Genomic DNA, 57,671 nt, shown 5'->3' on the forward strand with positions numbered 1-57,671 from the left:
CGGTCGGCGCGGGCGCCGCACTCGTCGGCCGGCGTTCCGTGCCGGTCGGCGCGGGCGCCGCACTCGTCGGCCGGCGTTCCGTGCCGGTCGGCGCGGGCGCCGTACTCGTCGGCCGGGGTTCCATGCCGGTCGGCGCGGGCGCCGCACTCGTCGGCCGGGGTTCCGCGGCGGTCGGCGCGGGCGTCGCACTCGTCGGCCGGCCTTTCGTGGCGGTCGGCGCGGGCGCCGCACTCGTCGGCCGGGGTTCCGCGGCGGTCGGCGCGGGCGTCGCACTCGTCGGCCGGCCTTTCGTGGCGGTCGGCGCGGGCGCCGTACTCGTCGGCCGGGGTTCCGTGCCGGTCGGCCGGGGTTCCGTGGTGGTCATCGGGGTCCTCACGAAGGGCGGTGGTCGAGGGTGGCCACGAGGGTGCGGGACGGGTCGAGGTAGTGGGCGGCGGCCTCGGTGACACGGTCGTCGGTCACCTCGGCGAGGGCGTCCGGGTAGGTGGTCAGCCAGTCCACGGGCAACCCGCCCGCCACGAAACCGGCCAGGGCGCTCGCCTCCTCCGCGCGCGTGGCCAGCGCGAACCGGGTGAACCCGGCCGCGTAGCGGCGGGCCCGCCGCACCTCCTCGGGGATCGGGCCGCCCCGGGCCAACTCCGCGAGGCAGGCGGTGACCTCGTCGGCGAGCCGGTCACCCGTGCCGGGGGCGCCGACGCAGTCGATCTCCAGCCAGCAGCCCGCCCCGTTCTGCCGGATGCTCGCGTCGACCGCGTACGCCAGACCGTGGCGTTCCCGCAGCCGCCGGGTCAGCCGGGAGGAGGCGTGGCCGCCGAGGACGACCTGGGCGAGGTGGAGCGCGGTGTGCCCCGGCTCGGGCGCCGGGATCGCGGGACCGGCGGTCAGGAGCAACGCCTGGTCGGCGTCCGGGGCATGCAGGGCGAGGCGTCCGGGGGTGGGTGCGGCGCGCGGGAAGGGCGGCAGGACGAGACCCGACGGTCCCGTGCCGGTCCACTCCCCCAACTCGGCCTCCACCGCGGCCCGTACCCGCTCGGGTGCCTCCCCGCTCATCACCAGCAGCACGGCACCCTGCGGGACCACGGCCCGGCGGTGGAGCGCGCGGACGTCCAGGGTGGCGGCCCCTTCCGGGGCCTCGTCGACCAGCGGGTGCGGCCCGCCGAAGGCGTGGCGCAGCTGGGCGCGGCGCAGTGCCGTACGGGGGCCTGCCGGGCGGGGCGCGGGCCGGGGCCCCCGGTGGCCGTCCCGTGCGACCGTCGGCGGGAGGGCGGGGCGCAGCACCAGGTCCGCGAGGAGTTCGAGCGCGTCCCGCAGCCCCTCCGCCAGCACGCTCGCCGACAGCACCAGCTGCTCGGCGGTCACCACCGTGCTGAACTCCCCGCCGAGATCGGCGGCCCGGTCCGCCACGGCCTGCCGGTCACGGGTCGTCGTCGCCGTCCCGAGGTGCGCGGCGAGCAGCTCCTGGGCGGCGGCGAGTCCGGGTTCGGTCCGGGCGTACGGCAGCACGAGCCGGATCTCGGCGAGCGGGGCGCCCGGCACGGTCACGAGGACGGTGTCCAGGCCGTTGGGGAGGACCGTGCGGAAGGTCTCGGCCGTCCTCATGCGGCGGCTCCTTCCAGGGGGTGAACGGTTCTGGGCGCGGCCAGCAGGGCCCGCGCGCCGGTCGACACGTCGGCCGGGGTGACGGCGGCGAGGTGCGCCGGGAGCGCGTCCGGCGTGGCGTGCGGGAGGAGCAGGGCGGCGCGGGCGTGGGTGACGGCGCGGGCCGGGAGGGAGTCGGACTGGCGGTGGCATCCGGCGCGCAGCACGCGTGCCGCCCGCCGCAGTTCCGTCTCCCCCGGCGGGGTGGCGGCCAGCTCGCCGAGCGCCTCCAGCCACCGCCCGACGGCCTCCTCGGTACCGGCCCCCGGCACCCGGCCGAGCAGCACGAGCGCGAGGTCGGGAGCGGCGGAGGCCAGCCACTGGCCCTGGTAGCCGCACTGCACGGTCGCCGCGTCCACCTCCGGTGCCGTGGCGACGAGGTGGGGCAGGCGGCTGCGGCGGAGCAGTTCACAGAGGACGACCTGGGCGACGTACAGCCGGAAGTCACCGCGCGGATCGGCCAGCGCGTGCCCGACGGCCACACCGTCACGGGCGTACGGGATGGGCGCGCCGAGGGTGGAGCGGGGCGAGGAGCCGAGGTGACCGGAGGAGTTGTGGAGGGCGGTCGAGTGGCGGGTGCCGGGGGTGGTGAGCGGCACCAAGGAGCCGGAGACGGGTGCGGTGAGCAACGCAGGTCTGCCGGGGGCGGCCGCCGTGAGCGACGCCGGTGTGCCGGAGGCGGGTGCGGTGGCGGTCGGTGTGCCGGAGGCGGGTGCGGTGGCGGTCGGCGTGAGCCACGCCGGTGTGCCGGAGGCGGGTGCGGTGAGCGGCACGAGGCCGCCGGGGGCGGCAGGCGTGAGCGACGGCGGCACGAGCCTGCCGGAGGCGGCGGCCGGAAGCATGGCGGGCGGCACGGCGGTCGGCAGCCCGGGGGCCCACGCCCCGAACTCCCGCTCCACCAGCGTCGCCACCCGCCCCGCGTCCACGTCGCCCACGACCGACAGCACCGCCCGCTCGGGCCGGTAGTGCGCCCGGAAGAAGGACTCGGCCTCCTCCGCCGTGACCCCGGTCAGCTCGGCCGTCGTGCCGTAGGCGTGCCGGGCTCCCGGGTGGAGGGCGGCCAGGACCGTGTCCCAGAGGCGGGCACCGGCCCCGGCCGCGCGGATCTCCTCGGCGATGACGGCCGTCTCGGAGCGCACGGTGGCCGGTTCGGGCCGGAAGCGGAGGAGGCGCCGGGCCTCCAGGGCCAGTACGTCGGGCAGGGCGTCGGCGGGGACGACGGTGTGGAGGACGGTGTGGTCGCGATGGGTCTCGGCGTTGCACATCCCGCCGGCCTCCTGCACGAGAGCGACGAAACCGGTGTCCCCCTCAGTGGTGGCTCCGTCGCCGCGAGGGAACATCAGGTGCTCCACCAGGTGCGCCATCCCGTGGCGTCCCGGTGGGTCGTCGTCGCCCCCCGCCGCCACGGTGAGGGCGACCGCCACGAGGCCGCGGCCGGGGGTCTCCTCGGTGACCAGCCGGAGGCTCACCGCAGGGGCCGGTACACGGAGACGCACATCTTCCGGCTGTCGCCGCCGTCGAAGGGCTGCTCGCGCCAGCCGGAGTAGCGGGCGGAGAGTTCCAGACGGGCGATGCCGGCGAGCAGGTCGAGTTCGCTCGGCCACAGGTAACGCATCACCGTGGTCGCCGACTTGGGGGCCGCGCCGTCGAGGAACAGCGTGTTGTGGATCATCATGTTCTGCGAGGCGGGCAGCACGCCGATGGACTCGATCATCGCGCCGCGCCCGTCGATCGGGTACGTGCTGATCTCGTTCTTCTTCTGCACGTGGTAGTCGCTGGGGTCGAACGTCTCGATGACCACGTGCCCGTCGGGTGCCGTGTGCCGGGCGACCGCGTGCATCAGGGCGATCTGCTCGTCCGGGGCGACCGCGCAGCACAGGGAGTTGAAGGGCGCGAGGACGACGTCGAAGGTGCGGCCCAGGTCGAGGGCGGCGAAGTCGGCGTGGACGGGGGTGATCCGGCCCTCGGGGTCCTTGTGCGCCAGCCGGGCCAGCATGCCTTCGGAGGAGTCGACGCCGTGCACCCGGAAGCCCTTGTCGGCGAGCGGCAGGGCGACCCGGCCGGTGCCGACGCCGAGTTCGAGGACGCTCGCGCCGGGCGCGGTGAGGGTGAGGAGGAAGTCGGCGATGTCCTCCAGGTCGGGGGTGGCCGGGTAGATCTCGTCGTAGACCTCGGCGAGCGCGTCGCTGTACGCGGTGGTCAGAGCGGTGCCGAGCCCGCCACCGGGCTCGACGGTGTCGGTGTCGGTGTCGACGGCGGCGCCGGCCGGGCCGGTCGCCAGGGTTTCTTCCGTCGCCAGGGTCTCTTCGGTTGCCACGCTGGTCGTCATCGTCCGCCTCCGGAGCGGGTGTCGAGGTTGTTCTGGGGGTGCAGCGGGTCGATGCCCGCCTCGTGGAAGGCCCGTACGACGTGCGTCTCGCGGCTGTCGTCGCCGTCGGACAGCGCGTGGGCGATGAGTCCGCTGGCGAGTGCGAAGGCGCGGTGCTGGCCGAAGCTCATGCCGTCCTGGCCGGGGCGCGGGTCCTCGGGGTCCCAGGCGGCGGCGACGCCGGGGGCCAGTTCCTCGGTGAAGACGGACGTGCCGTCGCCGGTGAGGGTGCCCGCGTGGGGCGCGACGGCGGTGACGACCGCGCGTTCGCCGGGGCGGTGGTCGCCGTGCAGGTAGACGACGACGGAGTCCCGGCGCGGGTAGTCCTGCGGGTCGGAGAGGACCTTCGCGTGGTACAGGGCGCCCGCCTCCTCCAGCGCTTCGAGCGCCGTGCCCCACAGGGCGACCGCCGCGTCCGCGTCCCGCGCGTGCAGGAAGAGGCGGCGTACGGGGCCGGCGGGGCGGGGCAGGGGGCGTGAGCCCATGACGTAGAAGAAGCCGGGGGAGAGCGCGGGGCGCGCGGCCTCCAGGGCGAGTTCGACGAGGTCGCCGGGTGCGGGCGGGGCGGCCGGGGCCAGCAGCCGGCCGGCCGGTACGCGGGTGGTGACCTCGGGGAGGCGTACGACGAGCTGGTCGCCGTCGGGCCGGTGGAGCACCTCGACGAGCCGGCCCCGGGTGGGGGTGGTGGTGTGCGGTACGGCTGCCGCGAGCCGGGCCTCCAGGGCGGGGTCGCGGAGCGTACGGCGGGGCGGCGGGCCGTCGGCGGCCGGGCCGCCCCGGTCGCGGCCGGCGTGCAGTTCCTCGTACAGGGCGTTGGTGAGGCGGCCCCGCAGGTCACGGGGGCTGTCGGCGGTGACGGTACGCCCGGCGACGGCGGCCTCGCGCGCACCGGGCGCCACCTCGACGCCGTCCAGCGCGGCACGGAGCCGAGGCGCGAGCCCCGGGTGCCGGGCGTCGGGGGAGGCGCCCGGCACCGGGGTGTCCAGGAGGGAGAGAGCGGTCATCGGTGGTGGCTCCCGTTCGGGTGGTCGGGGGTCGAGCCGGGGGTACGGGCGGCTGCGGCCGGGGCACACGGAACCCTGCGGGCGGCCACGGCCGGGCCCCGCCGTGGTGGGGCGGCGGCCGGGACCGGAGCTCGTCGGGCCGTGGTCCCGGCCACGGCGCGGGGGGCGGTTGTCATCGGTCGGCGCTCCCGTCCGGGAGGGTCAGGCCGAGCGTCCGGGCCGCGCCGCCCGGGTTCAGGAGGACCGTGCGGCCGATGCCGGCGGCGGCGCGGGCGACCGGGTTGAGCGTGGCGTGGGACTCGGCGGTGGCGATGAGGCGGTCGTACATGTGCCAGCCGGCGTAGGCGGCGGCCCGCTCGGGCAGGCCGGGGTCCGGCGTACGGCACTCCAGGTAGCCCTGCCAGAAGGCGTGGACGCGCGGCAGATGGCGGCGCAGGCTCGCCGAGCCCCGCCCGATGATCTCCTCGTGCGCGAGGCCGAACCCGGCACCGGCACCCCGACGGTCGTCCCCGGCGTCCCCGGCGTCGCCGGTCGGCGCGAACACGGAGTACGTCGCGTGGAACAGCCACTCCCCCGCGAACGCCCCCACGTCCCGCGCCGGGTCGGCCAGCCGGAACTCCTCCCAGTCGCACAGGTACAGCGGCCCGCGGCCCTCGTCGGCGCCGATGAACTGGTCGAAGCGGAGGTCGCAGTGCGTGGGCGCGTGCGGCACGCTCGCCTCGCCCTCCCGCAGCCGGGCCAGCGCGTCGACCACCTCGGCGTCGTCCTGGACGAGCTGCCAGGCGGCGATCTGCGCCATGCTGCGCTCCTGGACGGCGCTCCAGGGCAGCGCGCGCAGCCAGGCCAGCGGCGGCAGCGGCGGCTCCCCGGTGTCGAGCCCGTCCCCGGCCGGCAGTGTGTGCAGCGTCCCCACCGCACGCCCCGCCGCCCGGCACTGCGCGTCGTCGAAGTCCCCGTCCAGCGCCAGCTCCGCCCCCGACCGGGCGCCGGGCACCAGCCGGTGCACGGTCACCCCGGCCGCCGGGTCCGCGCCCAGCAGCTCCGGCGAGCGCAGCGGCGAGCCGCCCGGCAGCCATCGGGCCGCCGACTCCTCGAAGCTCAGGGCGCGTTCGAGCTCGGGGCAGCCCCCGTCCGGCAGCGGTGTCACCGTCTTGACGAAGACCTGCTCGCCGGTGGTGGTCGGCCCCGCCCAGTTGTCGTTGCGGCCCCCGAACGCGGTGACCGCCGCCGCGTCGAGGCGGCCGAGCCCGAGCCGCTCCAGCAGGGCGTTCACGGCGGGCACGGTGCCCAGTTCGGTGGGCCGGTAGCGCTGCCGGGTGCGGACCGGCTCCGCCGGGTCCGTCCTCGTGGGTGTGTCGGTGGTGATCGTCATCGTGTCGTGGCTCCCCCGGGGACCGCGCGGCGGCCCTCCTCGTCGATCAGGTCAGCGACGAAGGCGGTGTAGTCGGCCAGTTCGTCGCTCCAGCCGCAGTACGCGGCGAAGTCCCGCGTGTGCGCGGCGATCCGCAGCACCGCGGCGCGGGCCGCGAGCGCCCGGTCCGCGGCCGGCCCGTACGCGTCGAGCAGAACGGCCGGCAGGTCGACGCCCGGCCCCTCGCCCCACACCGGTACGGCCCAGGCGAGTTCGGCCAGATCGCCGAGCAGCCAGCCCAGGTCCAGTTCGGGCCGGGCGGCGCCCAGGTCCTCGCCCGTCAGCAGCGCCACCGGACCCCGGCTCAGGGGTGGGACCAGCGCGCCGAGCGAGGCGAAACCGTGGACGAGGACGAGTCCGTGGCCGTCCCGGCCCCCGCGTTCCTCACCGTCACCGTCGCCGGACGTGAGGGCGACGGCGGGGGCGGGGGCGGGTGCCGCGACCTCGGCGCACCAGGAACGGAGCGTCGAGAGGCGGGCGGGGCCCCACACCCGTACGGCGTGCTCCCGCAGGCGCCGTACGGCGGCCAGGTCGCCGTCGCCGCCGTCCGTCCCGTCGGCGAACCCCCGCAGTCGGGTGAGCGCGGGCGGCGGCGCCCCTGTCGGCGCGGGCGTGGCGTGCAGGTCCCGTAGCGCCGTGCCCGCCGCCGCGAGCGCGTGTGCGGCCAGCCGCCGGGCCGCCGGCCGGGGGTCACGGAGCCAGGCCGCCGCCGAGTACGGCCCGTCGGCGAGGTAGGCGAGCCCCGCGCCCGAGGCCACCGGGGTGACCAGCCGGGCGCCGGCGGTGTGCCGGGGGACGTGCGCGGCGAGGGGCGCCGTCGGCGGGGCCGCCCGCCGGGATCCCGCCCCGTGCCACCACTCATGGCGTCCGTCGGCCGTGGGCCGTACGCGGGTGAGCTGGAGCCCGGTGCCGAACTCGGCCTCCGAACCGTCGACCTGTGCCGCCGGTGTCACCTGTGCCGTCTGTGACCCTGGGGCCGCCTGTGCCCCTCGGGCCGCCTGTGCCCCTGGTGTCGTCCGTGTCCCCGGTGTCGTCCGTACGGTCACTCGTCCTCCCCCTCGGCGCGCCGGGCCCGCGCGTACACGCCGACGCACAGGCCCATCAGCTCGGACAACGGCAGGGCCCCGCCGTCCTCCATCTCGCCCGTGCTGGCGCTGACGGCGGGCACGGTCGGCGCGACGACCACGCCGGGGCGGTCGCGCAGGGTGTCCAGATGCCCCTGGACCACGGGGCTGAGCTGCGCGCCGGGCGGCAGCGACGGGGCCACGCCCACGAGGGCGGACGTCGACTGAAGGGCGCACAGCAGGGGTGTGTCGGTGAGGCCGAGCGCGTAACGGCCGAGGAAGTGCATCGTGGCCGGGTGGACGAGCACGAGGTCGGGCCAGCGGGCCAGTTCGACGTGCGGGACGGCACCGGGCGCGGCCTCGGACCAGTCGTCGGTGACGACCTCCCGTCCGCAGAGCGCGGAAATCGCGTCCGCGGAGACGAATCGCCGTGCCGAACGGGTCAGCACGACCCGTTTCTCCATTTCCGGGAAGGTATTGCCCAGCCAGTTGATCCAGAACGGCAGGAATGCCACGCTGAGCGCGCCGGTGCCCACGAGGAGCACCCGGCGGAATCCGGGATCCGCGACTCCTGTGGGGTCCATTCCCGCCTCCTTGTGCTTGCTTTTCGGTGTGTGTCGCGGATATCGCGGTGGACGCGAATATCGCGTGGGTCGCGTTGCCCGGGGAGGGGCCGGTGGCCGGCACCGGCCCCTCCCCGCGGGTCACTGCTCCGGTCGCCCGGTCGTCAGCACTTCTTCTCGATCGTGCGGGCGGTCAGCGAACCGAGGGCCGCGGCGCACTGCTGCGAGGAGCGGGCGGTGATGATGGTGGCGCGGATCGCCCACGGGATGGTCGGGCTGAACGCGGGCGCGGCGTCCTTGCCGTCGTACAGGCCCAGCTCCTCGGCGGAGGTGTAGGCGGTGTAGCCCTCGAACAGGTCCTTCTCGTTCTGCGTCGACTGCATGAGTCTCTCCTTGATTCATGGTGCGGGATTCCGGTTCTCCGAATTCCCGGCCGCCTCACGGGCTTTCCGGCTTTTCGGCCGGTGCCCCTTGGCGACGAGACAACTATGGCCCGCCGGAAAAGCCGCCCGCTATTGGCAGTTGCGGCATTACCGCACCCGGCATGACCGCACCCGGCAAGGCCAGAAACGGCGTCGCCGGGCCCGGCATTGCCGCAAGCGCCAATACCGCCGCACCCGCCCGTACGCGTAGAAAGTCCAGGGTGAACACACATGACTCCGCGAGGCCCGAGCCTCCGCCGCCCCAGCCGACGCAGGCGCCCGATCCCGCGCAGGCACCCGACCTCGTACAGGCGCCCGATTCCCCGCAGGGCACGGACGCCCAGCGCCCCCCGCTGCGCGCGCTGCTCGCCCACGCCCGCCCGCACCGCAGGGTGCTGCTGCTGGTCCTCGTCCTGACCCTGGCCGGCAGCGCGGCCGGGCTCGCGCAGCCGATGGTCGTGGAGTCGTCGCTGACGGCGCTGATGACCGGCGGCGACCTGACCCGCGAACTCCTGCTGATGCTGGCCCTGTTGGCGGTCTCCATCGCGCTGACCTGGACGCAGGCCCTGGTGAGCGAGCGCACGGCGGAGAAGGTCGTGCTGCATGTGCGTCGGGGGCTGATTCACCGTCTGATCCGGCTGCGGACCGCGGAGTTGGACAGGACGGAGCCGGGCGGCCTCACCACCCGGGTGACGTCCGACAGCACGCTCGTGCAGCACGCGGCGACCAGTGGTGTGATCCAACTGCTCGACGGTGGTATCCATCTGATCGCCACCATCGTCCTGATGGGCATGACCAGCCTGCCGCTGCTCGGCATCACCTCCGGTGTGCTGCTGGTGGTCGGTGTCGCGATGGGCGTGGTGATGCCGAGGATCCGCCGGGTGACCACGCGCGCGCAGACCTCGGTCGGCGAGATCGGCGCCGCCCTCGACCGCGCGCTCGGCGCCGCCCGCACCGTGAAGGCCAACGGCGGCGAGGCGACGGAGACCGCGCGGGCCGTGGCCGCCGCCGAGGACGCCTACCGGGCCGGCCTGACCGGCGCCCGCTACCACGCCACGATCGCCGTGCTCTCCGCCCTGGTCGTCCAGGCGTCGTTCCTCGCGGTCATCGGCTTCGGCGGAGCCCTGGTCGCCACCGGCGCCCTGGACCTGGCCGCGCTGATCGCCTTCCTGCTCTACCTGTTCAACCTGGGCGGCCCGGTGCTGTCCCTCGTCGGCGGCACGACCTCGCTCCAGCAGGGCCTCGGCGCGCTCACCCGCATCGAGGAGGTCGAGCGGATGGAGATCGAGACGGACGTCGACGAGACCCCGGCCCGCCCGGCCGGCCCTCCGCCGCGCGTGACCCTGGAGAACGTCACGTTCGCCTACCCGGGCCGCGCCACCACCCTCGACGGGGTGGGCCTGGTCGCCCCGGCCGGCGGTGTCACCGCCCTCGTCGGCCCCTCCGGCAGCGGCAAGACGACCGTCTTCTCGCTCCTCCAGCGGTTCTACGAGCCGGACTCCGGACGCGTCCTCCTCGACGGCACCGACATCGCGACCCTCAGCCGCGCCGAGGTGCGCCGCCGGATCGCGTACGTGGAGCAGGACACCCCGATGCTCGCCGGAACCCTCCGCGAGAACCTCCTGTACGCCGCGCCCGACGCGGCCGAGGACGAGGTCGCCCGTGTCCTGCGGGACACCCTGCTCGACACGCTGGTCGCCCGGCTCCCGGAGGGCCTCGACACCCAGGTCGGCGCCCGCGGCCTCGCCCTGTCCGGCGGGGAACGCCAGCGCCTCGCCATCGCCCGCGCGCTGCTGCGCCGCCCCCAGGTGCTGCTGCTCGACGAGGCGACCGCCCACCTCGACGGTCTCAGCGAGACGGCACTGCGACACACCGTGGAGCGGGCCGCCGAGCACTGCACGGTGCTGCTCATCGCCCACCGGCTGTCCACGGTGACCTCCGCCGACCACATGGTGCTGCTCGCCGGCGGGCGGGTGCGCGACCATGGCCGGCACGGGGAACTCCTGGGCAGGGACGAGCTGTACCGGGACCTCGCCGCCACCCAGCTGACCGCCGCGGGAGCGTGAGCGCACCCCCCTCCGTCCTACCTGACGTACTGACCACCGTCAGACCCCCACACAGCGAAGGAACACCGCAATGCCGAAGGACCCGGCCCCCACCACCTCGCTCGCCAAGAGGACCGACGAGGACGCGTACGACGCCCACGAGGACCACCCGTACGACGACCACGACGACCGCGACGGCTACGACGGCTACGACGGCTACGACGACGCGGACGAGTTCGAGGAGAGCGGGCCCGGGCCCGTGATCGAGCACACCGTCGAGGACGACCGGTTCGGCGCGGTGACCGTCCGGCTGGACTCCGAGCTGGGCGAGGTCACGGTGAGCGGCGAGCGGGTGCCGCGGGTCGAGCTGTGGCGGGCCGAGGGGACCGAGGGCGAGGACCACATCCCGGTCGGCACCCGGGACGGCGCGCGGCTCACCCTGACCGTCGACGGCGAGGACGCGGTGATCGACCCCGCCAAGGGCCGGCTGACCCGGCGCTCGTACCGCGTCGACGTGCGGTACGCGGAGCGCTCCTGGCGGCTGGTGCCCGACTCCATCCCGGGCAGCCGGCTGGTGCGGGCCGGGGCGTACCTCGGGGACTTCTCCTCCGACGGCGACGGGAAGGTCCTGGTGGAGTGGCGCGAGGACGCCGAGCCGGAGGCACTGGACGCGGCCCTCGGCTACGCCCTCGCCGCCGCGTTCGGCACGGGCGCCCAGCCCCTGTGGATGACGGCGATAGAGATGGTCGGCGACCTCCTGCCCGGCTGAGCCCCGGCACACCACGGAAAGGCCCTGCCGGTACTCCCCAGTACCGGCAGGGCCTTAGAGCTCCGAACAAAAGGGGAGCCCGGCTCGCGGCGTCTGGCACGCACGCTCGCCGCGTTGCCGAAAGCCCCTAGTAGCTCCGCTACGAGGAGCTTCCGGCGCCTTGCGATCGCACGCACCAGACGCCGCGAGCTGATCGGACTCCCCTTTTGTTCGGAGCTCTTAGGGCCTGTCGTTCGACGCCTGGGCCGCGGGGTGTGGCACGCGCACCGGCGGTCGAAGGGCGCCGAACCCGGGCTCGGCGTGATCCGAACGACAGGCCCTTAGGGTGTCCCCCGCGGAGGTCAGCCGCAGGTTCCCCTGATGTCGTCCTCGTACAGGTGCGAGACGATCGCCGCCTCGAACCGGGACTTGAGGTCGAGCTTGCGCACGATGCTGGCGGTGTGGGCCCGTACCGTGCGCTCCGCGATGCCCAGGCGGCGGGCGAGCCAGCGGTTCTGCTCGCCCGTCGCGAGCAGCAGCAGCACCTCCCGCTCGCGATCGGTCAGCGCGGAGAAGTCGAGTGCGTCCTCCCGTACGACAACAGCCATGTGAGTCCCCCTGGTTGTGTTCGGTCGTGTCGGCTTCCGTCGGCTCGTGGCCGGAGAATCCGTGCGAATCCATCGGTTCGTGTCCGACGTCCTTAGGTTCGTGTCCGACGTCCATCGGTTCCCGTCCGACGGATTCCAGCCTGCCAAGCACTTTCGGCCGGATCCCGCCCCGCGGGGCGCAGCTTGCTGCACCGGCGCGACACCATGCTGCGAGCGAAACTTTCGGAGCACGCCGTTCGTTCGTGTCGTGGCCCGGGCTCTTCCGTCACACATTCGCCACACGTTCCACGGCGTGCCGCCGTGAACGGACGAAGTCTTGACCAACGCATTACTGTGAGTCCCGATCATTTCGGTGGATTCCGTATCGCCGTGGCCCGACCAGCCACACCCGCGATTCCGGCCACCGGCCCGGGCCGTACGGGAGGAACACGGGGGGACAGATGAACGATGCGGGCAGCATGGGGCTGTTGGGGCTCACCGCGATGGAGGAGCGCGTCTACCGGCACTTCCTGAGGAATCCGGGGACGACGGCGGAGGACATCCACCTCCTGCTCCACGCGTCGCAGGACGTCGTCGGTGCCGCGCTGCGGCGGCTGACGGAACTGGGCCTGCTCCGCCGCGCGGGGGCGACGGCAGAGGGCGGGGCGGAGGCTGCGGAGACGGCGGAGGATCCGGCCACCGCCGGGATCGAAGCCGGCGGCACCCTGACGGCGGCGGACCCCGAGGTGGCCGTCGGTCTGCTCACCGACCGGCGGCTGAGCGAGCTGCACCACGAGTTGCAGCAGGTGACCCGGCCCCGTCATCTCGTCGCGGAGCTCCGCGCCGAGCAGGGCGCCCACACCCAGGCCGGCGGCGGCGTGGAGCGGATGACGAACCTGGCGCAGATCCGCGACCGGATCGACGACCTGGCGTTCTTCGCCCGCGAGGAGATCCTCTCCGTCGAGCCCTACCGGGCCCTCACCCGGGAGAACATCGCGCACGCGCGGCCCCTGGACAGCCGCTGTCTGCGCCGGGGCGTCCACATCCGCAGTGTCGTCCTCAAGGACGCCCTGGACGATCCGGCGACCGCCGCCTACTTGCGCGAACTGAACGCGCAGGGCGCCCGGATCAGGGTCGCCGCCGACATCGCCGAGCGCGTCCTCGTCTACGACCGGCACACCGCTCTGGTCCCGGCGGACCCGTCGGACACCTCGCGCGGCGCGCTGGTCGCGCAGGAACCGGGCCTGGTGGCCAGCATCCTGGCCCTCTTCGAGAAGATCTGGGACCAGGCGACGGACCTCACCGATCTGCTGGGCGCCCCGGCACCCGAGCCGGAGACCCTGACGCCGATGGAGCTGGAGGTCCTGAAGTCCATGTGCCGGGTCACCAAGGACGAGATCGGCGCCCGTGAACTCGGCGTCTCCCTGCGCACCTACCGCCGGCACGTCGCCGATGTGCTGCGCACCCTCAACGCCAGCAACCGTCCGCACGCGGCCCTGCTGGCCCGGGAGCGGGGCTGGATCTGACCGCGGTGCACCAGCCGCCGGTCAGGGCGCCCCGGCGTCGCGCCAGCCGCCCAGCGCCGGGTCGGTGAGGACCTCCGCCAGCCAGTCCCGTACGGCATGGGCGGGCGAACCGGACGGGGGCCGGATCCGAAGGTGGATCCGGCCCCCGTCCTCGTCGAGTCGCCAGGCGTGTTCCCAGCCCCCGGGCAGTTTGCCGAGGACCCTGATCACGGCCGTCGCGGCGGGCGCGTCACCGGGAGCCCTGCGGACGAGGGCCAGTTCCCGAAACCCACCGTCCCGGAACTTCTCGTCCCGGCACCGCTCGTCCCGGTGCTCCCCGCGGTCCTCCCTGCCCCGGTTCTCCCCGTCCCGGTGCTCACCGTCCTGGAACTCCACGGTCGTCATTCGTCCGTTCGTCCCGCCGGCTCACTGCCAGCCGTTGACGGACAGTGCGACCGACGGACCGGACTTGACGGCCACCGTCGCTCCCAGCGGCAGGGCCATGATCAGCGCGAGCGCCGACAGTGTCCTGATGATGCGTGCGTTCCCCGTGTTCCCCGTGTTCTTCATGACCACGACTCTGCCAGCGGGAACACCCCGCCTGAAGGCTCCGCGATGTCAGGATGCTGCACCGGGCGGGACACTTGCTGCCAGGCACTTTGCTGCCAGGCGGCGGCTGACGGAGCGGCCTACGGGGGCGGTTTGCGGGGGCGGCCTACGGGGGCGGCGCTCAGTCCGAGGCCTGCTGCCGCTTCGGCCGCCACACCACCAACGCGCTCGTCTGCTGCACCTCCTGGTAGGGCACCAGGTCACGCCGGTACGACGCGTGCACCGCGGCCTCGCGCTGCTGCATCGCCGCGGCGGCGCCGTCGAGCGCGGTCTCCAGCTCGACCACCCTCGCCTGGAGGGCGGCGACCTGGTTCTCCAGCTCGATGATGCGCTTGATGCCGGCCAGGTTGATGCCCTCGTCCTGCGACAACTGCTGGACGGTGCGCAGCAGTTCGATGTCGCGGGCCGAGTAGCGCCGACCGCGCCCGGCGGTGCGGTCGGGCGAGACCAGGCCGAGGCGGTCGTACTGGCGCAGCGTCTGCGGGTGCAGACCGGACAGCTGAGCGGCCACCGAGATGACGTACACCGGTGTCTCTTCCGTCAGCTCATAGGGGTTACGACGGCGGCCGGGTGTGTCCATGGTGTGGTCATGCTCCCTTCGCGGCCTGGAACAGCTCCGCCCGCGGGTCCTCGCCCGCGGTCGCCTCGCGATACGCCTCCAGGGCGTCACGAGCCTTCCCCGACAGATCCTTCGGGACACTCACCTCGACGGTGATCAGCAGGTCCCCGCGGGTGCCGTCCTTACGGACCGCTCCCTTGCCGCGGGCCCGCATCGTACGCCCGTTGGGGGTGCCCGGGGGCAGTTTCAGGGTCACCGGGGGGCCGCCCAGGGTCGGGACCCTGACCTCCCCGCCGAGCGCCGCCTCCGGGTACGTGACGGGCACCGTCACCGTGAGGTTGTCGTCCTTGCGGCCGAACACCGGGTGCGTGTCGACGTGCACGACCACGTACAGGTCGCCCGCGGGGCCGCCCCGCTCGCCGGGCGCGCCCTTGCCGCGCAGCCGTATCCGCTGCCCGTCGGCGACACCGGCGGGGATGCGGACCTGCATGGTGCGGGACGACTTGGCCCGGCCGGAGCCCTTGCAGATCTCGCAGGGGTTCTCGGCGATCAGGCCCCGGCCCTTGCAGTCCGGGCAGGGGTCCGTCAGGGAGAAGCCGCCGCCGGAGCCCCGCGCGACCTGGCCGGTGCCGACGCACGTCGGGCACACCCGGGGGGTGCCGTTGGCGTCGCCGGTGCCCGAACAGCCCTTGCACGGGGACTGCGAGGACATCCGCAGCGGCACGGTGGCGCCCTCGATGGCCTCGGTGAAGCTCAGCGTGACCTCGGACTCGATGTCCTGGCCGCGCCGGGGCTGCACCCGCGTGGTGCCGGAGCTGCCCCGGTTGAACAGGCCCCCGAAGACGTCACCGAGCCCGCCGCCGAAGCCGCCCGCTCCCTGTCCGCCCTGGGCGCCGCCTCCGAAGAGGTCGCCCAGGTCGAAGTTGAACGAGCCGCCGCCCGCGCCGGGGCCCGGACGGAAGCCGCCGTTGCCGAACAGCGCGCGGGCCTCGTCGTACTCCTTGCGCTTCTTGGGGTCGCCGAGGATGTCGTTCGCCTCGGAGATCTCCTTGAACCGCTCCTCGGCCTTGGCGTTGCCCTTGTTGGCGTCCGGGTGGAACTCGCGGGCGAGCTTCCGGTACGCCTTCTTGATCTCGGCCTCGGTGGCGTCCTTGGGGACGCCGAGGACCTTGTAGTAGTCCTTCTCGATGAAGTCCTTGGTGCTCATCCCCGGCGCCCCTCCTTCCCGTTGTGTTCCGCGTCGTGGACGTCAGCCCTCGTCCGGGCCACCGTTCTCCTTGTCGTCGGCCGTCTCCGCGGACTCGGCGTCCGCCTTGACTGTCTGCGCCCCCGGCTGGGGTTCGGCCACGGCCACCCGCGCGGGGCGGATGGTCCGTTCGCCGATGCGATACCCCGGCTGCAGAATCGCCACGCACGTCGTCTCGGTGACGTCCGGCGCGTAGCTGTGCATGAGGGCCTCGTGGATCGTCGGGTCGAAGGGCTCGCCCTCCTTGCCGAACTGCTGCAGACCCATCTTCGCCGCGACGGTCTCCAGCGACTCGGCGACGGACTTGAACCCGCCGACCAGTTCGCCGTGCTCCCGTGCGCGGCCGATGTCGTCGAGCACGGGCAGGAGCTCGGTCAGGAGGTTCGCGACGGCGATCTCCTTGACCGTGATCCGGTCGCGCTCGACCCGCCGACGGTAGTTCTGGTACTCGGCCTGGAGCCGCTGGAGGTCCGCCGTGCGCTCACCGAGCGCCGTGCGCACCTGGTCCAGCTGGGCCGTCAGGCCGGCCACCTGGGCCGCTGCTGCCGCGTCCCCGGCCGGGGCCGCCCCCTCCTGGGGGGCGGCCTTCGGCTCGGCGTCCTCGGAGCCGGAGGAGGGGACGTCGGGCTGCTGCGGCTGACCTTGCGGCTGCTGCTCGTCGAAGCCCGGGGTCTCCTCCGTCACGCGGCACCGTCCTTCCGGTCCTCGTCGACGATCTCGGCGTCGACGACGTCGTCGTCGGCCTTGGCGCCGGCGGCGGCACCCTCGGGGCCACCCGCGGCCTGCGCGGCCTGGGCGTCGGCGTACAGGGCCTGGCCGAGCTTCTGCGACACGGCGGCGACCTTCTCGGTGGCCGTGCGGATCTCGGCGGTGTCCTCACCCTTGAGGACGTCCTTCAGCTCGGCGACGGCGGCCTCGACCTCGGTCTTGATCTCGCCGGGGACCTTGTCCTCGTTGTCCTTGAGGAACTTCTCCGTCTGGTAGACGAGCTGCTCGCCCTGGTTGCGGGTCTCGGCGGCCTCGCGGCGCTTCTGGTCCTCCTCCGCGTACTGCTCGGCCTCCTGGCGCATCCGGTCGACCTCGTCCTTCGGCAGCGAGGAGCCGCCGGTGACGGTCATCTTCTGCTCCTTGCCCGTGCCCAGGTCCTTGGCGGTCACGTGCATGATGCCGTTGGCGTCGATGTCGAAGGACACCTCGATCTGCGGGACGCCGCGGGGCGCCGGGGGCAGACCGGTCAGCTCGAACATCCCGAGCTTCTTGTTGTACGCCGCGATCTCGCGCTCGCCCTGGTAGACCTGGATCTGCACGGACGGCTGGTTGTCCTCGGCCGTGGTGAAGATCTCGGACCGCTTGGTCGGGATCGTGGTGTTGCGCTCGATGAGCTTGGTCATGATGCCGCCCTTGGTCTCGATGCCGAGGGACAGCGGGGTCACGTCGAGGAGCAGGACGTCCTTGACCTCACCCTTGAGGACACCGGCCTGGAGCGAGGCGCCGATGGCGACGACCTCGTCCGGGTTCACACCCTTGTTGGCCTCCTTGCCGCCGGTCAGCTCCTTGACGAGCTCGGCGACGGCGGGCATACGGGTGGAGCCACCGACGAGAACGACGTGGTCGATCTCGGACAGGGCGATCCCGGCGTCCTTGATGACGTTGTGGAACGGCGTCTTGCAGCGCTCCAGCAGGTCCGCGGTCAGCTGCTGGAACTGGGCGCGGGTGAGCTTCTCGTCGAGGTGCAGGGGGCCCTCGGCGGAGGCGGTGATGTAGGGCAGGTTGATCGAGGTCTCCGTGGAGGAGGACAGCTCGATCTTCGCCTTCTCGGCGGCCTCGCGCAGACGCTGCAGCGCCATCTTGTCCTTGGCGAGGTCCACGCCGTGGCCGGCCTTGAACTGCTGCACCAGGTAGTCGACGACACGCTGGTCCCAGTCGTCACCACCGAGGTGGTTGTCACCGTTGGTGGCCTTCACCTCGACGACGCCGTCACCGATCTCCAGCAGCGACACGTCGAAGGTGCCGCCACCGAGGTCGAAGACCAGGATGGTCTGGTCGTCCTTGTCGAGGCCGTAGGCGAGGGCGGCGGCGGTCGGCTCGTTGACGATGCGCAGCACGTTGAGACCGGCGATCTCGCCGGCTTCCTTCGTGGCCTGCCGCTCGGAGTCGTTGAAGTACGCCGGGACGGTGATGACCGCGTCCGTGACCTTCTCGCCCAGGTACGCCTCGGCGTCCCGCTTCAGCTTCTGCAGGATGAAGGCGGACATCTGCTGCGGGTTGAACGGCTTGCCGTCCAACTCGACCTTCCAGTCCGTACCCATGTGCCGCTTCACGGACCGGATCGTCCGGTCCACGTTCGTGACCGCCTGGCGCTTGGCGACCTCGCCGACCAGCACCTCACCGTTCTTCGCGAAGGCGACGACGGACGGCGTGGTCCTGGCACCCTCGGCGTTGGTGATGACGGTGGGCTCGCCGCCCTCCAGAACGCTGACGACGGAGTTAGTCGTGCCCAGGTCGATGCCGACCGCACGTGCCATTTCAATTCCTCCAGCTGACTTGAGTGGAACGGACTCAAGTGTGCACGACCCTCCCCGCCGGGTCAACAGACCTGAGTCGAGCCGACTCAACTTTTATCTCCCGCTTACATGCAGGAGGCCGCTGAGCAGGGGTTTAGCGCGGCTACGACGCCGAGAACCGCACCTCGAAACGGTGAACGGAGGGACGGCCGAGGAGCATGGGGACGGTTCCGCGGCTGCCGGTCCAGGAGCGCGGCGCCGTGGCGCGGGTGATGTCCACCCCGCGCGCCCCCGAGAGCCCGGATCCCCCGACCGGCCCGTCCGCCGCCCTCTCCGCCGTCCCGCCCGCCGTCCCCTCGGCCGTGCGCCCACCCTCGCGACACACCGCCCGACGCGTCCCGCGACGGATGCACGGCCCGCACCACGGCGAACGGACGGGTGAGACGCGGCAGTTCGAGGCCGGGGCCGACGCCCCAGAGGTCGGAGGTCGGCCCGGGACGCGTCTCGCGACAGCAGCACGATTCGCCCCACGGCGAACAGACCGGTGGGGCCCGGCAGTTCGAGGACGGGGCCGACGCCGACGCCCGGGGCCGAAGGCACGGCGGAAGGGCGGCCGAGGCGGCGGAGCCGGTCACCGCGAGGCTGGTACCGGCCGCGGCCATAGCCCTGGCGAGCGACAACCCGGGCGAAGACCCTGGCCCTGGCCCTGACCATGGGCTGGACCATGGGCCTGGCCGTCGCGGAGCGGCATGGCGCAGATCACGATGGAGGCTCGTACGTTCGCTCGCCCCGCCCCGTAAGACGTATCCGAACGGTTCCTGCCTCCAGGTCCACGCGAAAAGGCGGATCCTCCGCCGGCCGCACGTTCTTGCGGACGCGCTCCTGCTCCATCGCCTGCCTGGCGGCCCCGGCGGCGGGGTCGACCTCCTGCACGAGCCCGGCGCCGATGGAGGACAGCTTCTTCGTCCTCCGCCAGTAGACCCAGCCCCTGCCCTCCATCCACAGCAGAAGTCGGTCCCCCACGAACCCGGCTGCTCCCACTCCGACGACCACCCCGGCGATCAGTAAGACGATGTCCACGGTGTCACCCGCCCGCGGGCAGGGTCAGGCTTTGACATGCTCCTCGCCCTGAAGGGCGAGGATTCTGGCCTTCGCCACCGGAGACTGTGCCGCTACGCGGCACGTCTCCGGTCGGGAATCCGTGGCTTCCTGTTTCTTCGCGCTGTGCCGGGATCGCTCCCGGTCTTATCGGCGCTCCGCAGGCTGTTACCGCCAGTCCGGCGGCCGTTTTGATGTTGATCGCGGCGTTGGTGTCGCGGTCGTGGACCGTACCGCAGGAGGTGCAGGTCCATTCCCGTACGTGCAGGGGTTTGGGTCCGTCCACGACGCCGCAGGTGGAGCAGGTCTGGGAGGTTGGTTCGAACCGGCCGATGGTGACCATCGTGCGCCCGTACCGCTGTGCTTTGTACGTGAGCATGCTGATGAACTGGGTCCATCCGGCGTCGTGCACGGACTTGGCCAGCCTGGTGCGCGCCAGTCCCGCCACCGCCAGGTCCTCCACGGCGATCCCTTGGTTCTCGCAGATCAGCTTCGTGGAGAGCTGGTGGTGGAACTCACGGCGCGCGTCAGTGACCTTGGCGTGGGCGCGGGCGACCTTCAGGCGGGCCTTCGCCCGATTCTTGGACCCTTTCTGCTTGCGGGACAGCTCCCGCTGCGCCTTCTTCAGCTTCTTCTCCGCGCGCCGCAAAAACCGCGGGGAGTCGATCTTCGTACCGTCGGACAGGACCGCGAAGTGCGTCAGGCCGAGATCGATGCCGACAGTGTGGTCGGTGTCGGGCATCCGCGCCTGGTCGGCGGCCGTGTCCCTGTCGATGACGAAGGAGGCGAAGAATCTGCCTGCCGCGTCCTTGACGACGGTGACAGAAGTGGGGGTGGCGGGCAGGGTGCGGGACCACTTGACCTTCACCGCGCCGATCTTCGGCAGGTTCAACCGGCCGCTGCCGGTGATGCTCCAGCGGGCGTTGGCGGTGAACCGGATCGACTGCCGGGCGTCCTTGCGGGACTTGAACCGGGGCGCGCCCAGTTTCGGCCCCTTCCGGGTGCCCTTGAGGGAGGCGAAGAAGTTCTTGTAGGCGACCTCCGCATCCCGCAGGGACTGCTGAAGGACGACTGCCGAGACCTCGCCCAGCCAGGCGCGCTCCGGCGTCCGTTTCGCCTCCGTGATCAGGCGTGTGGACAGCTGACCGGCCGTCGGGAACAGCTGCCCGGCCTCACGGGCGTCCTCGCGGGCACGCACGGCGTCGTTGAACACGACGCGAGCGCACCCGAACGCCCTGGCCAGCGCGGTCTGCTGAGCGGCGTTCGGGTACAACCTGAAGGCGTACCGGAGCTGCATGACGATCACACTAGGCACGTCGAACCCACGTCGTCACCGGGAACGGGTGAACGACCCGTCACCGTCACGAAGCAGGGTCCGGCTCCGCCGGAACGCCACCGCGACACTCCGCGTCGCGGCCACACGATTCGCTTCACCCCCGGCCTGAAGGCCGGAGCACTGCGAATGATCTCCGGTAGCGGAGCTTCTCCTTCGGGTGGGCGCCGAGGCGGTCGTAGAAGCGGGCGGCGCCCTCGTTCCAGGCGGGGGTCTGCCACTGGATCTCGTCGAGGCCGAGGGCACGGGCCTCGGCCGCCACCGCCTCCATGAGGAGGGCGCCGAGGCCGGAGCCCCGACTGTCGGAGCGCAGGAACAGGCAGTCCATGTGGAGGTACTCGCGGGCCTGCCAGGTGGAGATCTCGGGCGAGCAGGTGGCGTAGCCGACGACCTCGCCGCCGGGGAGTTCGGCCACCAGGCAGCGCAGCCGGGGGTTCGGGGCGTCGAAGAGGAGCGCGGTCAGGCGGGGCGCGAGGTCGGGCGGGGGCGGGGCGGCGTGCTCGTACGCGGCGTGCTCGGCGGCCAGTTCGACGACGCGCGGGATGTCCTCGGGGCGGGCGCGGCGGACGACCGGGTCGGCGTCGGTCACCGGAGGTCGCCCTCCACCGTGTCGGACCGCCAGGCCGCCAGCCGTTCGGCGATCGGGGCGGCGGAGGCCAGGACGTGGCGGGAGTAGGCGTCGCGCTCATGGGTGAGGACGGCCGCCTCCCAGACGCAGGGGGCGAGACCGGTGCGGCCGGGCCGCAGTTCCTCCGGGCGGCCGGCCGGGCCGGTGAAGATCGCCAGGTCCGACATGAACCCCTCGATCCAGGTGTGCACCAGGACGTAGTCGCCGTCGCCGCCCGCGTGCAGGATCAGCACGGCGAGCCCCAGGGACCCGCGCGCCCGGCCGAGCGCGAGGTGCGCCTCGGCGACGCGGAGCGCGGCGGCTGTGTCCGCTTCGGTGAGGATGCGGCCCGGCGCGGTGAGGCCGTAGACCTTGACGAGGTGTCCGGAGAGTTCGCGGGTGCCCAACGGGCGTACGGGGCGCGGGTGGTGCTCCTTCGCGAGGGCGAGCAGCGCGTCCGTGTCGACCGCCGCCGGCTGGTCGTGATCGTGTCCAGTCATGCACCCATCATGTGCGGCCCGGCACCGCCGAACCACGGGTTTCTCTCACCACTTTCTCTCCCCGCCGTCTCTCATTTCTCTCCCCGCCGTCTCTCACCACCCGGCCTGCGAACGGCGTTTGAGGGCCGCGACCCCGTCCGGCCGACGCGGCGCTCCGGCCGCCGGCCCCGCACCGGAGGCGGCCCCGGACCGGCCGTCGGCCGCGGAGAACCGGCCGGTCGCCGGTGCCGGATGAGGCCGTCTGGGACGGGACATCGCCCGCGCGCCCTGGGCGCCCGCGGCGCCGAGCCCGTACACCCGCACCCGTGACATCCCCGCCACGACGACGACCGCCGTGCCCGCCACCCACCACACCCCGCCCGCCCTCATCCACAGCATGTGGACGGCGACGCCGACGACGACCGACGCGACCGCGCAGGCCCCCACCACGACGGCGACGCCCACCGGGGTGAGCCCCAGTCGGCGCAGCCGGTGGGGGAGGTGGTCGGGGCCGCTCCGCCAGGGCTCGCGGCCGGCGAGCCGCCGGGAGAGCAGGACCAGTACCGCGTCGGCGGTGGCCAGCACGGTGAGCGCGAAGGGCCCGCCGATCCCCACGCCGTGCCCGGCGGCGTACGCGTACACCTGCACGACGCCGCCCGCGAGCAGGAACCCGACGAACAGCGCCCCGCACTCCCCGAGCGCCACCCGCGCGGGCGGCCAGTTCTGCATCAGGAACCCGGTGAGCCCGGCGGCGAGCACGCTGCACAGCGCGGCCAGCCCGTCGAGCACCTCGGCGGCGGCGCACACGCTCACCCCGAACGCGGTGACCACCCCGACGACCCCGAGCACCCCGTCGGGACGGCCGAGCCCCTTGAACCCGTGCACGACGAACACCATCCACGCGACGGCGCCCGCGCCGCCGAGGACACCGACCTCCTCGTACGGCACCACGAACGCGGCGGCGCAGGCGACACCCACGACGCGCGGCACCCACGGCAGCCCCCACAGATCACCGATGAGCCCGAGCCCGCCCACGGCCGCGCCCGCCAGGAGGAGCCGCCCGGCCTCCTCGCCCAGCGGCGCGACCCCGCTCCGCTCCCCCAGCCAGGCGACACCGCCCACCCCGCAGACGAGCGCGACACCCCCCAGCAACGGCACCGGCCGCATCCGCCGCCGCTCCACGATCCCGAGCCGCTGCGCGGGCACGCGTACGGCCGCCGTCAGCACGGCGGTGACCAGGAGGGCGGACGCGGCGGCAAGGATTCCGTACAGCACGGAACCAAGTTAGGGGTGTATGTGACGATTTCATGCGAATAACACGATCGTTTTGAAACTGCACGATCGTTCCGCCCGCCGATCGGAGGTACGCAAAGCACCCCACGGGGCACACAGCCCGTGGGAGCCTGATGCGCTCGGAACAGGTCAGGGGCTCAGGGGGAGGGCTTCGATGGGGGGCACCCTTCAGAACGTGCTGTTCGCGGTCGGCGGATCCGTCCTCACCGCGATCGCATTCGCCGCGCGGCACCGGCTCACCGCCCTCGCCAGGCTCGTCCTGGACTTCGCGTACACCCGGTTGGCCGGCAGCGCCCTGCTCCGCCGGGCCGCCCTCGCCAAGTACACCCGCGCCTTGTACGCCCGCCACCGCCGCTTCGCCGTCTCCTTCCAGGTCGAGGAGGACCTGAAGAAGCTGCCGATGGAGTCCGTGTACGTGCCGCTGCGAGGCGCCCGGGCCGACGGGGCGCCCGGCGAGTTGGCCGCGGACCTGCGGGCGGAGCGGCACAGCGTGGTGCTGGGCGTGCCGGGCGCGGGCAAGACGATGCTGCTGCGGCACCAGGTGCTGATGTGGGCGAGGGAGCGGGTGCGTGGCGTGCACGCCGACGGGACGGACGGTCCGGGCGGCGAGGACGGCGCCGCCGGCACGGACGGCGCGGGTGGTCGCGGCAGGAACAGGGCGGCCCTGCGCGCGCGGAGGCCGGGACGGCGGAGGCTCGTCGCCCCCGGCGAGTCCGAGGGCATCCCGGTCCTGCTGGAGCTGCATCGCCTCAACAAAGCCCCCGAGCTCACCCTGGAACAGCACATCGTGCAGCACTTCGCGCGGCACGACTTCCCCGGGGCCGACAAGTGGGTGGCGCGCGCCCTGGAACGCGGTGACCTCGCTCTCTACTTCGACGGCCTCGACGAGGTCTCGACGGAGCTGCGGCCGCAGGTGGCGGACCGGATCGAGGAGTTCGCGTCGCGGTACGCGGCCTGCCGGATCGTCGTGACGTGCCGGATCGCGGTGTACGAGGGCTGGTTCGCCGAGTCCTTCGGCCAGACCCTGCGCGTGCGCGACTTCGACGAGCACCTCATCCGCCGTTTCCTCAACGGCTGGCCCTGGCGCACGGGCACCGCCGTGCAGACGTCGAGCACCGTCGACCAGGTCCTCGGCGCCCTCCGGGACACCCCGCAGATCATGGCCCTGGCCCGCAACCCCCTGCTCCTGACGATGATCGCGTACCTGTACGACTTCGTGTACGCGGGCACCGACCAGGTCCTGCCGCACACCCGTGCCGAGTTCTACAAGCAGGTCATCGACAGCCTGCTGATCGACCGCCGACGCCAGTCGGTGTACCCGTTCCCACTGAAGAAGGCGGTGCTCCAGGAGATCGCGCTGGTCGCCCAGGACATCCCCTCGGGCGTCCACGACCGGTTGGCGCTGCCGCACGAAAAGGTGCTGGAGACCGTACGGGCCGTCCTCGAACGGCAGGCGCGGGACCCGGGGGCCGCCGAGAAGGTCCTGAACGAGATCGTCCACCGCAGCGGTCTGCTCCTGGCCGTGGACAACGGCGAGCGGTACCAGTTCGCCCACCTCACCCTTCAGGAGTACCTGGCGGCGGTGAAGCTGGCGGCGGACCCCACGGGTCTCCTCCGGCGATACCGCGACGACCCCGCGGCCTGGCGCGAGACGGTCCGCCTGTGGTGCGGGGTGGAACCACGCGACTGTACGGAGGTCGTCCGCACGGTCTTCACCAGGGACGCCGTCCTGGCCTTCCAATGCCTGGCAGACGCCCACACGATCGAGGACGGTCTGGCGGAGGAGACCCTGGAGCATTTCCGGAGGGTGCTGGAAGGCGAGTACGAGATCGTCGACGACGAGGTCGTCGACGCGTTCGGGCTGGTCGCGAGCGACGGGAGGAGGAGGGGACGGTCGGTCTTCGACTACCTCGTCGGGGCTGTGCGCGATGACGCGCATCAGGACCGTTTCTGCCAGGCCCGCGCCCTTGCCGCCACCAACCTCCCGAAAGCCGCCGACGCCCTCGCGGTCACGGCGGAACCGGGCAACGCGGCCTGGGCCGGTCTCCGGACCATGGGGGATCTCGCGGTGCCCGCCTTGCAGCGCATGGCGACCGACCACCCTGAAGCGGTGCGCGCCCTGTGGAGCATCCGGACCCCCAAAGCAGCGCTCGCCCTGAACCATCTGCTCTGGCGCCTGCCCCGGTCGACGGCCCTGATCTCCTGCGCCTTCCACCTGAGTGAACTGCTGAGCGTGCCGGAGATCGCCGAAGAACTGAGCAATGCGCCGGTCGGGCCGCTCGGCCAGGAAGAGCGCCTGGACTGGGTCTGGCGACCATTCGCTCGGGGTGCCGACGACTCACTGGTCATGATCGCCGGGCGGGCGGCGGCGATCATCGACGCGGCGGTCCGCAACGCGCCCGCGCCATCGGGACTGCCGACCCCCGATCCGAGGATCACGGCTCCCCTTGTCGTCATCAACGACCGTCCATCGAACCTCGCCCTCGCTCGCACAGTGGAGGCCGGGAGTGAACTGACGGAGTGTCTGCGTCGGCGGTCCACCGACCCCCGCAGCCTGATCCAGCACCCTGTCTCCCACGACGGACGCGTGGAGACCAGCACCCTGGCCCGGTATCTGGAGGACGAGCTCACCTCGATCAGCTCGTCGGCAATGCACCAGGTCATCACGGCTCTGGCCAGCGCAAGCCTCGCCGAGCACCGGCTGGCCCTGCTGCGCCAGCTGCCCGACCGGCTCCAGACGCGAGTCGCCCTGGCCTTGCTCAAGCAGCAGGTTTTCGCGAAACCTCAGAGCTGGGACACGCCCTCCTCCACGTCGCAAGGCCGACCCTACGACTATCGAAGAAGTGTTCACTACCGGATCATCGTGCTGTTCTGTCTCGCGCTGTCGGGCGTGGCCGCCTGGCGGGCGTGGACAGCCGTCACGGGTGAACAGCCGTGGGGCCCCGCGTGGCTGCCCGTGGCGGTCCTCGTGCAGATAGCCGTGGGATGGCTCTGCCTCATAGCGCTGGATGTCTTCACCGACCCAGAGACCTTGTTGTTCGTCGGTCTGGCAGGCCTTCTTACGGCGACTGTCGTGATCTACGAAGATGTCCGCGGCCGTGGCTGGGAGGCGCTCCGCGATTCAGACACCTTGTACATACTCGGCGCCATGCTTGTCTCACCCACCGTGTGCGTCTCCTTCTTCGTCGCCGTAGTGCAGCCTTGGGGCGTCGTCACCGCCGTCACCCTGTCCGGCGGACTCATCGCCGCCATCACCCTGTTGGCCATACGGGGCCTCAGCCTCCAGGCCCTCTCGGACGCCCGCACCCACCCCATCTGCGACCTCGTCCTCAAGCCCCTCCTCTAGGGCGCGTCCCCCCACTCAGGCAAGCCTCAGCGACGCAGATCACCGCGTCGCTGGCTACAGTGCGGCAGGAGAAGTGGGTAGTCTCAGACGGACTGCATAAGTTACCGCTTAGTAATGACCCTCGCAGGCCCGAGGAGCCCCCAAATGCAACTCGCCGCGATCATCGTGTCGCTGGTACTGACCGTGGTCGGCGTCGCGCTGCTCGCACGCGCCATCGGTCAGTTCATCCGGTACTTCAAGCTGGGCCAGCCGGTCCCGGCCGGTACCCGTACGGACAATCCCTACCAGCGCAGTGTGACGCTGGTGCGGGAGTTCCTCGGGCACACCAGGATGAACCGGTGGGGCATCGTGGGCTTCGCCCACTGGTTCGTGGCCGTCGGCTTCCTCACCCTCCCGCCGACCCTCGCCCAGGCCTTCGGGCAGCTCTTCGAGGCCGACTGGGTGCTGCCGGTCATCGGCGGTTTCCTGCCGTTCGAGCTGTACATCGAGTTCATCGGCGTGATGACGATCCTCGGTATCGCCACGCTGATCGTGATCCGGCTGCTGAGCCTGCCCTCGCGCGCCGGCCGCAAGTCCCGCTTCGCGGGTTCGAAGGCCGGTCAGGCGTACTTCGTCGAGTACGTCATCCTCACCATCGGTCTCGCCATCTACGTGCTGCGCGGCCTCGAGGGCGCCCTCCACGACGTCGACCACTACGAGGCCGCCTACTTCGCCTCGTACCCGCTGGTCCTGGCCTTCAAGGGGCTCAGCCTCCCGGTCCTGCAGAACCTGGTCTACTTCACCGCGATGGTGAAGATCAGCACCTCGTTCATCTGGATGATCGTCGTCTCGCTGAACACCAACATGGGTGTCGCCTGGCACCGCTTCCTCGGCTTCCCGAACATCTGGTTCAAGCGGAACGCCACCGGTGAGACCGCCCTCGGCGCGCTCCAGCCGATGACGAGTGGCGGCAAGCCGATCGACTTCACCGACCCCGGTGACGACGACGTCTTCGGTGTCTCCCAGGTCGAGCAGTTCTCCTGGAAGGGCCTGCTGGACTTCTCCACCTGCACCGAGTGCGGCCGCTGCCAGTCGCAGTGCCCCGCCTGGAACACCGGCAAGCCGCTCTCCCCCAAGCTGCTGATCATGTCGCTGCGCGACCACGCGCACGCCAAGGCCCCCTACCTCCTCGCCGGTGGCGGCAAGACCATGGAGGGCGAGGAGAAGGCGTCCGAGGAGCAGCTGAAGGACGTCCCGGCCGCCGCGCTCGCGGAGGCCGAGCGGCCGCTGATCGGCACCGTCGAGGAGAACGGCGTCATCGACCCCGATGTGCTGTGGTCCTGCACCACCTGCGGTGCCTGCGTCGAGCAGTGCCCCGTCGACATCGAGCACATCGACCACATCGTCGACATGCGCCGCTACCAGGTGATGATCGAGAGCGCGTTCCCGTCCGAGGCCGGGACGATGCTCAAGAACCTGGAGAAGAAGGGCAACCCCTGGGGCCTGGCCAAGAAGCAGCGGCTGGAGTGGCTCAAGGAGGTCGAGTTCGAGGTCCCGGTCGTCGGCAAGGACATCGAGGACCTCAGCGAGGTCGAGTACCTGTACTGGGTCGGCTGCGCCGGCGCCCTGGAGGACCGCGCCAAGAAGACCACCAAGGCCTTCGCCGAGCTGCTGCACATCGCGGGCGTCAAGTTCGCGATCATGGGCGGCGACGAGAAGTGCACCGGTGACTCCGCCCGCCGTCTCGGCAACGAGCCCCTCTTCCAGGAGCTCGGCATGGAGAACGTCGCCGCGCTGAACATGGCGTTCGGCGAGGAGATGGACGAGGACGGCAAGGTCACGCCGGAGTCGGCGAAGCCGAAGTCCGCCAAGAAGATCGTCGCCACCTGCCCGCACTGCCTCAACACCCTCGGCAACGAGTACCCGCAGCTCGGCGGCGACTACGAGGTCATCCACCACACCCAGCTGCTCCAGCACCTGGTGGACGAGGGCAAGCTGATCCCGGTCACGCCGGTCGAGGGCATCATCACGTACCACGACCCGTGCTACCTGGGCCGCCACAACAAGATCTACACGCCCCCGCGCGAGATCATCGCCAACGTCCCGGGCCTGCGGAACGAGGAGATGCACCGCCACAAGGAGCGCGGCTTCTGCTGTGGCGCCGGTGGCGCGCGGATGTGGATGGAGGAGCGGATCGGCAAGCGCATCAACAACGAGCGCGTCGACGAGGCCCTCTCCCTCAACCCGGACATCGTCTCCACCGCCTGCCCGTTCTGCCTCGTCATGCTGACCGACTCGGTCAACGGCAAGAAGAACGAGGGCAAGGCCAAGGAGTCCATCCAGGTCGTCGACGTGGCCCAGCTGCTGCTGGAGTCCGTCAAGACCCCGGTCACCGACGAGGACGAGCCCCCCGCGGGCGCGGCCGAGACGGAGAACGAGCCGGAGCCCCAGCCGGTCAAGTGACCGACCGGCCCTCCGGCCCCGCGACACCCCCGATGCCCCCGTGCTCCCCCCGAGCACGGGGGCATCGCCCGTCAGCGCGTGACGCGCGGTACCGCTGGAACGCCTCGCGGGCGTCCGGCACGAACGCCGGATCCCGTACCAGCCCGGCCAGCTCCGCCTCACCCACCCAGCGGTACGACGCGATCTCGGCGGGGTCCGGCCGCAGCGGGCCCGTGACGACCAGCTCGTGCAGGCCCAGCCAGTACGGGCCGATCGCCCCCGCGCACCGGAACTTCAGCAGGAACCGTGGACGCCCTCGAACCCCGAGCTCCTCCCACAGCTCCCGCGCGGCGGCCTCCTCGTACGACTCGCCGACCTCGGTGGCGCCGCCGAGCAGCCAGTTGAGGTGGCCGGGGAAACGGGACATGTCGTCGGGGCGGCGGTGGACCAGGTACCGGCCGGCGGGGTCACGGCACACGACCGTCGCCACCCGGTGCGGCCAGCCCCGGCGGATCGCCTCCTCCCGGTCGACGACACCGATCACCTCGTCCTCGTCCCCGACCCGCTCCACCAGCTCGCCCATGCGCCCACCCTCGCAGAGGGCATCGACAACCGGCCCGCGGCCGCCGGGGATCACGCCCCTGTACCGGCCGGCTCGGGAAGCGGCGCTCACCGCTCCTTCAGGCGGTCCAGGACCTCCTGCGGCAGGTCGTCGCCCAGGCTCGTCATGAACATCGGCTCCTCGTCCGCCGAGAGGCGGACCGCGATGGCGTCGGCCGGGTCCAGCCCCTTGACCGCGTACGCCTCGTAGACCTCGGGCTCGGGGGTCGGGTCGACATCACCGGGGGTGTCGTCGCAGTACGTGGTACGGGCCGTGCCCAGCCTCTCCCCCAGCTCGAAGTCCGCCTCGCCGCGATTGAGGTAGCCCTCCCCGGCGTACTTCACGACGAACACGCACTTCGCCGCACTCGGCCCGTCCGTGCCGCCGTTCCCGCCCTCGCCGTCCCCCTCCTCTCCACCGTCCCCGTCACCCGCCGCGTCGTCCCGGCCGAAGATCCGGTCCTGCGCGTCGCGGAGGGACTCGTCCTCGCTCGGGTCCACCATGACGGACAGCTCGCCGTCGGGTGACTCCCGGACGGCGATCGCGTCGGCGGGGTCGACTCCCTTGATGGCGTACGCCGTGTAGACGGTCCGGTCCTCCGCGGCCACGGCGTCGGCGGCGTCCTCCCCGCCACCGCCCTCGTCGTCACAGATCGCCTGCCGGGCGGTGCCCACCTTCGACCCGAGTTCGTACTCGACGCGGCCCACGTCGATGTACCGGCTGTCTCGGTAGTCCACCACGAACGCACAGGACGCCGAGGACTCCCCGCCACCGCCCAACGCGGCGCAGCCCACGGCGAGGGGGGTCAGTACGACGGCGGCCAGGGCGGTCCGCGCACGGGCGACGAGCATGGTCACGTCTCCTTCGTCAGGGGTCGCTTCGCTCCCTGGACGCACGGCCCGCGTCGAACGTTCGGTTCACTTTCCGGCCACCCGCACACAACCGTTCGTACGCCCCACGCGTCACACCGACGAGTCACACCCACGAACCGCCCTACGTCGTCCTCCTGGAGGTCACCCGTGGTTGCAAGGAAGCTCGTCGTGACCGCCTGCGTGGGAGCGCTCGCGGTGGCGGGGCTCGCCCTGCCGATGGCCGGGAGCGCGGTCGCCGCACCGGGGGCGAAGGACGACTTCAACGGCGACGGGTACCGGGACCTCGTCACCGGCACCCCCAAGGCCAACGCCGTGACCGTCACGTTCGGGTCCTCCTCCGGTGTCGGCACCGGCTCCGCGCGGTCGGTGACCCTCACGCAGGACTCCCCCGGCGTGCCCGGCGCCCTGGAGCCCGAGGACGAGTTCGGCGAGAACGTGACCGGCGGGGACGTCAACAACGACGGTTACGCGGACCTGATCGTCGGCGCGCCCGGCGAGAAGGTCGACGGCAAGCCGGACGGCTCCCTCACCATCCTCTGGGGCGGCGCCCGGGGCTTCCGCACCGGCGGCATGGTCCTGGGCGCCCCCACCGCCGACGACGTCCGCTTCGGCGAGGGCGCCTCCTTCGTCGACCTCGACGGCGACGACTCCGGGAACCTGGTGGTGGTCTCGGAGAACCGCTTCTGGTGGTACGCCGACGGCGTGCCGGACAAGCCCGCGATCGCCCCGGAGGTCGACTTCCTGCCCGTCGGCGTCCGCCTCGACGGCGTCCTCGGCGCGCACTTCTCGGGTGGCTCCGGCAGCGACTACGTCCTGCACGGCACCGACGCCGCCGGCCACGGCTTCGCGGGCTACCTGCGGGGCGGCGCCGGCGACATCGGCTCCTCCTACCGGCCCCTCCACCAGGGCGCCGTGTCCGACGTGATCACCGAGCCGCGGGTCGCCGCCGGTGACGTCGACGGGAACGGCTACAGCGACCTCGTCCTCGGCGAGCCGGGGGCCGGTAGCGGCGGACGGATCACCGTGTGGCCCGGCAACGACCGCGGGCTCGGCGTCGACGGGTGGCCCTCGCGGTCGTACAGCCAGGCGAGCACGGGCGTCCCGGGCGCCGACGAGCCGGGCGACGGCTTCGGCGGCTCGGTCGCCGCGGGCGACGTCACCGGCGACGGCTACGCGGACGTGGCGGTCGGCGCGCCCGGCGAGACCGTCGACGGGGTGAAGGGGGTGGGCGACGTGGTCCTGCTGAAGGGGTCCGCGAGCGGGCTGGGCCGGGGCACGTCCTGGCACCAGGCCGGCCCCGGCGTGCCCGGCGCGGCAGAGACCGACGACGCGTTCGGCGCCGCCGTCCGGCTCAAGGACGTCAACGGCAACGGCCGCGCCGACCTGGCGATCGGCGCGACCGGCGAGGACATCGGCACGGCACGGGACACGGGCGCGGTCTGGGTCCTGCGCGGGACGACCTCCGGCCTCACCACGTCCTACGCCGCGTCCTTCAACGCCCTCGACTTCGGCCTGGGCGGCACGACGTACCCCGCCTTCGGCACCCTCCTGCGTTAGGGGGGTGTTGTGACGCTGTGACGCCGCGAGGATGCCTCAAGTAGGCCCCCGGGGCCTGTCGTTCGGCTCGCGCCGGTTGCAGGATCGGGGCCGTCGGGTCGGCGGGTCCCGCCGCCCGGGTGCGACCCTGATGACGAGGCTTGGCCCTCCCTCCGACCCGACGCCGCTACTCCCGCCGCCCCCCGACCAGTTGGAGCCCTCGTGTCCACCACCCCCCAGCGCCGCGGCCCCCGGCCGCTCGGCGGACGAAGAGCCCTCACCGTCGCGCTCACCGCCGCCCTTCCCTCCGCCCTCCCCACCGCCGTCCTCGTCACCGTCGCCGGCCTCGGCCTCGGGTTGCTCGTCGCACCCCCGGCGACCGCCGCGAAATCCGTACGCAGCGACTTCGACGGCGACGGCTACGCCGACCTCGCGGTGGGCGTTCCCGCGGGCACCGCGGGCGGGCACGCCAAGGCCGGCTTCGTCCACATCCTGTGGGGCTCCGCCGACGGCCTCGGCGGCCGGAGCACCCGGATCGACCAGGCGAGCGGCGGCATCCCGGGCACGGCGGAGGCCGGTGACCAGTTCGGGTACGCCGTGCGGGCCGCGGACTTCGACGCGGACGGCTACACCGACCTCATGGTGACCGCGCCCGGCGAGCAGGTCGGTGCCTCCGGGCACGAGGGCGCCGCGTATGTGCTGTGGGGCTCGACGAGAGGGCTCAGGTCGGGGCTGACGGTGGCCAAGGGAGGCCCCGGGCAGCGGCTCGGCCGGCTGGTCACCGCCGGGGACTACGACGGGGACGGCGACCGGGACCTCGTTCTCGCCGTGAGCGGCGAGGAGGGCGGCGCCACGGTCCTGCGGCCGGGGCCACTCACCACTGCCGCGCCCACGACACTCGTCGAGGGCTACGACTTCGGTGACGCCCGCGCCCTGACCACCGCGGACTTCGACGGCGACGGCAGGGACGACCTGGCCGTCACCTACAAGGGCCTGGAGATCTCGGGCACCCGTGTCCGTTCCCTGACGCCCGGCGGCTGGACGACGCGGTGGCAGGCCGCCGACTTCGGCTCCGCGCTCGCCGCCGGCGACTTCGACGGCGACGGCCGGACGGACCTGGCGATCGGCGAGGTGCAGCCCGACCCCGAGGCAGGGGGCGCGTACTGCGCGGATCGGCTCGGCGGCGCCCTCGCCACGGTGTACGGGGCGCCGGGCACCACGCTCGGCGGCCAGGTCACCTGCACCACCCAGTCCTCCCCCGGTGTGGGCGGCACGGCGGAGGCCGAGGACAACTTCGGTGCCGCGCTGGCGGTCGTCGACCTCGACGGGAGCGGGCCCGACTCCCTGCTGGTGGGCGCGAGCCACGAGGCGGTGGGGTCGGCGGCCCGCGCGGGCGCGTACTGGGAGCTGGAGGCGGGCGGCGACCGGGTCTTCACCGGTCCGGCCTTCACGCAGAGCTCCGCCGGGGTGCCGGGGACGGCCGAGGAGGGCGACCTGTTCGGGGCGGCGGTGGCGGCGGCCGACTTCGACACGGCGAAGTACGACGACCATGTGATCGGCGCGCCCGGCGAGAACGCCCCCACGGGCGCCCTCTGGTACCGCCCGTCGGCGGGCGACGCCTCCCGTCTCCCCGCGGTGTCCCTGACCCCGGCGAAGCTCGGACTGACGGGAGCGGCCGGATACGGGGCGGTGCTCAGCAGATGAGCCGTGCGGGGCGCGGACAAGTAAGAGGTCCCCGGCGCCCCACCGGTTCCACCCTCCACAAAAGTTTCTCGAACTCCCGTACAACCCTCCCGCACCTTGGGCGGTCTCCTGTTCGCCGACTTCCCCGTGAACCCCGGACGAACTACGGGCGAACACGGACAGGAAGGGCACCCCATTGACTGCGGACGTCTGCCAGGCGTCTCGCATGCAGCAGGAGATTCCCGCATGCACAAGCATCTGCGACTCGCTCTCGCGACGGCCTCCGCGGCCGCGCTGACGGGCGGTCTGCTCACGTTCTCGGCCGCGACGGCGACGGCGGCCGACTCGGTCCACCACCCGATGGCGGACTTCAACAACGACGGATACGGCGATGTGGCGTACTCGGCCGGCGGCGCCACGGTCGGCGGCAAGGCTGAGGCGGGGCAGGTCGTCGCCCTGTACGGCTCGGCGAGCGGTATCAGCTCGACGAAGCGCACGACGATCAGCCAGAACACCTCGGGTGTACCCGGCCAGGCGGAGACCGGCGACTGGTTCAGCTGGTCCAGCGCGTACGGCGACTACAACGGCGACGGCTACGACGACCTCGCCGTGTCCGCGCCCATGGAGGACGTCGACGGCGACACCGACGGCGGCACCGTCCTCATCGTGTGGGGCTCCGCCTCGGGTCTGTCCGGAGCCACCACCATCAAGGACCTCGCCCCCTCGTCGCACGACCAGTGGGGCCGGTCGCTCGCCTCGGGTGACTTCGACGGCGACGGCACCGAGGACCTGGCGATCGGCAGCACCTCCAACGAGGTGTTCGTCATCGGTGACGGAATCACCAAGTCCGGTTCGTTCGGCGACCAGTACGCCATCAAGCTGGACATCGTCTCCGGCAAGGGCGCGGGCGCCATCATGCTCACCGCCGGCGACGCCAACGGCGACAAGCGCACGGACCTCGTGGTCGACGGCTTCGAGACCGACAGCTCCTGGCAGTACAACACCAACTGGTACGTGCCCGGTTCCTCCCAGGGCCTGGGCGCGGAGGGCGGTGTGCGTGAGCTGAAGCGCGGCATCATCACCGGCATCGGCGACATCAACGGTGACGGCTACGGCGACATCGTCACCGGCCAGGACTGGGACCCGTCGAAGGACGGCAGCGAGCCCAGCGTGCCCGGTTCGTCCACCGGCGGCAAGATCCACATCCTGTTCGGCTCCGCGGACGGCCCGGCCACCACGGTCGCGGTGACGCAGGACAGCGGCAACGTCCCCGGTTCCTCCGAGCGCGGCGACTACTTCGGCAGCGAGCTCTCCCTCGGCGACATCAACGGCGACGGCAAGACCGACCTGGTCGTCAGCTCGCCCGGCGAGAACCTCGGCGGTGTCGTCAACGCCGGCGCGGTGACCGTGCTGTACGGGTCGCCCTCCGGTGTGAACACCAGCTCCGGCTACCAGTACTTCGCTCAGTCCACGGCCGGTGTCCCCGGCACGGACGAGACGGACGACCTGCTCGGCGGCGAGGTCAAGCTCACCGATGTCACCGGTGACGGCAAGGCGGACCTCACTGTCGGCTCGTACGGCGAGAACGACTACAACGGCTCGCTGCTCTACCTGCCGTCCAACGGCAGCAAGATCACCACGTCCGGTGCCCGTTCCTTCGCCCCGTCCGCGGTCGGAGTCTCCACCGCCGGGCAGCCGGTGTTCGGCGCCAACGCGGCCAACTGACGTACCTTATTCAGGAGTTGGGCCCGCATCCGGCAAGGGTGCGGGCCTTCTCCTCTTCCCCCGGGAGCCCCTCATGCGCACCCGCCCCCTCCTCCTCGCCGCAGCCCTCACCACCGGCCTGCTGACGGCGCTCCCGGCGTCGTCGGCCGCCGCCGCTCCGGCGCGGTACGCCGACGACTTCAACGGTGACGGCTACCGCGATGTCGCCGTCGGTGCGGCAGGCGCGGTGGTGGCCGGGAAGCAGACGGCCGGCGCGGTGGTCGTGCTGTACGGCTCGCCGTCCGGACCGTCCGCGGCCAGGCGCGCGGTGATCACGCAGAACTCGCCCGGCGTACCGGGCGCGGCCGAGGAGGGGGACCAGTTCGGCGCCGCCCTCACCTCGGGCGACCTCGACGGCGACGGATACGCGGACCTGGTCGTCAGCTCGCTGAACGAGAGCCTCGGCGGCCATGACGGCATCGGCACCGCCACGATCCTGTGGGGCGGCGCGTCGGGCCTGTCGGGCGGCGCTCGGGTGCCGCAGCCGGACTGGCTCACGGAAAGCGGCGGTTATGCCACCGGTCTCGCCGCGGCCGACTTCGACGGCGACGGCGACACGGACCTGACCGTCACCAGCCGTCCCACCACCCGTGTATTCGAGGGCCCGTGGAAGCGTACGGGCGCCCCGAAGGTCGAGTACGACATCGACGAACTCGGCGCCACACAGACCGTGTTCGCCGGTGACCTGAGCGGCGACGGGGCGGCCGAACGGCTCTATCCGTTCGGCTTCGACGGCGACGAGGGCGGCGCGATCCGCTACCTCCGCTGGACCGGCACGGGCTACGAGAGGACCGACCTCGACACCGCCGACGGCGACCAGGGCTCGATCGGCGACATCGACGGCGACGGCTACGGCGACCTGGTCCTCGGCGACATCTCCCGGGGCGCCCACAGGGGCGGCGAGATCACCGTCCGGTACGGCGGGCCGACCGGTCCGGCCCCCGCGCGGACGCCGACCACCGTCCACCAGGACACCGCCGGGGTGCCCGGCAAGGGTGAGTCGGACGACTGCTTCGGCTGCGCGGTGGGCGTCGGCGACATCGACGGCGACGGGTACGCGGACGTCGCGGTCGGCGCGCAGAACGAGGACGTCGACGGCAAGCGGAACACCGGCGCGGTGACCGTGCTGTACGGCTCGGCGGCCGGCCTGACGACGAAGCGTGCGGCGACGTACACGCAGGCCACGGCCGGGGTGCCCGGGGCCGCCGAGTCCAAGGACTGGTTCGGCTCGGCCGTCCGCCTGGCCGACGCCGACGGCGACGGCAGGGCCGACCTGGTCGCGACCGCCTACGGCGAGAACGACGCCGCCGGGGCCCTGTGGGTGCTGCGCGGCACGGCCTCGGGGCTGACCACGAAGGGCGCGAGGACGGTCTCCGCCCGCCAGGTCGGCCTGCGCGGACAGTCCAACTTCGGCGGAACCCTCGCCCCGTGACACCCCGCCCGCCCCGCCCCACCTCCCAAGAATTGACCGAACTCCCGTACAACCCTCCGGTATCGCCGAGGGTCTTCTGCTCGCAGACCTCGTACGCCCCTCTTCTCACGCAGCACCTGTCACGTCACATGCCGCACGCAATACGGCAGTTGGGCCCGCCGCGGCACGGGCCCCGGCTCCCCTCTGGAGTTCCTCTTGCGCATTCGTCCGTCCCTCCTGGCCGCGGGCCCGCTCACGAGCACGCTCGCGCTGACCGCGCCCACCGCCCACGCGGCGGGTTCGGCCGCCCCGTACGACTTCACCGGCGACGGCTACCGCGACCTGGCCGTGGGCGCCCCCTACGAGTCCTTCGGCGGCGCCGAGGACACCGGCACGGTGACCCTCCTGCGCGGCACCGATGCCGGCTACCTGCCGACGGGCGCCCGCGTCCTCTCCCCGTCCACCTCCGGTGTCCCCGACGGCGCCGAGTCCGGCGACAGCTTCGGCGCCCGCGTCCTGCTCTCCGACACCACGAAGGACGGCAGGGCCGACCTGAGCGTGGGCGGCACCGGCGAGAACGGGGGCGACGGCGCGATCTGGTGGCTCAAGTCGGCCACCACGTCGGGGGCGAAGTCCTTCGGCCCCGCGAAGTTCGGCATCCCCACCACCGGCTCCCCGTCCTTCGGCTCCCCCCTGCGCGGCTGACCGCCCGCGCCCCCACCGACCACTCCCCCTCACCATCACTCAGGGAAGACATCCTCATGAAGCGCCCCATCCGGACCACCCTGGCCGCGGCGACGGTCGCCGCCCTGACCGGCGGCCTCCTCACGATCGTCACCGCGGCCCCGGCGTCCGCCGCCCCCGCGAAGTACGCGGACGACTTCAACGGCGATGGCTTCCGCGACTACGCCGTCTACTCGTACGGCCCGGGCGACGCCAACAAGGGCGGCGGTGTCCTCGTCACCTTCGGCACGGCCGACGGCCCCGGCACGAAGACGCAGTTCATCGACCAGTCCAGCGCGGGCGTCCCCGGCACCGACGAGAAGGACGACTTCTTCGGCGAGGTCCGCACGGCCGCCGACTTCAACAAGGACGGCTACGGCGACCTCGCCGTGTCGGCCAACGGCGAGAACGTCGGCTCGTACAAGAACAACGGCACGGTCACCGTCCTGTGGGGCGGCGCCAAGGGCCTGTCCGGCGGCACCGCCCTGCCCAACAAGGGCGCCAAGGGGGCGTCGGGCCTCGCCACCGACCTCGCCACCGGCGACTTCAACGGCGACGGCAACCAGGACCTGGCCCTCGTCCGCGACAGCAAGACGTACGTCTACCGGGGCGCGATCACCAAGTCGGGTGCGAAGGGCTCGGTGACCGTCCTGGACAAGGACACCTCGTCGTTCTACTCCACCGCCGTCATCGCCGGGAAGATCGACAAGGACGGCAGGACCGACCTGGTCGTCATCGGCGACGTCGTCACCGACAAGTACATCGCCTCCGACGCCTGGTTCATCAAGGGCGGCAAGGCGAAGCTGTACCCCGGCAAGACCCTCCGCCTGGAGTCGGTGAAGGGCAACGGCGGCCAGGCCGAGCGCGGCGGCGACGGCGTGATCGCCGACTTCGACAAGGACGGCTACGGCGACATCGCGATCGGCACCCCGCTGTACGACAGGTACCGGGGCCGCGTGACCCTCTGGTACGGCGGCTCGACGGGCCCCTCCTCCAGGACGGCCCGCTTCACCCAGGCCACGAAGGGCATCAAGGACACCCCCGAGGTCGACGACGCGTTCGGCGCGTCCGTCTCCGCCGGCGACGTGAACGGCGACGGCTACCGCGACCTGGCCGTCGGCGCGTACGGCGAGAAGCTCGGCACCCACGCGTACGCCGGCGCCGTCCACGTCCTCCTCGGCTCCAAGTCCGGCCTCACCGGCACGGGTTCGCAGTGGTTCGCCCGCGACACCCCCGGCGTCCCCGGCGGCCTGGACGACGAGTCCTTCGGCAACACGGTCCGCCTCCGCGACACCAACCGCGACGGCAAGGCGGACCTGTACATCTCCGCGAACTACGGTTCGATCCTGCTGCGGGGCTCGACGAAGGGCATCACGACGACGGGCGCGCGGCAGGTCAACGGCGACATCATCCCGGGCATGCTTCAGTAACCCCGGCGCCGCACGGTCGTCGGGGCGGAGGCGGGGGGGCGGAGGCGCACTCGCGGAGGCCCACTCCAGCGCGGATAATGCCCTTATCGGAGCAATGAGCGCATACCACGCATACGGAAAGCCGGCGATACCTCATGGCTGAACACCCCAACGCAGCGCTCGTCCGCAAGGGCTACGACGCCTTCACCCGCGGCGACATGGACACCCTCCGCGGCCTGATGGCGGCGGACTGTACGCATCACGTCCCCGGTAACCACCTGCTCTCGGGCGACTACAAGGGCCAGGACGCGATGATCCAGATGTACCAGCGGCTCTACGAGGAGACCGGCGGAACGTTCAACGTCGACCTGAGCCATGTGTGCGTGGACGGCCGGGGCCACGCCGTCTCCGTGCACCGCTACACCGCCGAGCGCGGCGACAAGCGCATCGAACAGAACGGCTGCCTGGTCTTCCGCATCGTAGGAGACAAGATCACCGACATCGACGAGTGCCAGGAGGACCTGGACAAGGAAGCGGAGTTCTGGTCCTGAAGTGGTCCGCGCCCCTGATGGGGCCGAAAGCCCCCATCAGGGGCGCGGGGAACTGCGCGAGCAATCACGCCCCACCCGCACCCGCCAACGAACAGTGCCCCCCACCCACTAGGCGCCCGGCCCCCAAGCGGAGCGCACCCGCACAACCCAACCCCATCTCCAGGTGTCAAACAGGTGAACCCGCACCACCGCCGATATCCGGCCACCCACCTGGAGCCCCTCGTGCACAGACGGACGTACGCCCTGGCCGCCGCCGCGGCGGCCTGCTCGGCCACGACGGCACTCGCGCTCTGCGCGGCCCCCCACGCGCTCGCCGCCCCCCAGCCCTCCCCCGTCACCAGCGACTTCAACGCCGACGGCTACGCGGACCTCGCCGTCGGCGTCCCCGACGCGACCGTGAACGGCAAGGCCAAGGCAGGCTACGTCCACGTCCTGTGGGGCGGCGCGAAGGGCGTCGGCCGCCACGGCGGCATCCGCATCAGTCAGGCCACCGCCGAGGTCCCCGGCACTCCGGAGACGGGCGACCGCTTCGGCGCCGCCGTGGCGCTGGAGGACCTCAGCGGCGACGGGACGGCCGAGCTGATCGTCGGCGCCCCCGGCGAGGACGTGAACGGCCTCGGTACGGACGTGGGCGTGGTCGTCGTCGTGGGCGGCGGCAAGGGCAGCTCGCGCCCCGGCTCGAACGCCATGGTCGGCCCGTCCGCGAACTCGGCGTACGGCTGGTCGGTCGCCGCGGCCGACGTGACCGGCGACGGCGGCCGGGACCTCGTGGTGGGCGGCCGCGACAAGGTCGTCCTGCGGGCCGTGGTCGACGACGGCGAGGACCTGGTCACCACCACCGTCCTCGCCACGCCCATGGGCGGCCGCGCCCCCCTCCTCGCGACGGGCGACTTCAACGCCGACGGCACGGACGACCTGGCCCTCGCGTTCCACACGATCAACGCCCCCTACACCCAGTCGCACGTACGGCTGTGGACGTGGGACCCGGCCGAGCGCCGCATGGACAACTTCTGGAACGCCGGCAACGGCGCGGCCTCCGCCCTCGCCACCGGCGACTTCGACGGCGACGGCCTGGACGACCTGGCCCTCGGCGAGTGCCGCGAGATCGCCGACGAGAACATCGACGACCCGTGCGGCCCGGAGTCGTACGCCAAGGGCGGCGGCATCCACATCCTCTACGGCCACCCGAGCTCGTTCGGCTTCCGCACCCAGACCCTCAACCAGGACACGGTCGGCGTGTACGGGGCCGCCGAGGACGGCGACCGCTTCGGCGCGTCCCTCGCCGTGCTGGACTGGAACCGCGACGGCCGCGACGACCTGATCGCCGGTGCCCCCGGCGAGGCCATCGGCAGCCGCGCCCGCGCCGGCGCGGCGACACTGCTGCTGAGCCACAGCGGCGGCATCGTCGACCCGCACGGCGAGGCCACGTCCGTCGCGTACCACCAGGACAGCCCCCGCGTCCCCGGCGCGGCCGAGACCGGCGACGCGTTCGGCGCGGCCGTCGCGACCGGCGACTACAACAAGGACGGCGTCCCCGACACGGCGATCGGCGCCCCCGGGGAGAACGGCGGCTCCGGCGGCGTCTGGCTCCTCCCGAAGACCTCCGCGACGGGCTCGTACGCCCTCACCCCGTCGAACCTGGGCCTCCCGTCCCCGACGACGGCCCTGCGGTACGGCACGTACCTGGGCAGCCACTGAGCCGACTCCGGCAGGAGCCAACGCCCCCTCACGACGCCCTGAGTACTCGCGGATGATCCCGGAACGAAATCTCCGACCCGAGTACCTGACGATCCCTTAGGGGATGTCACAGCTCGGCCGCAAAGCCGGACCGGTGCCCCCCGGTCCGGCACGCCGCTCGCCGGGACCAGGTACGTTCGATGACGTGGCTGGATTCAGGATCGGACGCGGCCGGGACAACGGCGCTCCTCAGACGCGACCGCAACACCCCCCGCACGGACAGCAGGCCCCGCAGGCCGGCGGCCCGTCGTACGGCTATCCCCAGACGCCACCGGGCCCGCCGTACGGCGGCGGCCGGGGCGGCAACCAGGGCTGGCCGCAGACGCACGGCGGCCGCCCGGGCAACTACGGCCCCCAGGGCCACCAGGGCCAGGGGAACCACGGCGAGCCGGAGTACTTCGGCGACGGCGGCCACGGCGGCGCCGGCGCGGACCCGTACGCGGCCAACAACCCGGGCCACACCCAGATGTTCGCCGTCGGCGAGGACCCGTACCAGCAGGGCGGCACCTACCGCGCCGGGAACGCACCCGCGGCCCCGGTCGGCCCGCGCCTGCCGTGGAAGGACCTCCTGAAGGGCATCGTCACCAGCCCGAACCAGACGTTCCTGGTGATGCGCGACTACGCGGTGTGGGGCCCGGCCCTGATCGTGATGTTCCTCTACGGCCTGCTCGCCGTCTTCGGCTTCGACACGGCCCGCGAGGACGCGATCAACGCGACGCTGTCGAACGCCGTGCCGATCGTCCTGGTCACCGCCGTGACCATGGTGCTGAGCACGTTCATCCTGGGCGTGGTCACCCACACCCTGGCCCGCCAGCTGGGCGGCGACGGCGCCTGGCAGCCGACGGTCGGCCTCTCCATGCTGATCATGGCCCTCACGGACGCGCCGCGCCTGGTAGTGGCGATGTTCGCGGGCGGCGACGCGCCGTTCGTCCAGATCCTCGGCTGGATCACCTGGGTCGCCGCGGGCGCCCTGCTGACCCTGATGGTCTCCAAGTCCCACGACCTCCCGTGGCCGAAGGCCCTGGGAGCATCGGCGATCCAACTGATCGCAATCCTGTCCCTGATCAAGCTGGGCACGTTCTAGACAGAGGCACCCCGCTTCGAGCGCACATGAGTGAGGGGCTCCCGGCCGATCGGCCGGGAGCCCCTCACTCACATAACGACCTGTCCCGCAGGCTCCGCGGGCAATGCTGCTTCGCCGTCCAGGCGTAGAGGCTTCGCCGTCTAGGCGTCGAGAACCTGCCCGGCCCTCCTGACCACAGGCGGTTCGACGGACCAGGGAAAGTTGATCCACTCGTCCGTCCGCTTCCACACGTACTCGCACTTCACGAGGGAGTGGGACTTCTCATAGATCACGGCGGACCGGACCTCGGCGACGGCGTCGAGGCAGAAGTCGTGGACGAGCTTGAGCGTCTTGCCCGTGTCGGCGACGTCGTCCGTGATCAGGACCTTCTTGTCGGAGAAGTCGATCGCGTTGGGCACGGGCGCGAGCATGACGGGCATCTCGAGGGTGGTGCCGACGCCGGTGTAGAACTCCACGTTGACCAGGTGGATGTTCTTGCAGTCGAGGGCGTAGGCGAGCCCGCCGGCGACGAAGACACCACCGCGGGCGATGGAGAGGACGATGTCGGGCTCGTACCCGTCGTCGGCGATGGACTGCGCGAGTTCGCGCACGGCGACGCCGAACGCCTCGTAGGTGAGGTTCTCCCGGACCTGGGACATGCTCACACCTGCGTCCGATGGAAGTTGAGGAAGGACCGGGAGGCGGTCGGCCCCCGCTGCCCCTGGTACCGCGACCCGTACCGCTCGCTGCCGTACGGGAACTGGGCCGGAGAGCTGAGCCGGAACATGCACAGCTGCCCGATCTTCATACCGGGCCACAGCTTGATCGGGAGCGTCGCGAGATTCGACAGCTCCAGCGTCACGTGACCGGAGAACCCCGGGTCGATGAACCCGGCGGTGGAGTGCGTGACGAGCCCGAGCCGCCCGAGCGAGCTCTTGCCCTCCAGACGGGAAGCGAGATCATCGGGCAACGTGATGACCTCGTAGGTGCTGGCGAGCACGAACTCCCCGGGGTGCAGGATGAACGGCTCGTCGCCCTCGGGCTCCACGAGCCGGGTGAGATCCGCCTGCTCGATGGAGGGGTCGATGTGGGGGTAACGGTGATTCTCGAACACCCGGAAGAAGCGATCGAGCCGCACGTCGATGCTCGACGGCTGCACCATGGATTCGTCGTACGGATCGATCCGCACCCGTCCCGCGTCGATCTCGGCCCGGATGTCCTTGTCTGAGAGAAGCACGCCCCGAGGATACGCAAGACGCGCGGACCCTCCGCATTCGGGCGGGGAACCGCGCGTCTCACACCTACCGAAACCGGCCCCGCACGCCTACGCCGCACGACGCCACCACAGCACGACGGCTGCGGCCTACCGCTTCTCGCTTACCTCTTACCGCTTCTCCAAGGCGACCGGCACGACGCTGCGCAGCCGGGCGCAGCGAGGGCAACGGATGAGCCGACCGGGGCCGAGTCGCTCGGCCTGCTGCATCGGGAACGAAGCGGTGCTGAACACGTGCCCATCGGCACAACGGACGACGGTGCGCTCCATCAAGTCCAAGAGTCCCTTCCCCAAGAGCCGCGTCTGATGGCCGGCCTCACGCCGACCTGACGACGAAAGCCACATTACGGGATGATTGGGACGCCCCTCCAGGCGGCACTCCGAACCACCGGAGGCCCCCACAGACCCTCTTCCGCGCCCCCACCGTACGCCCCAACTCCCGCGCCCCGCAGCCCCCGTCCCCACCCCTGAAACAGGCCCGGGCCCCACGGCATCAGCACGCGGGGCCCGACATGAGGTAAAGTAACGAAGCGTTCCGACACCGGCACCGACCGGCGTCTTACGCGGGTGTAGTTTAATGGTAGAACATCAGCTTCCCAAGCTGAGAGCGCGAGTTCGATTCTCGTCACCCGCTCCATGATGAAACCCCAGGTCAGCGGCCTGGGGTTCGTTTGTTGTCTAGACCAATTCGGGGGTTGTGCGCCCCCCGCGTGCCCTGAATCGAGGCCACGCACCCCTTTACCGGACCCTCGGGCGTCACTTTGCCCCTCCAGCCCACGACCGCCTCAAATAACGAGGCGCATTTCATGTGACCCGCAGCATAGGTCGAGCAAATGGCGACTAAGTCGCGTACGCAAAGGGACACTTGCGCGGCGCTGGTATGGCCGGGCGGTTCACCATGCCCGGTGTGGCCACCAGGTACGGCGGTTCCCGAAGACGCCGCGACAGCGCGCTGTGGTCGCCCCATGCAGAAGGGGACGCCGTGCAAGCTCCCGCGGGAGATCGGCAAAGGCTTGTCGGCACCTGCCACCCGAGGGAACCTGTCGTCGAGGCGTTGCAGCAGTTCGCGGGCGTCGTTGCCCACCTGCTCCAGGCGGGCGACGGGGTGGCTGGGCTGGGAGCACAGGCGAACCGGCCGGCCGTAGCGTTGGGCCCATTCGGCGGTGACCGGCTCATCCAGCACCTCTGGCGCGTCGCGGGCCGCCTCTTCCAGCACGGCGCGGACCGCCTCGGTCACCGGCTCCAGGCGGGTCGGCTCCCGTGCGGCGGACAGGACGTGGGGGGACTCGGGGCGCTGCGTGACGCGCCCCTTGGGCAGGCCGGCCCGTCGGATCCGGGTGAGTGCGAGGTCCAGTAGCCGGTCGGCGCGGTCGCCTTCGGCGAGTCGGTCGCGGAAGGCGGACAGGACGCTGTGGTGGAAGCCGGGATCGTCCAGGTCCAGTCCGAGTGCGTAGGCGAAGTCGATTCGGCAGCGCACCGCCTCGGCGGCCTGGCGGTCGGAGAGGTTCATCGCGTACTGCAGCACGCAGACGGTGGCGAGCTGGGCGGGTGAGAGCTCAGGGCGACCGTCACGCGGGTACCAGGCGGTGAAGTCCTCGTCACTCCAGAGGCCGTCGAGGCGGTCACGGATCCACATCGCGGTGGTGCCCTTGAGGTTGGCATTACTCCAGGGCACCCGGGCAGTAGTCGCACCCACACTCGTCGAGATACGGGAACATCCACATGCGCCTCATCACCTCCCGGTAGTCCACGGAGGCCACCGAGTCGGGCAGGAGTATCGGCAGGGGAACTGCGTCCTCGTAGATCTTCTCGGCGTCTGCCGAGTACCGGATGTAGGGCAGCAGCACGGAGCTGTACATCGCCTCTGCCGCGGCCGTGGCGCGACGGGCTGCCACCTGCTCGGGCCAGGTCAGCGGCTGCGTGCCGGAGAGGATCAAGTGCTTGAGTGTCGGCCGGCCGGGGACGGACCGGCAGCCGCGGTTCTTGTCGCGGACTCGCTCCAGTTCGTCCGTGAGCCGCTTGACCAGCTTGACGGCCTTGGGGTCGGCCTTGATCGACGGAATGACGGAGTCCTCTTCGTCCAGCATGCGCAGCACGGAGTAGGGCATCTTGCCGTAGCTCGCCGGGAAGTCCACGTAGAAGACCGAGTCGATGCCTTCGTAGGAGCGCAGGATCTCGGCGAACCAGTCGTTGCGGTCCGCGTCCTCCGCGATGGCGCGGTCCGCGTCGGCCATGGCGGGGCTGCCGGGCACGACGCGCAGGTTCTCGATGGGCTCGAAGTCCTCTTCGGGGTCATCGCCGTCGCCGACGCGATAGCGGGCGGGCAGCGCGACCTCGTCCAGGGTGGCCCTGCCGTAGAGCAGGTCGATCGCGGTCTTCTTGCCCTTGAGGGCGGTCTCGTCGTAGCCGAGGACGGTGGTCGACGACATGTTGCTGTCGAGGTCGAAGACAACGCCTGGGAAGCCGTCCAGGGCGGCAATGACGGCCATGGACGTGACGCTGGTGGTCTTGGTGGACCCGCCGCCTTCGATGATGTACGCCCAGATGAGGGGCCAGTTCCGGCCCTTGGGGCGGAAGTCGGAGTCGGTGCCGTACCACCACAGGGACGACAGATCCAGGTCCAGGGTGTCCCCGCTGCGGTCCGTGTCGGTGTACAGGACCTCTTCGGGAGCCACTTCGGGCTTGGACTTGGCGCCTTGACGCTCGAGCCGCGGGAGCACGCCTGCCATGAGATCTCCAGGACTGCGGTGGGCACGGGGGGGGCGAGACTAGCGTTTACGGACCCTTCCCCGCCCAGATTTTGCGCCGGATACGGCGGGAGGTGGCTCGCTCCTGGATGGCGGGGTGGATCGACAACGCCGCGTTGACGCCTCGGTGTTGGCGCCCGGAACCGCTCTACCTCCGTGAACCCCAGATGTCATGGCTTCAGGTAGGGCGATCACATGTCGGCCCGCGTATGCGTAAGGCCGCCGACGGGACGAGGGGGGAGTGTGTCCCGCCGGCGGCTTTTCAGTGGTCGGTCCGTGCGTCAGAACCAGGGGACCTCGTCCGGCTTGGCCTTGTTGATGTTGCTGACGAGGTTGTTGGTCAGCGGGAAGTTGGCCCTGCCCCACTGGGAGTTCCACAGGGCGTCGCGCGGTGCCTGGGGCATCTGCTCCATGGTGACCAGGGCCGGGGTGTCCCAGTGGTTGCCCGGGCCCCAGGCCTCCGTGTCCTCGCCCCACCCGGCGAAGCGGAAGGCGTGGGTGCTCGCGCCGTCCTTGTGGTAGACGATCTTGACGTGGTTGCCGTCCATCGGCACCTCGTTGATCGGGTGGGTGCTGAAGCCGCCGTGCCGGGAGGCGGCCAGGTAACGGGGGCGCTCCTCACCCTGCTTCTGGAAGACGACGACGCACTCCCAGTCGTGGCGGTGCCCGAAGGCGTCGGCGCCGTTGAGCGTCTGGTCCTTCTCGAAGTACAGCGCGTAGACGTAGGCGCACCAGCCGTTCCTGCACAGGGACTGCGAGTACGTGTTGGCTCTGCCGAGGTGGCCGTCCCGGCACTGACCGGTGATCGAGCCGCTGGGGTTGAGGCCGCCGTTGAGGTTTCCGTTCGCGTCAACCGCCGCCGCGGGGAAGCAGCCGTCGCCGTCGTAGTCGAACAGCGGCATGTACTTGTTCTGGAAGGTGCTTGCGTTCCAGGGCAGCGGGTTCAGGACGCCGGCGCTGGCACTGCCCGTCAGACCGACGGTCAGGGCGGCGGCGCTGCCCAGGACGAGTGCGGCCTTGGCGGGACGGGACCGTCGGCGGGGCTTGGCTTTCAGCGACATGTGGGTGCTCCAGTGGTGGTTCGTTCTGCCGGGAGTCCGGCGGGACGAGACCGAGACTGGAGCGCGGGGAGTTGATTCGCGGCATGTTCTGAACAGGGCGATCAATCGTCCTCGGCGTTTCGGGAGGATGTTTCTCGCGGCGTCAACGTCCGTCCGTTTCACGCCGTTTGCCGTTCACCTCGTGTTGCCCTACGGCCTTGGCGTCACACTCGAACCAGACGGTCTTGCCGGGCCGGTCGGCCAGGGGAACCCACCCCCACCGATCCGTGACGGCCTCGACGATCCCCACTCCGCGCCCGCTTTCGGAGAGTTCGTCCACAGCTGTGGACGACGGCGGGCGCGGGCTCGCGTCGGTGACCTCTACGCGCAGCCCCCGACCCTCCGGCAGCCGCAGGATCAGCACCGTGGCACGCCGGTCGGGGCGAGAGTGGCGTACGACGTTGGCGTTCAGCTCAGTGAGCGCGAGGGACGCCGAGTCGTAGAGGTCGTCCATCCCCCAGGCGGCGAGGTACAGGCGGAGGATGCGGCGCAGGTGCCGGGCGGAGTGCTCACCGAGGGCGAAGGCGGTGCCGTACCGGGCGCCAAGTCCTTCGTCGTGAGAGGCGGTTACGCGATTCATGCCATCAGCGTGGAGTCATGTGATTACGCTCGGCTACAGACCGAAGCGAACGCCGAGCCGCGTTCTGACCTGGGGGTGACCGCCGCATGCCCAACATCCGCACACTCGACCCCACCGCCTCGCCGCTGGACTACTTCGGCTCCGAGCTCCGCCGGTACCGGGAGTCGGCGGGGATGTCCCAGCAGGAGCTGGGCGACTGCATCTTCTGCACCGGCTCCCTGGTGGGCCAGATCGAGACCGCCCACAAGGTGCCGACCAGGGAGTTCGCGGAGCGGGCGGATGCGGCGCTGATGACGGACGGGTGCTTTTCGCGGCTCGTCGGGCTGGTGTTGCGGAGCCAACTGCCGACGTGGTTTCAGGCGTACGCGGAGATGGAGGGGAAGGCGACGTACATCTCCACGTACCAGTGCCAGCTGGTGTACGGGCTTCTGCAGACGGAGGAGTACGCCCGTGCCGTGCTGGCCACGGGCCGACCGGACAAGCTCGACGAACTGGTCGCCGCCCGCATGGAACGCCAGCGCATCCTCAAGCGGGATCATCCGCCCCTGACGTTGGTGGTGCTCGACGAGGCGGTGCTGCACCGACCGATCGGTGGCCCGGAGGTCATGCGGAAGCAACTCCACCACCTGTTGGGTCTCCAGGGCGAACGCTGGATCCGCCTCCAGGTGCTGCCTTTCGGGGTGGGCGGACACGCGAGCTTGGACGGCTCGTTCAACCTGCTCCGCTTCGACGACGACCCGGACGTCATCTACACCGAGGACTTGATCTCGGGCCACATGACGGCCAACCAGGGCACTATCCGCGACGCTGCCCTTCGTTACGCTGACTTGCAGGGAGCCGCCCTGTCCATGGAGGATTCGGCGGAACTGATCAAGGGCGTACTGGAGGAGCGTTATGGGCAGCACACCGGATCTGACCAACGTCCCCTGGCGTAAGTCCAGTTACAGCGGAAGCACGGGCGGCGACTGCGTCGAGTGCGCCCCCCTCGGCGGCGCCGCCTGGCGCAAGTCCTCGTACAGCGGCAACACCGGCGGCTGCTGCGTCGAGGTCGCCCCCCTCACCCCCCACATCGCCGTCCGCGACTCCAAGAACCCCGAGGTCGGCACCCTCACCCTCTCGCCGGAGGCGTACGTCGCCTTCGTGAGCCACGTCGGGCGCTGACGGCCACGCCAGAAGCCGCCGGCGGACGGGGGGAGTGTCCGCCGGCGGCTGTGTGCCCCTCGGGGGGATGAGCGGCACGGATTCAAGACTGGCAGCCGGAGAGTTGATCGGCAGCCCGTCCGATCAGGGCAATCAATTCCTCGGTGGTGAGCGCCCGAGTCCTGAACCCGGCCAAGAGCCACCCACGCCCTGCGCCCCGCCCCCGAACCGACCGCGGCGGTCCCCGCCCCGAGCCCGCTGACCCGCCGGGAACAGGAAGAGGCCGCGCTGGTGGCCAAGGGCATGAGCAACCGGCACTACCCCCTGGATCTACCGGGGGCGGTGCCGGTGCCCGGAGGTACACCGCTGCCCCGGCGGGATGGGCGCCGGGGCAGCGGTCGGGCGGTGGATCAGACTCCTGTGGGGGTCAGCGGCCCTTCGACGTGTGCAGGACGTAGTCGGCGTACATGATCGCCGTGAGGATGCGGAAGGCTACCGACTCGCCGAACTGGCCTGCGCGGTAGCCCCACAGGGGACTCGGGTCGACGTAGCCCGGCTGGTGGTTGCGGAGCAGGTCGTTGAACCGGCGGCTCAGGACGTCCCACGAGTTCTCCTGCTCGACGAAGTCCCGGGGGAGGCGCAACTCGCCGCCGTCCATGACCATGCCGATGTCACGGCCGATCGGCCGGAACCGGGCCGCTTCCGCGACGAACTGCGTCATGACGAGGAACGCGCGCGCCATCGTCCTGGGGTCCCTGGCGTTGTAGAGGTCCCAGACCGCCGTGTTGACGTTCTCCCTGCTGAACGTGATGTCCGTACGGGCGGTGTTCGCGGCCCTCTGGAGGCTGTCGTAGCCCTCCCCGGCTCCGGGGAGCTGCCACGTGCCGTTGGCCGCCAGCCACCCTTGGCTCGTCCACCGCCCGGACTCGTTGCCCGACGGCGGCAGCTGCCGCCCCCTGTTGTCAGTCCCCCGCGAGCCGACGTAGTTGTAGACGTTGCTGCCCGTCCACCAGCCCATGATGTACATGTCCGAGCGGCGGATGTTCAGCCGCACGAACGTGTCACTGGCCCACGCCTGGACGTCCACCTGGAAGAAGTCGGACGAGGCGGGATCGGTGTGGGCGACTTCGGAAGTGGTTCTCGGCACTTCGCTGCTGCCGCTTGCGGCTCGGTCGGCTATCGCGTCGAGGAAGCGCTCGTACGCATCTTGTCCGGCGGTCTGTGATCCGCCGATGCCGATCTGGTAGGTGGGGTTGCCGTCGGCGGCGTATGCCTTCGACGCGTTTCCGAGCGGACCGAGCAGGGTGAGGAACAGCGCGCCGAGGACGGCGGCGATGACGGACGAAGTCAGCCTCTTGTGTCTGCTGAGTGGGGACGGACCGGCGACGAGGTCGGTACTCATATGCATCTTCCGTTCGGGTCGAAGGAAAGGATCTGCCCGCGGCCCGCCCCCGAACCATCGGCGGCGTTCGCGGCCTTGCCCCACCGACGCTCGCAACCGGAACGTTGATTGGCACGTCCCTTTTGTCAGGTCAATCAATCTCGTCGGCGGAGGGGGATTGATGGACGTCACATGCCGCATCGCCGCTACGTCACCTGTGGGCAACCCGGGCGTCACCGGGCGGCTTGTACGTTCGTCGGGCTCGATGTCCCTGTCGCCGGCCAGACGGAGGTGTGCGCATGGGGCGCCCGGAAAGACCGCTGGACCCGACGGCCGGTCCCGTGCCGCGGCTCGCACACGCGCTGCGGGAGCTGCGCAGTACCGCGGGGAACCCCTCGTACCGGAAGATGGCCGAGACGGCGGGCTTCTCCGCGACAACGCTGTCGCAGGCCGCCGCCGGTGAACGGCTGCCGTCCCTCGCCGTCGTCCAGGGCTATGTACGGGCCTGCGGCGGCGACCCGGACGAGTGGGAGCCGCGGTGGAAGGACGCCGAGGCGGAGGTGGCGGGGGAGGTCCGCGAGGACGACGAGGACGCGGCGCCGCCCTACCGGGGCCTCGCCCGGTTCGAGCCGGCCGACCAGGGGCTGTTCTTCGGGCGGGACCGCCTGACTGAGGATCTGCTCGAGTTGGTGTGCGGGCACCGGTTCGCCGCGGTGTTCGGCGCCTCCGGCAGCGGGAAGTCCTCGCTGCTGCGGGCCGGACTGATACCCCGGCTCCAGCAGGAGATCGCTGACCAGGGGCGTCCGGCGGTGCTGCGGGTGCTCACCCCCGGCGACCGGCCTGCCACCAGATACGGCCATCTGCTGACCCCGGCCGCGGACGAGCCCGAGAGCTGGGTCGTGGTGGACCAGTTCGAGGAGGTCTTCACCCTGTGCCGGGACCGGGCGGAGCGGGCCCGGTTCATCGACCTGCTGCTCGCCGCCCGGGACCCCGGCAGCCGGCTGCGGGTGCTCATCGCCGTACGGGCCGACTTCTACCCCCGCTGTGGCGAGCATCGCGACCTGGCGGACACGCTGTGCGGCGCCGGACTGCTGGTCGGCCCGATGACCGCGGAGGAACTGCGCGAGGCGGTCGTCAAGCCGGCGCAGGAGGTCGGGCACCTGGTGGAGCGGGAGCTGACGGCGCGGATCGTGGAGGAGGTCCTCGACGAGCCCGGCGGGCTGCCGATGCTCTCGCACGCCCTGCTGGAGACCTGGCGGCGACGCAAGGGCCGGGTGCTCACCCTCGCCGCGTACGAGGCGGCGGGCGGGGTGCGCGGCGCTATCGCGGCGAGCGCGGAGGAGGCGTACGGGCAGCTGACCGCGGAGCAGGCGGATGCCGCCCGGTGGCTGCTGCTGCGGATGGTCGAGCCCGGCCAGGGCACCCCGGACACCCGGCGCCCGCTGACCCGGGCCGAGCGCGCGGAGGTGGCCTGCCCCCATGTGCCCGCGGTGGTGGAGCGGCTGGCCCGCGCCCGGCTGCTGACCGTCGACGAGGACGCCGTCCAGCTCGCCCACGAGGCGCTGATCACCAGCTGGCCCCGGCTGCGTGGCTGGATCGAGGAGGACCGCGAGCGGCTGCGCCCCCGCCGCGCGCTGACCGATGCCGCCCGCATCTGGCTGGAGCACGAGCGCGACCCCGGTGCCCTGTACCGGGGCACCCGCCTGGACCGTGCGGCGGAGCTGTTCCCCGACCACGAGCACGACTACTCCCTGACCGTGCCGGAACGCGAGTTCCTCACCGCCGCGCTGGCCGCCCGCGAGGCGGAGCGCCGGGCCGCCGCCCGCTCGACGCGCCGGGCGCGGGCCGCGGTGGGCGTGCTGTCGGCGGTCCTCGCGGTGGCGCTGGTCGCCGGTATGGCCGCCTGGACCCAGAGCCGGGACAACGAGCGCCGCCGCATCGACGACGAGGCCCGCCGTATCGCCGCCGTCGCGGACGGCCTGCGCACGACCGACCCGCACACCGCACAGCTGCTGGGCGTCGCCGCCTGGCGCGTGTCCGAGCTGCCGGAGACCCGGCGGGCGCTGCTGGGCTCGCTCGGCCAGCAGGAACTGGACACGTTCACCGACCCGGAGCCCGGGGACGGCTACTCCCGCTACCTGACGGACTCCGGCCGTACGCTGCTCAGCGTCGCGGGACACACCTGGAAGACCTGGGACGTCGTAGGGCACCAGCCGATCGCCTCGGGGCGGCTGCCGGAGGGCGACGGTGCGGTCGGGGCCAGTCCGGACGGGCGGCTGCTGGCGCTCGACCGGGACCACGGGGTACGGCTGTGGGACCTGGCCGCCGGACGCTGGTTCGGTGATCCGCTGCCGGGGACGGCCTCCGGGAACTTCGCCGAGCGCGCTTACGTCCTGAAAAATGCTGACAACGACAGGGTGCAGGTACGTTCGGCGGCGGACGGGAAGCTGCTGTTCGAGACGGAGGCGGACAGTGCGGCGATGCCGGCACCGAGCGCGGACGGCCGGCTGTTCGCGTTCTGCCCCGCCGCGGTCGGCCCGGTGCGGGTACGGGATCTGACGGACGGGCGCACGGTGCCCGGGCGCTGGGATCGTGTGGGCGACATCTGCGACGACGACAACGCGCAGCTGGTGCTCGGCGACGGGCGGAGGCTCGCCGCGGTGACCGCGAGCGGGGTGCGGGTCTGGGACGCCCGGTCGGGGCGGCAGCTGGCCGACCTCGCCGACGCCGGAGTGAAGTACGCCGCCTTCAGCAAGGACGAGAACTTCCTGGCGACCGCCGACGGGGAGGAGATCAGGGTGTGGCGGCTGGGCGTCGACGCCCCCGTGTTCCGCCACTCCCTCAACAACCAGCCCCTGTACGGCGGTCTGGAGTGGGACCCCGCCCGCCCGGTGCTGCGCTATCTGGAGGGTGGCACCGTCCACTCCCTGGACGTCGCGACGGCCGTGACGTCCGCCTGGCAGGACCAGCCGCTGGACAAGGTGCTGATCGGCCCGGACGGCCGTACCTTCGCCACCGCGCGACGCACCGGCGACACCTACCGCTTCGAGCTGCGCGACACCGTCCCCCACTCTCGACTTCGCTCGAGCGGGGAGACCCCCGTCGGACGACTGCTCAAGGCACTGCCGCCCACGCCGCTTCCGGTGTCCCGCGACCCCTCCCGGCCGGTCCGCCCGGAGTACACCCTCCCTCTTCTGGCCTTCGCCCCCGACGGCAAGACGCTCGCGTACGCCGTCTCGGCGCCCGGCTACGAGGCGTCCCCGCAGCGCCTGACGATCTGGGACGTCGCCCAGGGCCGGGCCCGCACGACGCTGGACCTGGCGACCGACACGTCGGCCGGGGCGGTCATCGCGATCGCCCTGTGCCCGGACGCCCACACCCTCCACCTCACCCGTACACCGGCGATCGGCGAGCTGAGCAACGAGACCTGGGACATCGCCCGCCACCGCCGGACGGCGGTCCTCCCGGCCCTGTCCAGCAGCCACCTGGCCGTCCGTCCCGACGGCGGGCTCCTGGTCGGCGACAACCGCACGGCGGGCCTGCCGGGCGGCAGGGCCGCCAGACGCGACCTGGTCCAGGGCGGCGAGATCGGCGCCCTCGCCTTCGCTCCGGACGGTTCGCAGCTCGCGGCGGGGGACCAGGGGGGCCGGGTGATGCTGTGGGACGGAACGGTCCGGCAGCGGGTGGGGGCTCTGCCGAACGTCTTCCCCGCGCTCCCGGAAGCCTTGGCCAACACGATGACGGGCGACACCTCCGAGGCCGTCAGCGCCCTCGCGGTCAGCCCCGACGGCCGCACGCTGGCGGTGGGCGGCGAGGCCGGGAGCCTGCAGCTGTGGAACATCGCCACCCAGCAACCGCTCGGCGGCCCGCTGACGACACCGGGTGAGGGGATCGACACGGTGGCGTTCTCCGCGGACAGCGGCACGGTGTACGCGGGAAGCGCGCACGTGCCTCTCCAGCGCTACACGATCGACCCGTCGAAGGCGGTCGGGACGGTGTGCGCCCGGACGGGAGACAACGGGCTGTCGCGGGCGCAGTGGCAGAGGTACGTCCGCGACGTGCCGTACCGCAAGGTGTGCGGGGACTGACCCGTCCGGCATTGGTTCGCCCGGTGGGGGCGATTGATCGACCTGACGAAGAGGGTGGCCGAACCGCCAACGGGTCGGGGAGCCCGACGGCAGAACCACCTATGAAGATCCGGAAGACCGGCCGCCGGGCGGCGACAAGCCCGACGTGATCTGGGACTGCAGCAACAGCAAGGCCGACTCATGCCAGTACCACGAGGTCAAGGGGACTACGGTCCAACCATCGTTGCCTGTCGGCTCCCCTCACGCACCGGCACAGATATAAGCGATGGCTAGCGCCGCTCTCGCTGCCGCGGGAAAGTCCGTGACGGCTGTGACCCGCACCGCGCACGCCGTCGTGCGCGCCGCCTTGGTCTTGGGCGTGATCTCGTCGAAGCCGGACGGGTGCAGGTTCGAGCTGATGGCGAGTGGCCGTGCGCCGACAGCGCAGGTCGTCTCAGACTCGTATCCGGTTCGCGTCCGTGGTGTGCTCGACGCCTGGGGCCACGCGCCACAGTGCGGCCGAGAGCCACATCAGGATGCCGCCGACCAGGACGTGCAGCCCGCTGGTGAGCAGGGAGTCGGGCAGCGCGGTCAGGAACGCGAACAGCGGCAGAACCACGGTGTACCCCCACGACGGCACCCTCGGGAAGACCCGGGCGCGGATCATGACCGCCCCGAACAGGGCGCAGCCCACGGCGAAGACGGCGGCGGAACCGATGAGCGCGGGGATGGTGGGGCCGGTCAGGGTCTCGTCGACGACATCCTCGTCCAGGTAGAAGATCACCAGGTTCGACGCGAACGCGGCACCGCCGAACAGGCCGAGGCCGATGAGGTTCACGGGCGCGGCGATCTTCCCGAGGCTCCCGGCGACAGGGCCTTGGCGCAGGTGCAGCGCGGTGAGCAGCGGCAGGGCGAACGCGGGGGCGAGGGCGAGCGGGACGCTGGTGGCCGAGGTCTCCCCGGTGAACGCCTCGACCAGGCCGGGCAGGGCGATCAGCAGGCCGGACAGCGCCCCGCACAGGGCGCCGACGCGAAGTGCCGATGAGATGGAGGAGTTGACGGATGAGGCCATGAGGCTGCTCCGGTTGCTCGGACGGTGGGTGGGTGGTTGTCCAGACCGTTGACCGCAGGCTCGAACCGTGAGCACCTGCTCGTACAGCCGGTCCGGGTGGCAACGGTAGGAAGCGGCCGGTCGGCGTCGGGAGGTGAAGGACGTCGGGCATCGGCGTCCGGAAGTCACCGTCTTCCGGACGGCGCCATGGCGTTCGGCACATGCCGTTGGGTCTGATCCGCCCGTGATGTGCCCGGCGGTGCCCCAAGCCGGTCGTGCTCGGCCTAGCCTGGCGGCAACGGGGTGAGGGGGTGCGCATGGTGGTGTATGCGCCCGTGCGATGGGTGCCGCCGCTGCTGTACGGCGTCGTACTGGTGGGTGGTCTGTACTCCGCGGTGGCCGACCTGGATGACCGTTCGGGGCCGACGGCCTGGCGGGCGGCCGGCTTCGTCACCGCGATCGGTGCGCTGTTCGCCCTGGAGGCGGCCGGACGCCGTTGGCCCGCTGCTCCGGTGCCGCTGCTGCTGGCCCGCTGCACCCTGATCGCGGCGGTGGTGCTGCTGGACGCCTCGGGGCTGTCCCAAGTCCTGTTCGTGCTGCTGCCGTTCACCGCCTACTTCGCTTTCGGCCGCGCAGCCGCGCTGGCACTGGGCACGCTGTGTCTGGCCGGGCTGCTCAGCACCTACCTGCTGACCGCGCCCGGCTGGTACCGCGACCAGGAGCACGTGTCCGACCTGTTGATGCTCTGCGTCGGGCTGGTGCTGGCGATCTCGATGGCGGCGGTGGCTGTCGGCGAGCAGCGCGCACGGCTCGAACTTCAGGCGTATGCCGCGCGGGTCGCCGAACTGTCCGCCGCAGCCGAGCGCAACCGGCTGGCGCGGGACATCCACGACAGCCTCGGTCACCATCTCACCGCGATGTCCGTGCAGTTGGAGATGGCCTCGGACTTCAGAAGCCTGGACCCCGACGCGGCCCGGCGTGCGCTGGACGAGGCACGGCGATCGGTGCGGCTCGCGCTCGGCGATGTACGGCAGTCGGTGCGCGCCCTGCGGGACGAGCCGACGCGCCCCACGCTGTCGGCGGCGCTCACCGCGCTGGCGCAGGACGGCGCGGCACGACCGCGGGTCGCTGTCGAGGTGAGCGGCGACGAGGACGGCTGGGGCACGGTCGAGCTGACCGCGCTGTACCGGGCCGCGCAGGAGGCCGTCACCAACGCGCGCCGCCATGCGCGAGCCGCACAGGTGACCGTTGTGGTCCAGTTGACCGGGGACGCCGCGCGGCTGGAGGTGACGGACGACGGCCGCGGCTTCGCACCGGACACGGACACCGCCGGATTCGGGCTGCTCGGCATGAAGGAGCGGGTACATCTGGTGGCGGGGAGCGTCGACATCGACAGCAGCCCGGGCGCCGGCACCCGGGTGACGGTCACGGTCCCGCGCGGGGCGACGGCGAAGTCCGGGTGGACGGGGAGGCAGTGACATGAACGATGAGGAGCCGGAGCAGGCTGCGCCCGTGCGGGTGCTGGTGGTGGACGACCAGCGGCTCATCCGGGACGGCATCGCCTCCCTGCTGTCCATCCGGCCGGGCATCGACGTGGTCGGCACCGCCGTGGACGGCCGGGACGCCGTGGCGAAGACTCTGCAACTCGGGCCGGATGTCGTGCTCATGGACGTCCGGATGCCGGAGATGGACGGTGTCGAGGCGGTCGCCGTCCTGCGTGACCGGGCGCCGGAGTGCCGGGTGGTGATGCTGACGACGTTCGACGACGAGGAGTACGTCGTGCAGGCACTGCGGGCCGGAGCGCACGGCTATCTCCTCAAGGATCTGCCGGCCGAGGAACTCGCACACGCGGTCCGTCTGGCGCATGCGGGCGTCACCCAGCTCGACTCGTCCGTCGCCCGCCATCTGACCGCCTTCCTGCCGCATTCGGGCCCCGCCGCCAAGGCTCCCGGCGTCTCCCTCAGCCCGCGCGAGACGGACATCCTGCGGCTCGTGGCACAGGGGCACACCAACCGGGAGATCGCCGCGCGGCTGTACCTCAGCGAGGGCACGGTCAAGAACCACGTCTCCCGCATCCTGGGCCGCCTCGCCCTGCGCGACCGCACCCAGGCGGCGCTCCGTGCCCGGGACCT

Annotated in this window: 49 protein-coding genes, 1 tRNA gene and 1 pseudogene (1 of these 51 running past the window's edge); 21 read left to right on the top strand and 30 right to left on the bottom strand. The window is 71.9% G+C overall.

Annotation, left to right across the window (positions count from 1 at the left end; genetic code table 11):
- A pseudogene (locus M8J73_RS26270) lies at positions 1-446 on the top strand (hypothetical protein); the annotation flags it as partial.
- Here the strand turns inward: M8J73_RS26270 and M8J73_RS26275 are convergent.
- From M8J73_RS26275 to lxmA, 8 genes are all read right to left on the bottom strand, one after another.
- Positions 373-1,599 carry a M16 family metallopeptidase gene (locus M8J73_RS26275; protein WP_249829132.1) on the bottom strand — a complete coding sequence of 409 codons (1,227 nt, stop codon included), beginning with the start codon at positions 1,597-1,599 and terminating at the stop codon, positions 373-375. The pseudogene M8J73_RS26270 and the gene M8J73_RS26275 sit on opposite strands and share 74 nt — an antisense overlap.
- Positions 1,596-3,107: a M16 family metallopeptidase gene (locus tag M8J73_RS26280; RefSeq protein ID WP_055540163.1), complete on the bottom strand. Its 1,512-nt coding sequence runs from the start codon at positions 3,105-3,107 to the stop codon at positions 1,596-1,598. The genes M8J73_RS26275 and M8J73_RS26280 overlap by 4 nt, the downstream gene beginning before the upstream one ends.
- Positions 3,104-3,955, bottom strand: a complete 852-nt coding sequence (locus tag M8J73_RS26285) for a class I SAM-dependent methyltransferase (protein ID WP_240501456.1) — start codon at positions 3,953-3,955, stop codon at positions 3,104-3,106. Before M8J73_RS26285 ends, M8J73_RS26280 begins: the two co-directional genes overlap by 4 nt.
- 8 nt (positions 3,956-3,963) lie before the next feature.
- On the bottom strand, positions 3,964-5,010 hold the full coding sequence (locus M8J73_RS26290; RefSeq protein ID WP_249829133.1) for a T3SS effector HopA1 family protein: 1,047 nt from the start codon (positions 5,008-5,010) through the stop codon (positions 3,964-3,966).
- 172 nt (positions 5,011-5,182) lie between these two features.
- Positions 5,183-6,382, bottom strand: coding sequence for a class V lanthionine synthetase subunit LxmK (lxmK, locus tag M8J73_RS26295; RefSeq protein ID WP_249829134.1), 1,200 nt, complete (start codon positions 6,380-6,382; stop codon positions 5,183-5,185).
- On the bottom strand, positions 6,379-7,374 hold the full coding sequence (locus M8J73_RS26300) for a hypothetical protein (protein ID WP_249829135.1): 996 nt from the start codon (positions 7,372-7,374) through the stop codon (positions 6,379-6,381). Before M8J73_RS26300 ends, lxmK begins: the two co-directional genes overlap by 4 nt.
- Positions 7,375-7,463: 89 nt before the next feature.
- Entirely contained in the window at positions 7,464-8,069 is a 606-nt protein-coding gene (gene lxmD, locus M8J73_RS26305; protein ID WP_055542407.1) for a peptide terminal cysteine decarboxylase LxmD, read from the bottom strand.
- A gap of 143 nt (positions 8,070-8,212) precedes the next feature.
- Positions 8,213-8,431 carry a lexapeptide family class V lantibiotic gene (gene lxmA, locus M8J73_RS26310; protein WP_055513948.1) on the bottom strand — a complete coding sequence of 73 codons (219 nt, stop codon included), beginning with the start codon at positions 8,429-8,431 and terminating at the stop codon, positions 8,213-8,215.
- A 392-nt stretch (positions 8,432-8,823) separates the two neighbouring features.
- Here lxmA and M8J73_RS26315 point away from each other — a divergent pair, with 392 nt between their 5' ends.
- Entirely contained in the window at positions 8,824-10,536 is a 1,713-nt protein-coding gene (locus tag M8J73_RS26315) for an ABC transporter ATP-binding protein (RefSeq protein ID WP_055542411.1), read from the top strand.
- Positions 10,537-10,774: 238 nt separating this feature from the next.
- Positions 10,775-11,284 (top strand): hypothetical protein, encoded by a 510-nt coding sequence (locus tag M8J73_RS26320; protein WP_055542412.1) that lies wholly within the window; start codon positions 10,775-10,777, stop codon positions 11,282-11,284.
- Between the two features lie 341 nt (positions 11,285-11,625).
- Here M8J73_RS26320 and M8J73_RS26325 read toward each other — a convergent pair whose 3' ends face one another.
- On the bottom strand, positions 11,626-11,871 hold the full coding sequence (locus M8J73_RS26325) for a helix-turn-helix domain-containing protein (protein WP_055542408.1): 246 nt from the start codon (positions 11,869-11,871) through the stop codon (positions 11,626-11,628).
- Positions 11,872-12,311: 440 nt separating this feature from the next.
- On the opposite strand from M8J73_RS26325, the gene M8J73_RS26330 reads away from it, so the two are divergent.
- Complete coding sequence (locus M8J73_RS26330; RefSeq protein WP_055542409.1) at positions 12,312-13,376, top strand: LuxR family transcriptional regulator; 1,065 nt, start codon at positions 12,312-12,314, stop codon at positions 13,374-13,376.
- 21 nt (positions 13,377-13,397) lie between these two features.
- Here M8J73_RS26330 and M8J73_RS26335 read toward each other — a convergent pair whose 3' ends face one another.
- From M8J73_RS26335 to M8J73_RS26385, 11 genes are all read right to left on the bottom strand, one after another.
- Positions 13,398-13,760, bottom strand: a complete 363-nt coding sequence (locus M8J73_RS26335) for a hypothetical protein (protein ID WP_055542410.1) — start codon at positions 13,758-13,760, stop codon at positions 13,398-13,400.
- 21 nt (positions 13,761-13,781) lie between these two features.
- Entirely contained in the window at positions 13,782-13,925 is a 144-nt protein-coding gene (locus tag M8J73_RS26340) for a hypothetical protein (protein WP_157870181.1), read from the bottom strand.
- A gap of 160 nt (positions 13,926-14,085) precedes the next feature.
- Entirely contained in the window at positions 14,086-14,544 is a 459-nt protein-coding gene (locus M8J73_RS26345) for a heat shock protein transcriptional repressor HspR (RefSeq protein ID WP_055542957.1), read from the bottom strand.
- Between the two features lie 7 nt (positions 14,545-14,551).
- Positions 14,552-15,730 (bottom strand): molecular chaperone DnaJ, encoded by a 1,179-nt coding sequence (gene dnaJ / locus M8J73_RS26350; RefSeq protein ID WP_055542958.1) that lies wholly within the window; start codon positions 15,728-15,730, stop codon positions 14,552-14,554.
- 42 nt (positions 15,731-15,772) lie between these two features.
- A complete protein-coding gene (gene grpE, locus M8J73_RS26355; protein ID WP_055542959.1) occupies positions 15,773-16,453 on the bottom strand; it encodes a nucleotide exchange factor GrpE in 681 nt (226 codons plus the stop codon).
- Positions 16,450-18,294 carry a molecular chaperone DnaK gene (gene dnaK, locus M8J73_RS26360; RefSeq protein ID WP_055715941.1) on the bottom strand — a complete coding sequence of 615 codons (1,845 nt, stop codon included), beginning with the start codon at positions 18,292-18,294 and terminating at the stop codon, positions 16,450-16,452. The genes grpE and dnaK overlap by 4 nt, the downstream gene beginning before the upstream one ends.
- 738 nt (positions 18,295-19,032) lie before the next feature.
- Positions 19,033-19,353, bottom strand: coding sequence for a hypothetical protein (locus M8J73_RS26365; RefSeq protein ID WP_249829136.1), 321 nt, complete (start codon positions 19,351-19,353; stop codon positions 19,033-19,035).
- Between the two features lie 4 nt (positions 19,354-19,357).
- On the bottom strand, positions 19,358-20,668 hold the full coding sequence (locus tag M8J73_RS26370) for an RNA-guided endonuclease InsQ/TnpB family protein (RefSeq protein WP_249829137.1): 1,311 nt from the start codon (positions 20,666-20,668) through the stop codon (positions 19,358-19,360).
- Between the two features lie 133 nt (positions 20,669-20,801).
- Positions 20,802-21,293, bottom strand: coding sequence for a GNAT family N-acetyltransferase (locus tag M8J73_RS26375; protein WP_249829138.1), 492 nt, complete (start codon positions 21,291-21,293; stop codon positions 20,802-20,804).
- Positions 21,290-21,811, bottom strand: a complete 522-nt coding sequence (locus M8J73_RS26380) for a hypothetical protein (protein WP_249829139.1) — start codon at positions 21,809-21,811, stop codon at positions 21,290-21,292. Before M8J73_RS26380 ends, M8J73_RS26375 begins: the two co-directional genes overlap by 4 nt.
- A 93-nt stretch (positions 21,812-21,904) precedes the next feature.
- Positions 21,905-23,065: an MraY family glycosyltransferase gene (locus tag M8J73_RS26385; protein ID WP_249829140.1), complete on the bottom strand. Its 1,161-nt coding sequence runs from the start codon at positions 23,063-23,065 to the stop codon at positions 21,905-21,907.
- A gap of 172 nt (positions 23,066-23,237) precedes the next feature.
- Between M8J73_RS26385 and M8J73_RS26390 the strand changes: the two genes are divergently transcribed.
- Both M8J73_RS26390 and M8J73_RS26395 read left to right on the top strand, forming a co-directional pair.
- Positions 23,238-26,429, top strand: a complete 3,192-nt coding sequence (locus M8J73_RS26390; protein WP_055541130.1) for an NACHT domain-containing protein — start codon at positions 23,238-23,240, stop codon at positions 26,427-26,429.
- 144 nt (positions 26,430-26,573) lie between these two features.
- Positions 26,574-28,871, top strand: a complete 2,298-nt coding sequence (locus M8J73_RS26395; protein WP_055541131.1) for a (Fe-S)-binding protein — start codon at positions 26,574-26,576, stop codon at positions 28,869-28,871.
- Here the strand turns inward: M8J73_RS26395 and M8J73_RS26400 are convergent.
- Positions 28,864-29,433: an NUDIX hydrolase gene (locus M8J73_RS26400; RefSeq protein ID WP_249829141.1), complete on the bottom strand. Its 570-nt coding sequence runs from the start codon at positions 29,431-29,433 to the stop codon at positions 28,864-28,866. The genes M8J73_RS26395 and M8J73_RS26400 overlap by 8 nt on opposite strands.
- An 86-nt stretch (positions 29,434-29,519) precedes the next feature.
- Entirely contained in the window at positions 29,520-30,302 is a 783-nt protein-coding gene (locus M8J73_RS26405) for a DUF6281 family protein (RefSeq protein ID WP_249829142.1), read from the bottom strand.
- 189 nt (positions 30,303-30,491) lie between these two features.
- Here M8J73_RS26405 and M8J73_RS26410 point away from each other — a divergent pair, with 189 nt between their 5' ends.
- The 9 genes from M8J73_RS26410 (at position 30,492) to M8J73_RS26450 (ending at position 42,221) form a co-directional block, all read left to right on the top strand.
- Positions 30,492-31,880 carry an FG-GAP-like repeat-containing protein gene (locus tag M8J73_RS26410; protein WP_240501763.1) on the top strand — a complete coding sequence of 463 codons (1,389 nt, stop codon included), beginning with the start codon at positions 30,492-30,494 and terminating at the stop codon, positions 31,878-31,880.
- Positions 31,881-32,081: 201 nt separating this feature from the next.
- On the top strand, positions 32,082-33,563 hold the full coding sequence (locus M8J73_RS26415) for an FG-GAP-like repeat-containing protein (RefSeq protein WP_249829143.1): 1,482 nt from the start codon (positions 32,082-32,084) through the stop codon (positions 33,561-33,563).
- A 225-nt stretch (positions 33,564-33,788) separates the two neighbouring features.
- A complete protein-coding gene (locus M8J73_RS26420; protein WP_249829144.1) occupies positions 33,789-35,267 on the top strand; it encodes an FG-GAP and VCBS repeat-containing protein in 1,479 nt (492 codons plus the stop codon).
- 73 nt (positions 35,268-35,340) lie between these two features.
- Positions 35,341-36,738, top strand: a complete 1,398-nt coding sequence (locus tag M8J73_RS26425) for an FG-GAP and VCBS repeat-containing protein (RefSeq protein ID WP_249829145.1) — start codon at positions 35,341-35,343, stop codon at positions 36,736-36,738.
- A 195-nt stretch (positions 36,739-36,933) separates the two neighbouring features.
- The gene (locus M8J73_RS26430; protein WP_249829146.1) at positions 36,934-37,422 is read left to right on the top strand and encodes an FG-GAP repeat protein; all 489 of its coding nucleotides are present in this window, start codon (positions 36,934-36,936) and stop codon (positions 37,420-37,422) included.
- A 56-nt stretch (positions 37,423-37,478) separates the two neighbouring features.
- Positions 37,479-38,870: an FG-GAP and VCBS repeat-containing protein gene (locus tag M8J73_RS26435; RefSeq protein ID WP_249829147.1), complete on the top strand. Its 1,392-nt coding sequence runs from the start codon at positions 37,479-37,481 to the stop codon at positions 38,868-38,870.
- Positions 38,871-39,004: 134 nt separating this feature from the next.
- Positions 39,005-39,400: a nuclear transport factor 2 family protein gene (locus M8J73_RS26440; RefSeq protein WP_055538789.1), complete on the top strand. Its 396-nt coding sequence runs from the start codon at positions 39,005-39,007 to the stop codon at positions 39,398-39,400.
- A 174-nt stretch (positions 39,401-39,574) separates the two neighbouring features.
- Positions 39,575-41,098 (top strand): FG-GAP-like repeat-containing protein, encoded by a 1,524-nt coding sequence (locus M8J73_RS26445; RefSeq protein WP_249829148.1) that lies wholly within the window; start codon positions 39,575-39,577, stop codon positions 41,096-41,098.
- A gap of 103 nt (positions 41,099-41,201) precedes the next feature.
- Complete coding sequence (locus tag M8J73_RS26450; RefSeq protein WP_107424077.1) at positions 41,202-42,221, top strand: Yip1 family protein; 1,020 nt, start codon at positions 41,202-41,204, stop codon at positions 42,219-42,221.
- A 140-nt stretch (positions 42,222-42,361) separates the two neighbouring features.
- Here the strand turns inward: M8J73_RS26450 and M8J73_RS26455 are convergent, their stop codons facing one another.
- Positions 42,362-42,859, bottom strand: a complete 498-nt coding sequence (locus tag M8J73_RS26455; protein WP_055541231.1) for a phosphoribosyltransferase — start codon at positions 42,857-42,859, stop codon at positions 42,362-42,364.
- Between the two features lie 2 nt (positions 42,860-42,861).
- Positions 42,862-43,437 carry a dCTP deaminase gene (dcd, locus tag M8J73_RS26460; protein ID WP_055541232.1) on the bottom strand — a complete coding sequence of 192 codons (576 nt, stop codon included), beginning with the start codon at positions 43,435-43,437 and terminating at the stop codon, positions 42,862-42,864.
- 599 nt (positions 43,438-44,036) lie between these two features.
- Between dcd and M8J73_RS26465 the strand changes: the two genes are divergently transcribed.
- Positions 44,037-44,110, top strand: a tRNA-Gly gene (locus tag M8J73_RS26465).
- 15 nt (positions 44,111-44,125) lie between these two features.
- Here the strand turns inward: M8J73_RS26465 and M8J73_RS26470 are convergent.
- The 4 genes from M8J73_RS26470 to M8J73_RS26485 form a co-directional block, all read right to left on the bottom strand.
- Entirely contained in the window at positions 44,126-45,148 is a 1,023-nt protein-coding gene (locus M8J73_RS26470; RefSeq protein ID WP_157873141.1) for a transposase, read from the bottom strand.
- Positions 45,135-46,202, bottom strand: coding sequence for a ParA family protein (locus M8J73_RS26475; protein WP_240501296.1), 1,068 nt, complete (start codon positions 46,200-46,202; stop codon positions 45,135-45,137). The genes M8J73_RS26470 and M8J73_RS26475 overlap by 14 nt, the downstream gene beginning before the upstream one ends.
- 299 nt (positions 46,203-46,501) lie before the next feature.
- A complete protein-coding gene (locus M8J73_RS26480; protein ID WP_055538956.1) occupies positions 46,502-47,281 on the bottom strand; it encodes an NPP1 family protein in 780 nt (259 codons plus the stop codon).
- Between the two features lie 142 nt (positions 47,282-47,423).
- Positions 47,424-47,900, bottom strand: a complete 477-nt coding sequence (locus M8J73_RS26485) for an ATP-binding protein (RefSeq protein ID WP_055538955.1) — start codon at positions 47,898-47,900, stop codon at positions 47,424-47,426.
- Between the two features lie 86 nt (positions 47,901-47,986).
- Here M8J73_RS26485 and M8J73_RS26490 point away from each other — a divergent pair, with 86 nt between their 5' ends.
- Positions 47,987-48,835, top strand: coding sequence for a helix-turn-helix domain-containing protein (locus M8J73_RS26490; protein ID WP_055538954.1), 849 nt, complete (start codon positions 47,987-47,989; stop codon positions 48,833-48,835).
- Complete coding sequence (locus M8J73_RS26495) at positions 48,795-49,061, top strand: DUF397 domain-containing protein (RefSeq protein WP_055538953.1); 267 nt, start codon at positions 48,795-48,797, stop codon at positions 49,059-49,061. The genes M8J73_RS26490 and M8J73_RS26495 overlap by 41 nt, the downstream gene beginning before the upstream one ends.
- A gap of 406 nt (positions 49,062-49,467) precedes the next feature.
- Here the strand turns inward: M8J73_RS26495 and M8J73_RS26500 are convergent, their stop codons facing one another.
- Entirely contained in the window at positions 49,468-50,442 is a 975-nt protein-coding gene (locus tag M8J73_RS26500; protein WP_055538966.1) for a ribosome-inactivating family protein, read from the bottom strand.
- A gap of 278 nt (positions 50,443-50,720) precedes the next feature.
- Here M8J73_RS26500 and M8J73_RS26505 point away from each other — a divergent pair, with 278 nt between their 5' ends.
- The gene (locus M8J73_RS26505; RefSeq protein ID WP_055538965.1) at positions 50,721-54,509 is read left to right on the top strand and encodes an nSTAND1 domain-containing NTPase; all 3,789 of its coding nucleotides are present in this window, start codon (positions 50,721-50,723) and stop codon (positions 54,507-54,509) included.
- Between the two features lie 433 nt (positions 54,510-54,942).
- On the opposite strand, the gene M8J73_RS26510 is transcribed toward M8J73_RS26505, so the two are convergent.
- A complete protein-coding gene (locus M8J73_RS26510; RefSeq protein ID WP_055538964.1) occupies positions 54,943-55,560 on the bottom strand; it encodes a hypothetical protein in 618 nt (205 codons plus the stop codon).
- Between the two features lie 296 nt (positions 55,561-55,856).
- Between M8J73_RS26510 and M8J73_RS26515 the strand changes: the two genes are divergently transcribed.
- Both M8J73_RS26515 and M8J73_RS26520 read left to right on the top strand, forming a co-directional pair.
- Positions 55,857-57,017 (top strand): sensor histidine kinase, encoded by a 1,161-nt coding sequence (locus tag M8J73_RS26515; protein ID WP_055538963.1) that lies wholly within the window; start codon positions 55,857-55,859, stop codon positions 57,015-57,017.
- 1 nt (position 57,018) lies between these two features.
- On the top strand, positions 57,019-57,671 hold the 5' portion of the coding sequence (locus tag M8J73_RS26520) for a response regulator (protein ID WP_055538962.1). The gene runs 13 nt beyond the window's last position; 653 of the gene's 666 nt are visible here — the first part of the coding sequence; the start codon lies at positions 57,019-57,021; its stop codon lies off the right edge, out of view.

Origin of the sequence: Streptomyces neyagawaensis, assembly GCF_023516595.1 — a bacterium.
Taxonomy (GTDB): Bacteria; Actinomycetota; Actinomycetes; order Streptomycetales; family Streptomycetaceae; genus Streptomyces; species Streptomyces neyagawaensis.

Bases quoted from the DNA above. Each gene is read 5' to 3' on its own strand.
- M8J73_RS26455 (WP_055541231.1), bottom strand. From the start codon at position 42,859: ATGTCCCAGGTCCGGGAGAACCTCACCTACGAGGCGTTCGGCGTCGCC.
- lxmA (WP_055513948.1), bottom strand. From the start codon at position 8,431: ATGCAGTCGACGCAGAACGAGAAGGACCTGTTCGAGGGCTACACCGCC.
- M8J73_RS26380 (WP_249829139.1), bottom strand. From the start codon at position 21,811: ATGACTGGACACGATCACGACCAGCCGGCGGCGGTCGACACGGACGCG.
- M8J73_RS26475 (WP_240501296.1), bottom strand. From the start codon at position 46,202: ATGGCAGGCGTGCTCCCGCGGCTCGAGCGTCAAGGCGCCAAGTCCAAG.
- M8J73_RS26340 (WP_157870181.1), bottom strand. From the start codon at position 13,925: ATGAAGAACACGGGGAACACGGGGAACGCACGCATCATCAGGACACTG.
- M8J73_RS26330 (WP_055542409.1), top strand. From the start codon at position 12,312: ATGAACGATGCGGGCAGCATGGGGCTGTTGGGGCTCACCGCGATGGAG.
- M8J73_RS26290 (WP_249829133.1), bottom strand. From the start codon at position 5,010: ATGACCGCTCTCTCCCTCCTGGACACCCCGGTGCCGGGCGCCTCCCCC.
- M8J73_RS26500 (WP_055538966.1), bottom strand. From the start codon at position 50,442: ATGAGTACCGACCTCGTCGCCGGTCCGTCCCCACTCAGCAGACACAAG.
- M8J73_RS26505 (WP_055538965.1), top strand. From the start codon at position 50,721: ATGGGGCGCCCGGAAAGACCGCTGGACCCGACGGCCGGTCCCGTGCCG.
- M8J73_RS26485 (WP_055538955.1), bottom strand. From the start codon at position 47,900: ATGAATCGCGTAACCGCCTCTCACGACGAAGGACTTGGCGCCCGGTAC.
- M8J73_RS26450 (WP_107424077.1), top strand. From the start codon at position 41,202: ATGTCACAGCTCGGCCGCAAAGCCGGACCGGTGCCCCCCGGTCCGGCA.
- dnaK (WP_055715941.1), bottom strand. From the start codon at position 18,294: ATGGCACGTGCGGTCGGCATCGACCTGGGCACGACTAACTCCGTCGTC.
- M8J73_RS26405 (WP_249829142.1), bottom strand. From the start codon at position 30,302: ATGCTCGTCGCCCGTGCGCGGACCGCCCTGGCCGCCGTCGTACTGACC.
- lxmK (WP_249829134.1), bottom strand. From the start codon at position 6,382: ATGACGATCACCACCGACACACCCACGAGGACGGACCCGGCGGAGCCG.
- M8J73_RS26390 (WP_055541130.1), top strand. From the start codon at position 23,238: ATGGGGGGCACCCTTCAGAACGTGCTGTTCGCGGTCGGCGGATCCGTC.
- dnaJ (WP_055542958.1), bottom strand. From the start codon at position 15,730: ATGAGCACCAAGGACTTCATCGAGAAGGACTACTACAAGGTCCTCGGC.
- M8J73_RS26490 (WP_055538954.1), top strand. From the start codon at position 47,987: ATGCCCAACATCCGCACACTCGACCCCACCGCCTCGCCGCTGGACTAC.
- M8J73_RS26400 (WP_249829141.1), bottom strand. From the start codon at position 29,433: ATGGGCGAGCTGGTGGAGCGGGTCGGGGACGAGGACGAGGTGATCGGT.
- M8J73_RS26420 (WP_249829144.1), top strand. From the start codon at position 33,789: ATGCACAAGCATCTGCGACTCGCTCTCGCGACGGCCTCCGCGGCCGCG.
- M8J73_RS26515 (WP_055538963.1), top strand. From the start codon at position 55,857: ATGGTGGTGTATGCGCCCGTGCGATGGGTGCCGCCGCTGCTGTACGGC.
- lxmD (WP_055542407.1), bottom strand. From the start codon at position 8,069: ATGGACCCCACAGGAGTCGCGGATCCCGGATTCCGCCGGGTGCTCCTC.
- M8J73_RS26510 (WP_055538964.1), bottom strand. From the start codon at position 55,560: ATGGCCTCATCCGTCAACTCCTCCATCTCATCGGCACTTCGCGTCGGC.
- M8J73_RS26480 (WP_055538956.1), bottom strand. From the start codon at position 47,281: ATGTCGCTGAAAGCCAAGCCCCGCCGACGGTCCCGTCCCGCCAAGGCC.
- M8J73_RS26345 (WP_055542957.1), bottom strand. From the start codon at position 14,544: ATGGACACACCCGGCCGCCGTCGTAACCCCTATGAGCTGACGGAAGAG.
- M8J73_RS26395 (WP_055541131.1), top strand. From the start codon at position 26,574: ATGCAACTCGCCGCGATCATCGTGTCGCTGGTACTGACCGTGGTCGGC.
- M8J73_RS26495 (WP_055538953.1), top strand. From the start codon at position 48,795: ATGGGCAGCACACCGGATCTGACCAACGTCCCCTGGCGTAAGTCCAGT.
- M8J73_RS26435 (WP_249829147.1), top strand. From the start codon at position 37,479: ATGAAGCGCCCCATCCGGACCACCCTGGCCGCGGCGACGGTCGCCGCC.
- M8J73_RS26370 (WP_249829137.1), bottom strand. From the start codon at position 20,668: ATGCAGCTCCGGTACGCCTTCAGGTTGTACCCGAACGCCGCTCAGCAG.
- M8J73_RS26335 (WP_055542410.1), bottom strand. From the start codon at position 13,760: ATGACGACCGTGGAGTTCCAGGACGGTGAGCACCGGGACGGGGAGAAC.
- M8J73_RS26275 (WP_249829132.1), bottom strand. From the start codon at position 1,599: ATGAGGACGGCCGAGACCTTCCGCACGGTCCTCCCCAACGGCCTGGAC.
- M8J73_RS26425 (WP_249829145.1), top strand. From the start codon at position 35,341: ATGCGCACCCGCCCCCTCCTCCTCGCCGCAGCCCTCACCACCGGCCTG.
- M8J73_RS26325 (WP_055542408.1), bottom strand. From the start codon at position 11,871: ATGGCTGTTGTCGTACGGGAGGACGCACTCGACTTCTCCGCGCTGACC.
- M8J73_RS26440 (WP_055538789.1), top strand. From the start codon at position 39,005: ATGGCTGAACACCCCAACGCAGCGCTCGTCCGCAAGGGCTACGACGCC.